This is a genomic window from Psychrobacter sp. 1Y4 (assembly GCF_051847555.1).
Genome location: NZ_JBPYDE010000013.1, coordinates 1 through 57,671 on the forward strand (window position 1 = coordinate 1; position 57,671 = coordinate 57,671).

General features: G+C 41.1%; 42 protein-coding genes and 4 tRNA genes (1 of these 46 running past the window's edge). 33 read left to right on the top strand and 13 right to left on the bottom strand.

The genetic code is table 11. From position 1 onward, the window contains the following. Positions 1–346: hypothetical protein (locus ACS8FC_RS11190; RefSeq protein WP_439296846.1), on the bottom strand; the 346-nt coding region annotated here is incomplete at its 3' end. A 439-nt stretch (positions 347–785) separates the two neighbouring features. On the opposite strand from ACS8FC_RS11190, the gene ACS8FC_RS11195 reads away from it, so the two are divergent. From ACS8FC_RS11195 to ACS8FC_RS11255, 13 genes are all read left to right on the top strand, one after another. After that, the gene (locus ACS8FC_RS11195; RefSeq protein ID WP_439296847.1) at positions 786–1,688 is read left to right on the top strand and encodes a YagK/YfjJ domain-containing protein; all 903 of its coding nucleotides are present in this window, start codon (positions 786–788) and stop codon (positions 1,686–1,688) included. Between the two features lie 138 nt (positions 1,689–1,826). Beyond that, positions 1,827–2,117: a hypothetical protein gene (locus ACS8FC_RS11200; RefSeq protein ID WP_439296849.1), complete on the top strand. Its 291-nt coding sequence runs from the start codon at positions 1,827–1,829 to the stop codon at positions 2,115–2,117. A gap of 49 nt (positions 2,118–2,166) precedes the next feature. Beyond that, a complete protein-coding gene (locus ACS8FC_RS11205; protein WP_439296851.1) occupies positions 2,167–3,159 on the top strand; it encodes a DUF932 domain-containing protein in 993 nt (330 codons plus the stop codon). Between the two features lie 108 nt (positions 3,160–3,267). Then, the gene (locus ACS8FC_RS11210) at positions 3,268–4,371 is read left to right on the top strand and encodes a YqaJ viral recombinase family nuclease (protein WP_439296853.1); all 1,104 of its coding nucleotides are present in this window, start codon (positions 3,268–3,270) and stop codon (positions 4,369–4,371) included. Positions 4,372–4,478: 107 nt separating this feature from the next. Beyond that, on the top strand, positions 4,479–5,390 hold the full coding sequence (locus ACS8FC_RS11215) for a recombination directionality factor (RefSeq protein WP_439296854.1): 912 nt from the start codon (positions 4,479–4,481) through the stop codon (positions 5,388–5,390). A 186-nt stretch (positions 5,391–5,576) separates the two neighbouring features. Continuing rightward, a complete protein-coding gene (locus ACS8FC_RS11220) occupies positions 5,577–6,035 on the top strand; it encodes a hypothetical protein (protein WP_439296855.1) in 459 nt (152 codons plus the stop codon). A gap of 182 nt (positions 6,036–6,217) precedes the next feature. Beyond that, positions 6,218–6,469, top strand: a complete 252-nt coding sequence (locus ACS8FC_RS11225) for a helix-turn-helix transcriptional regulator (protein ID WP_439296856.1) — start codon at positions 6,218–6,220, stop codon at positions 6,467–6,469. Positions 6,470–7,153: 684 nt separating this feature from the next. Continuing rightward, the gene (locus tag ACS8FC_RS11230) at positions 7,154–8,851 is read left to right on the top strand and encodes a DUF262 domain-containing protein (protein ID WP_439296858.1); all 1,698 of its coding nucleotides are present in this window, start codon (positions 7,154–7,156) and stop codon (positions 8,849–8,851) included. Positions 8,852–8,887: 36 nt separating this feature from the next. Next, on the top strand, positions 8,888–11,740 hold the full coding sequence (locus ACS8FC_RS11235) for an SNF2-related protein (protein ID WP_439296860.1): 2,853 nt from the start codon (positions 8,888–8,890) through the stop codon (positions 11,738–11,740). Between the two features lie 188 nt (positions 11,741–11,928). Further along, positions 11,929–15,096, top strand: coding sequence for a site-specific DNA-methyltransferase (locus ACS8FC_RS11240; protein ID WP_439296861.1), 3,168 nt, complete (start codon positions 11,929–11,931; stop codon positions 15,094–15,096). Positions 15,097–15,099: 3 nt separating this feature from the next. After that, complete coding sequence (locus ACS8FC_RS11245; RefSeq protein WP_439296862.1) at positions 15,100–18,504, top strand: DEAD/DEAH box helicase family protein; 3,405 nt, start codon at positions 15,100–15,102, stop codon at positions 18,502–18,504. A 379-nt stretch (positions 18,505–18,883) separates the two neighbouring features. Then, positions 18,884–18,959 (top strand) — tRNA-Val (locus ACS8FC_RS11250). A gap of 54 nt (positions 18,960–19,013) precedes the next feature. After that, a tRNA-Asp gene (locus ACS8FC_RS11255) sits at positions 19,014–19,090 on the top strand. Positions 19,091–19,325: 235 nt separating this feature from the next. Here ACS8FC_RS11255 and ACS8FC_RS11260 read toward each other — a convergent pair. From ACS8FC_RS11260 to ACS8FC_RS11285, 6 genes are all read right to left on the bottom strand, one after another. Further along, positions 19,326–19,736, bottom strand: a complete 411-nt coding sequence (locus ACS8FC_RS11260; protein WP_439296863.1) for a DUF3293 domain-containing protein — start codon at positions 19,734–19,736, stop codon at positions 19,326–19,328. Between the two features lie 131 nt (positions 19,737–19,867). Next, positions 19,868–21,226: a tyrosine-type recombinase/integrase gene (locus tag ACS8FC_RS11265; protein WP_439296864.1), complete on the bottom strand. Its 1,359-nt coding sequence runs from the start codon at positions 21,224–21,226 to the stop codon at positions 19,868–19,870. A gap of 164 nt (positions 21,227–21,390) precedes the next feature. Beyond that, positions 21,391–21,477: transfer RNA gene (locus ACS8FC_RS11270), tRNA-Leu, on the bottom strand. A gap of 124 nt (positions 21,478–21,601) precedes the next feature. Next, a tRNA-Cys gene (locus ACS8FC_RS11275) sits at positions 21,602–21,675 on the bottom strand. 211 nt (positions 21,676–21,886) lie between these two features. Further along, positions 21,887–22,021, bottom strand: coding sequence for a putative transporter small subunit (locus tag ACS8FC_RS11280; RefSeq protein WP_299219501.1), 135 nt, complete (start codon positions 22,019–22,021; stop codon positions 21,887–21,889). Positions 22,022–22,120: 99 nt separating this feature from the next. Beyond that, positions 22,121–23,794, bottom strand: a complete 1,674-nt coding sequence (locus tag ACS8FC_RS11285) for a sodium:solute symporter family protein (protein ID WP_439260981.1) — start codon at positions 23,792–23,794, stop codon at positions 22,121–22,123. A gap of 1,012 nt (positions 23,795–24,806) precedes the next feature. Here ACS8FC_RS11285 and folD point away from each other — a divergent pair. Next, a complete protein-coding gene (gene folD / locus ACS8FC_RS11290) occupies positions 24,807–25,688 on the top strand; it encodes a bifunctional methylenetetrahydrofolate dehydrogenase/methenyltetrahydrofolate cyclohydrolase FolD (protein WP_439296916.1) in 882 nt (293 codons plus the stop codon). Between the two features lie 59 nt (positions 25,689–25,747). Here folD and corA read toward each other — a convergent pair whose 3' ends face one another. Together corA and ACS8FC_RS11300 are read right to left on the bottom strand one after the other, a co-directional pair. After that, on the bottom strand, positions 25,748–26,962 hold the full coding sequence (gene corA / locus ACS8FC_RS11295; protein ID WP_439296865.1) for a magnesium/cobalt transporter CorA: 1,215 nt from the start codon (positions 26,960–26,962) through the stop codon (positions 25,748–25,750). A 104-nt stretch (positions 26,963–27,066) separates the two neighbouring features. Further along, the gene (locus ACS8FC_RS11300; protein WP_299219506.1) at positions 27,067–27,456 is read right to left on the bottom strand and encodes a DUF2237 family protein; all 390 of its coding nucleotides are present in this window, start codon (positions 27,454–27,456) and stop codon (positions 27,067–27,069) included. 661 nt (positions 27,457–28,117) lie between these two features. Here ACS8FC_RS11300 and ACS8FC_RS11305 point away from each other — a divergent pair. From ACS8FC_RS11305 to ACS8FC_RS11360, 12 genes are all read left to right on the top strand, one after another. Next, a complete protein-coding gene (locus tag ACS8FC_RS11305) occupies positions 28,118–29,443 on the top strand; it encodes an ATP phosphoribosyltransferase regulatory subunit (protein ID WP_439296866.1) in 1,326 nt (441 codons plus the stop codon). A 157-nt stretch (positions 29,444–29,600) separates the two neighbouring features. Continuing rightward, a complete protein-coding gene (locus ACS8FC_RS11310) occupies positions 29,601–30,890 on the top strand; it encodes an adenylosuccinate synthase (RefSeq protein ID WP_299219509.1) in 1,290 nt (429 codons plus the stop codon). 319 nt (positions 30,891–31,209) lie between these two features. Continuing rightward, positions 31,210–31,641, top strand: a complete 432-nt coding sequence (ndk, locus tag ACS8FC_RS11315; RefSeq protein ID WP_439296867.1) for a nucleoside-diphosphate kinase — start codon at positions 31,210–31,212, stop codon at positions 31,639–31,641. A 366-nt stretch (positions 31,642–32,007) separates the two neighbouring features. Further along, the gene (gene rlmN, locus ACS8FC_RS11320; RefSeq protein WP_439296868.1) at positions 32,008–33,252 is read left to right on the top strand and encodes a dual-specificity RNA methyltransferase RlmN; all 1,245 of its coding nucleotides are present in this window, start codon (positions 32,008–32,010) and stop codon (positions 33,250–33,252) included. A 272-nt stretch (positions 33,253–33,524) separates the two neighbouring features. Beyond that, positions 33,525–34,454: a type IV pilus biogenesis/stability protein PilW gene (gene pilW, locus ACS8FC_RS11325; RefSeq protein ID WP_439260976.1), complete on the top strand. Its 930-nt coding sequence runs from the start codon at positions 33,525–33,527 to the stop codon at positions 34,452–34,454. Next, complete coding sequence (locus ACS8FC_RS11330) at positions 34,445–35,281, top strand: helix-turn-helix domain-containing protein (RefSeq protein WP_439260975.1); 837 nt, start codon at positions 34,445–34,447, stop codon at positions 35,279–35,281. Before pilW ends, ACS8FC_RS11330 begins: the two co-directional genes overlap by 10 nt. Positions 35,282–35,382: 101 nt before the next feature. Next, positions 35,383–36,498, top strand: a complete 1,116-nt coding sequence (ispG, locus tag ACS8FC_RS11335; protein WP_439260974.1) for a flavodoxin-dependent (E)-4-hydroxy-3-methylbut-2-enyl-diphosphate synthase — start codon at positions 35,383–35,385, stop codon at positions 36,496–36,498. Positions 36,499–36,622: 124 nt separating this feature from the next. Further along, positions 36,623–37,912: a histidine--tRNA ligase gene (hisS, locus tag ACS8FC_RS11340; RefSeq protein WP_439296869.1), complete on the top strand. Its 1,290-nt coding sequence runs from the start codon at positions 36,623–36,625 to the stop codon at positions 37,910–37,912. A 93-nt stretch (positions 37,913–38,005) separates the two neighbouring features. Beyond that, complete coding sequence (locus ACS8FC_RS11345) at positions 38,006–38,827, top strand: YfgM family protein (RefSeq protein WP_439260972.1); 822 nt, start codon at positions 38,006–38,008, stop codon at positions 38,825–38,827. Positions 38,828–38,950: 123 nt separating this feature from the next. Then, positions 38,951–40,159 carry an outer membrane protein assembly factor BamB gene (gene bamB, locus ACS8FC_RS11350; protein WP_439296871.1) on the top strand — a complete coding sequence of 403 codons (1,209 nt, stop codon included), beginning with the start codon at positions 38,951–38,953 and terminating at the stop codon, positions 40,157–40,159. A gap of 349 nt (positions 40,160–40,508) precedes the next feature. Beyond that, the gene (gene der / locus ACS8FC_RS11355; protein ID WP_439296872.1) at positions 40,509–41,939 is read left to right on the top strand and encodes a ribosome biogenesis GTPase Der; all 1,431 of its coding nucleotides are present in this window, start codon (positions 40,509–40,511) and stop codon (positions 41,937–41,939) included. A gap of 163 nt (positions 41,940–42,102) precedes the next feature. Beyond that, on the top strand, positions 42,103–44,049 hold the full coding sequence (locus ACS8FC_RS11360) for a sensor histidine kinase (RefSeq protein ID WP_439296874.1): 1,947 nt from the start codon (positions 42,103–42,105) through the stop codon (positions 44,047–44,049). A gap of 165 nt (positions 44,050–44,214) precedes the next feature. Here the strand turns inward: ACS8FC_RS11360 and ACS8FC_RS11365 are convergent, their stop codons facing one another. Then, a complete protein-coding gene (locus tag ACS8FC_RS11365) occupies positions 44,215–45,381 on the bottom strand; it encodes a D-alanyl-D-alanine carboxypeptidase family protein (protein WP_439296876.1) in 1,167 nt (388 codons plus the stop codon). A gap of 459 nt (positions 45,382–45,840) precedes the next feature. Beyond that, on the bottom strand, positions 45,841–46,287 hold the full coding sequence (locus ACS8FC_RS11370) for an MCR_0457 family protein (RefSeq protein WP_299219533.1): 447 nt from the start codon (positions 46,285–46,287) through the stop codon (positions 45,841–45,843). Between the two features lie 685 nt (positions 46,288–46,972). On the opposite strand from ACS8FC_RS11370, the gene surE reads away from it, so the two are divergent. From surE to ACS8FC_RS11390, 4 genes are all read left to right on the top strand, one after another. Further along, on the top strand, positions 46,973–47,866 hold the full coding sequence (surE, locus tag ACS8FC_RS11375) for a 5'/3'-nucleotidase SurE (RefSeq protein ID WP_439260967.1): 894 nt from the start codon (positions 46,973–46,975) through the stop codon (positions 47,864–47,866). A 202-nt stretch (positions 47,867–48,068) separates the two neighbouring features. After that, on the top strand, positions 48,069–48,848 hold the full coding sequence (locus ACS8FC_RS11380) for a LysM peptidoglycan-binding domain-containing M23 family metallopeptidase (RefSeq protein ID WP_439296877.1): 780 nt from the start codon (positions 48,069–48,071) through the stop codon (positions 48,846–48,848). 240 nt (positions 48,849–49,088) lie between these two features. Next, positions 49,089–51,275: an ATP-dependent helicase gene (locus ACS8FC_RS11385; RefSeq protein WP_439296879.1), complete on the top strand. Its 2,187-nt coding sequence runs from the start codon at positions 49,089–49,091 to the stop codon at positions 51,273–51,275. A 180-nt stretch (positions 51,276–51,455) separates the two neighbouring features. After that, positions 51,456–53,471 (top strand): contractile injection system protein, VgrG/Pvc8 family, encoded by a 2,016-nt coding sequence (locus ACS8FC_RS11390; protein ID WP_439296880.1) that lies wholly within the window; start codon positions 51,456–51,458, stop codon positions 53,469–53,471. 122 nt (positions 53,472–53,593) lie between these two features. Here the strand turns inward: ACS8FC_RS11390 and ACS8FC_RS11395 are convergent, their stop codons facing one another. Next, on the bottom strand, positions 53,594–53,788 hold the full coding sequence (locus ACS8FC_RS11395; protein WP_439296918.1) for a hypothetical protein: 195 nt from the start codon (positions 53,786–53,788) through the stop codon (positions 53,594–53,596). Between the two features lie 129 nt (positions 53,789–53,917). Here ACS8FC_RS11395 and ACS8FC_RS11400 point away from each other — a divergent pair, with 129 nt between their 5' ends. Together ACS8FC_RS11400 and ACS8FC_RS11405 are read left to right on the top strand one after the other, a co-directional pair. Next, positions 53,918–55,165 carry an NAD(P)/FAD-dependent oxidoreductase gene (locus ACS8FC_RS11400; RefSeq protein ID WP_439296882.1) on the top strand — a complete coding sequence of 416 codons (1,248 nt, stop codon included), beginning with the start codon at positions 53,918–53,920 and terminating at the stop codon, positions 55,163–55,165. A 72-nt stretch (positions 55,166–55,237) separates the two neighbouring features. Beyond that, complete coding sequence (locus ACS8FC_RS11405; RefSeq protein ID WP_299219550.1) at positions 55,238–55,576, top strand: RidA family protein; 339 nt, start codon at positions 55,238–55,240, stop codon at positions 55,574–55,576. 133 nt (positions 55,577–55,709) lie between these two features. Here the strand turns inward: ACS8FC_RS11405 and ACS8FC_RS11410 are convergent, their stop codons facing one another. Beyond that, positions 55,710–56,624, bottom strand: coding sequence for a LysR family transcriptional regulator (locus tag ACS8FC_RS11410; RefSeq protein WP_439296883.1), 915 nt, complete (start codon positions 56,622–56,624; stop codon positions 55,710–55,712). A 220-nt stretch (positions 56,625–56,844) separates the two neighbouring features. Between ACS8FC_RS11410 and speB the strand changes: the two genes are divergently transcribed. Further along, a protein-coding gene (speB, locus tag ACS8FC_RS11415) for an agmatinase (RefSeq protein WP_439261294.1) crosses the window boundary here: on the top strand, positions 56,845–57,671 show its 5' portion. The gene runs 142 nt beyond the window's last position; only the first 827 of its 969 coding nucleotides appear in the window; its start codon is at positions 56,845–56,847; the stop codon falls past the right edge of the window.

Consider the following 57,671-nt stretch of genomic DNA (forward strand, 5'->3'; position numbering starts at 1 on the left):
GTTTCTTCAAGACCATATTTAGCCATAATGCCGCTCTAGCATCTTCATAAAACCATCGAACATAAGACAAGGGTATGTTGTTCATTGCGCTTGTCTGTAAGAAATTATCTAATTTTTTTGGAGTACATTTAGACTGTTTGAGGATTATAATAATTCGATTTTTGCTCAGACTATCATCTTTTAAGATATATGCTGAAGGTATTTTATGTTGCGATCTTAATTCAAAAAGACACCAATAGGCATTATAAATACTCAGGTTGTTAATCTTTTTTTCGATATATTCATCGTTTTTTGTGGCTATACTTTGCCGATTATTTAGATTCTGATTAGCATCTCCAGTCACCATAACTCTCCATAAATCTTTCAAAATTGCTATTAAATACCAAGATGGTACTGGTTTTCTGTATCATTAAATCGTGATAAAAACACTATTAAAACGTCATTAGAACGTCATTAAAACGTCACCTTATTTGCAGATAGTCTAACGCAAAATATAGATCGTAGGCTATTAAGTTTTACAATTTATTATTATGCCTCAATATGCTAACTCCACTTCAAGCATTTGCCTGTAAAACCCTATAATCTACTGCTACCTGTCACAATAATTTCCAGAGCTCGCCTACAGAAAGCTGCACTACGGCAGCTCATCCTTAGTGGGTTATCTATATTATATATAATCTAGTAGTTACTTACCTTGATGCTGAGAGTTGATCTCTCAGCACTAACATTATAAAAATACTGATCAACCTGACCCTATGAGAAAATCACCTTATAGGATCGCAATCATGTCATGTCCAGTTACTAGCCAATCTCAACTTATCTGTAACGTCGATAAACTAGTTACAGATGTTCTATCCAATAATATTAATATTAGCAACGTTAGTGTGCAACTCTCAGCGTTATACCTACCGCTGGTAGCCGATTATGATTCTAGCTTGGATTATTTCCCAACCATTACTGCTTTTATAGATAGCGCCAATAGAGTAGTATCTAGTAATCATTCAAAAAAAATAAGGTGGGGTTATTATAATACTAGGAACTTCATTGATAATTTGTACGCTTATAAAAGTAATATTTTAAAAAACAATATTAAAGTAATTGAGCAAGAAAAAGTTAATACAAAAAAATTAGACATTTACATGAGTCAGATGTTGAATCATTACTCAAGATTGTTAATTGTACGTGTGGATTTAGGGTATTCAAAAGATACCATTCATCTGGTGTCTATCGAGACCTTTTATGAACACTTAAAAAAACTTAGAGAGCTTATTGGTAAAACAGAAAGCTGTTTTGAAGAATTAGAGGGCAATGTAATTGCTTTAGAACAAGGTCATGACCGTGGTTATCATGTTCACTTATTACTGATGTTTGATGGTTCTAAACGCTGTAAAGATACTCATATAGGACAGCTAGTTGGAGAAAAATGGCAGAGTGTTACTGGTGGTCTTGGCAGTTACTACAACTGTAATAAACTGCAGTATAAAAAAAAGCAGGAAGCTCTTGGCAGGTTAGGTGTTGGCATGATTCATCGTCGTAACCCGAAAGATGTGCAAAATGCTATTAATGCTTCTTTGTATTTGACACAGCCTGATAAAGAGAATCAACATTTAAGGGTGAAGCTTCGTAAAATGAAAACTTTCACTCATGGTATCTATGAGACTGCCAAACGTAGAGGCCTACCTAAATAGCAAAATAATCTCAGATATACAGTATCATCATGAGATAAGACAGGAAGCCTAGCTACCTGTCTATTAACCCCAATCTATCCTAATCAAAGGTCTGCTTAATCGCAGGCCTTTTTTGTGCGCTTAATTTAAGGAGCTTATATGCAAACGATCTGTCCTTACTGTCACTCATCAAGGGTGACGAGCAATACGGATACTGATAGTCCCTTTAATATCTTCGAGCAACTGTGCTCACAATCTGCCCTATCAGGTCTTGGTGTAAGCGTCTGTAGGTATTACAAAATCAATTCAGCTATCGGTGTGGTAGTAGGTACGGCACTGGCTTCTGCGATCAGCTTGGCTAAAGACAAGCTACAACAGCCACCTTTGATCACCCTAGCAGAAAGGCCCAGTTATACCTGCAATATCTGCTCAAGAATTTTCACTATTTAACCTATCTATCTAACCCATAATTCTAATCAAATCTAAAAGGAATATTCTCATGGCACATTTAATCGAATCAATGGCATACGTTGGTGAAACCCCTTGGCATGGCTTAGGTAATGAGCTTGCACCTAAGCAGCCTATCGAGGTCTGGGCAAAGCAAGCGGGTATGGATTGGCGTATAGAATCATCAGACGTCAGCTACATGGCTAATAATGACAAAGGGCACAATCTGATTCTGCCCTTTGCTGAACAGAAGGTTTTATACCGTAGCGATAACTTCGAGCCGTTATCGGTGGTCAGTCAGCGCTATCAAGAAGTCCAACCTCGTGAGATTCTAGAATTCTACCGTGATCTTACCGAGCAGTCTGACTTTGAGCTTGAGACTGCTGGGGTATTAAAGGGTGGTCGTAAGCTATGGGCGTTGGCTCGTACAGGCCAGTCAGCAACGCTTAAGGGTAAGGATGTCAGTAATGGCTACTTGTTACTGGCAACCGCTTGCGATGGCACGCTAGCGACTACGGCGCAGTTCACATCGATCCGTGTGGTCTGTAATAACACGCTTGCTATTAGCTTAGCTAACGGAAGTGGTGGCGTAGTGAAAGTACCGCATAGCACCTCGTTTGATGCGGACAAGGTCAAGCAGCAACTAGGCGTTTCAGTCAAACAGTGGGATGAGCACAGCTACGAGATGAAGCAGTTATCAGAGCGACGTGTGACCCAAGCAGAAGCAGCCAATTATCTCAGCCGAGTTTTCAACGATCAGGACAATGACCTCATTCTGTTTAACAGTGCTAAGAAAGAGAAAGATGCCGTGCCAAACGCTCGCGCCATGAATCAGGTGATGAACATGTTTAACGGTCAAGGTCGCGGAGCCGATCTTGATGCCGCTAAAGATACCGCTTACGGCTTGCTATGTAGTATCACTGAATACGTGGATCACGAACGCAGAGCAATGTCGAAAGACCATCGATTAGACGGTGCTTGGTTTGGCTCTGGCGCTAAGCTCAAACAAAAAGGCTTAGAGGAATCGCTACTGATGCTGGCTTAACCAGCCACGTTTAAAGTCTGAAAATACAATCAACCACGCCTTCGAGCGTGGTTTTTTATGCCGCTTATTTCATTAATACCAATAATCAATTTATCGAAGGAGTTCGTTATGAACATGATTGCACTAAACAGCACGACTCAGCTAAGACAGGCCAAACGTGCCACCGTTAGGCTTAAACCAGCAGTAGTGAAAACGAAGCAAACCGATACTGCTGATAAACCTACCCAATCTAATACTTCAAAGACTGCTAAGCGCTTGGTCAACACCAAAGATTTAAGTCATGAAGACTGGTTAGCCATTCGTAAGCAAGGCATTGGCAGCTCTGATGCCGCAGCCGCTTGTGGTATTCATCCGTATTTATCAATGCTTGAACTATGGATGATCAAGACAGGACGTATGACATCGAATATCGATGAGAACATTGAAGGATATTCACCACTCTATTGGGGCAATACCTTAGAGCCGATGGTGGCTAAATACTACCAAGAGTATATTGGAAACAAGGTGCGTCGCGTCAATGCCATCTTGCAGCACCCTGATTCTGACAAGCACTTTATGCTCGCTAACCTAGACTATGCCATCACTGGTAATGACGAGGTACAGATTCTAGAGTGTAAGACCGCTGGTGAACACGGAGCCAAGCTATGGAAGCATGGCGTGCCGTTGTATGTGACGTGCCAAGTACAGCATCAATTGGCGGTCACTGGCAAACAAGCTGCGCATATCTGTGTGCTGCTGTGTGGACATGAAACTAAGATTTATAAGGTTGAGCGTGACGAGCGTTTAATCGAATCTATCATGGAGCATGAGAGCCTGTTCTGGCAGTACGTGGAAACAGACACACCACCAACCCCTGACCACTCAGAATCTGCTGCTCGGGCATTAAAACAGCTTTATCCAACGCATAAACCCTCAAGCAAGGTTGATCTAACGGATGATGATGGCGCTAACAAACTGTTTGAGCAATTACTGAGCTACCGTGACTATATGCAGGAGTTAGAAGAACGTCATGACCAAGTGAAGCATCAGCTGCAAACGCTGATTGCTGATAATGAAGTTGCCGTGTTTGATAAAGGGGCTATTTCATGGAAGCGCTCGAAAGACAGTGTCGGTCTTGATAGCAAGGCCGTTATTAAAGCGCATCCTGAGCTGTTAGCCAAATTTAGTAAAACTAAGCATGGTAGTCGCCGCTTCGTTATCTTAAACGACTAAGCCGAAACCTACTACATTTAACCAAAACAAGCGCATAAATGCCCACCCTAATTGGTGGGCTTTTTTATGGCTAAACACATTTTATTAAACCTATAAGGAATATCACCATGATTAAAGGTCTAACAATAACCCCGCCAGTTCTAGGTCGTATCAGTATTGGACGTGTCATTCAAAAAGACGGCAAGCGTCTGCCTGCTAAAGACGATCAATTCACTATCACCAGCCAAGTGCAGAATAAGGATGGCTGGATCAACCACCCACTTGATGCAAAGCTACGCGAAAAGAATGACGGTAAGCTCAGACAGATTCCCGTACGCATGCTGTTTAATGATCCTGAGCTAAACCTGCGAGCAGAGTACACGCTGTTCGATAGACAAACAGGTCGTCCATTATGCGTAGGTGATGGTGAGCAGTGTCAACGTCGCACCAATAATGGCGTTGAGCAACTGTCTTGCCCATCACCAGATCGTTGCCCATTAGCACAAGGCGGTGCTTGTAAGCCATATGGTCGCTTGTACGTTAATCTCAGTGAAGATGATGAGTTAGGTACGTTTATCTTTCGCACCACAGGCTTTAATAGTATTCGCACGCTTGCCGCACGGCTGAGCTACTTTGCTGCGGTGTCAGGCAGTAAGCTGTCGTGTTTACCCCTGCAATTAACGCTAAGAGGTAAAAGCACCACGCAAAGCTATCGTACGCCGATTTACTTTGTTGATTTAACGTTGCGTGATGGTGTGACACTAAAGCAAGCAGTGCAAGATGCACAGGCAATTGATGCGGAGCTTAGCGAACACGGTTTTGATCAAGCCGCGCTAGAACAGGCTGCAAAACAGGGTTACGTCAATTCATCCTTTGAAATTGATAACGATGGTTTGTTAGACGTGGCTGAAGAATTTTATCCCATGGAGACAGATGACGTTAGCAGTAGTCAGCAGGGGAATTATCAGAACGGGTTAGCCACTCATAACGTGACTAGCATTGAGCAAGGGCTACGGCAAAGCGTAACAGCGGTGAGCTAAGGAAACTGAGGAAGATATGCTGCGTAAGTCAGTTTGGTCAAAACAAGCGATCTAAAATCGCTTTTTTTACTTCTTATCGGTTTATTTTTAGTGGCTTATTGCCTAGGTTACGTCTTAAAATGTGCTAGTTTTTCATAATGGCATATTAAAAACGGATTATCACTGTTTAACGTAAGGGTAGCTAAAATGGATTTAGAAAAGATAATAGCTTTAAGTACTTCAGTACAACTGTCTAAGAAAATATCTACAAGAATTACCAATCAGACTGAACGTTATTTACAGAGCTTTGGTGAAGGTACGGTAACAACGAAACATCTTAAAAGTATATGGGACGATATTTGCTATAAGTTCCAAACAGAAGGATTTTGCGGCAAGGTCTACGATCTCATGGTCGTAGAATATGTTGGCTCACTGGTGGATGCTTTAGAAGACTATGAATTTAATGCCATCTACCTTCAAATTGAAAGCCTGCGTACGAGCCTATCTGATTCAGCTAAGAGTACGCCATCAGGAGTAGACAAACAAAGTTCTATTAGCATGTATCACTTTAAAGATGAAGTTATTGTATATATCACTGAAGAATACGTTTATAAACGGGCTAGATGTCACACAAACAAAAGGCTTAGAAAAGCTCTAAATATTTAAGATAGTCATGTATGAAACTTATTATTAAAAGTATTTTTGACACAAAAAAGGAGCTGATTATTCAGCTCCTTTTTATTGCTTAATGGATAAGGTCCGTCGGACGATATAAGTCTCATAAAAAAATACAGGACTCCCTGACTGTATGAGAACAGATGTTCCCATACAGCAATTAGGAGATAAGCATGGAAAATTCAAACACAGCACAGCCAGTAATCGAGCAATGTAATCACATACCACAACTATTGAGTATTAAAGATGTTGGTAGCTATACTGGTCTTAGTCGTTCTACGATTTATGAGATGGTTAATGAACAATCTGATCGTTACGACCCAACATTCCCTAAGAAGGTGCAACTGACACAGGTAAGGGTGGTGTGGGTAGCAAGCGAGATTGCAGAATGGATTAATACAAAGATTGCAGAACGTTCAGTATAGATTTATCCGACTGCCCTAACTTTACAAGTAGGGCAGTTTATTTTTTTTGTATTATGAGAGGTTTCTTAATCTAATACACTAAGTAATATACTTTAGGCAGAAGAAAAGACATCAGAAACTTTGTGTTTATAATCAAAGTCTTATTGCAATTAAAAGGCTATTTCATGCACAAAATATTGTTAGGGAAAAGTTGTGTAGGATAGTATTTGGCATTAACAGAAATATGCAGATAGTCTTTTGAATAAAAGACTATTTAAACAGGCTAAAAGACTATTCAAAGGTTCTTCAAAGACTATTTTTCACTATTAAACATATATAAAACAAGGGCTTAAGGGTCTCTCTAGAGAGGTGATAAAAATATTTATCTTATTAATAATCATTTATCACTATCTTGATCAAAAGCAGCCGCTAGTAGGGCGCTGTAAGGGGTCGTCTCCATTTTCATGCATATAGATTTAATAGGATGACGATGAATGGCTATATCTAAGCGTAGCAGGCTATCTGACAGGTTACAGCTTATACGTTTGAAAGTAGGGCAATATCAAGGATCGTGAGCTGTTAAATAGATCAGACAAAAGTATATCCTTAGAAGGATATTTCAAGCTCGTATGGTAGACTACTTCGAATAATATAATCACAAAACAATAATCATGTATAAGTTAATCTTTAATAGAGAGTTTACGAATGAGCAAAAACCTTAGCGGTGCGGACTACCCTTTATCAAAAATATTTAGCTCAGATTTTGAATACGTTATTCCACCTTATCAAAGACCATATGCATGGACGATAGATCAGGCATCCGAGTTATTTGAAGATTTACATAGTTTCTATCAATATGAACCTGATGAGGAGTATTTTCTTGGTAGTATTGTTCTAATTAAGGAGGAAAATAAGCCTCATTCTGAAGTAATTGATGGTCAGCAAAGATTGACCACTTTAACAATCCTACTAGCTGTGTTATCAAATAAACTACAGGGTGATGATAGGAAGGCACTACTGCAATACATACTAGAGCCAGGGAATAAATTTGAAGGATTAGAGAGTAAGCCACGATTAACTGTTCGCAGTCGAGATCGAGATTTTTTTGCATCTTACGTTCAAGGCCTAAAGTTTGACGAACTTTTCGCAATGGACGAAAAAGCGTTTGAGAATGAATCACGTCTAAATATCAAACGCAATAGTCAGCTTCTAGATAAGTACGTTTCTGAAAAGTTTGGTGATGATGTAGAGCAAATTGAGAGTTTTACAGCTTTCCTGCTTCGAAAGTGTTATTTAGTAGCGGTATCAACCCCTAATCAAAAATCAGCCTTTAGAATATTCTCAGTAATGAATAGCCGAGGGTTAGACTTGCAGCCAACTGATATCATTAAGGCCGATACGATTGGCATGGTTGAATTAGAGGCCCAAAGAGAAAAATATAATGAACGTTGGGAAGAGATGGAGGTCGAGCTTGGACGGAGTCGTTTCAATGATTTGTTTTCTTATATTCGTATGATTCATGCTAAAGAGAAGGCAAAACGTTCGTTGCTAGAAGAGTTTAGAGAACACGTACTAAGTAAAGGTATTAGTCCTGAAGATCTAATTTCAGCAGTCTTAGAGCCTTATGCAGAAGCATTGTTGATTGCAAAAAATAGTGATTATGTAGCGGTAGCCCATGCCGAAGAAGTCAACAGGTATTTAAAATGGTTAAATAGAATTGATAACTCTGATTGGGTGCCAACAGCAATCAAATTTATAAAGAATAATAAAGCTAAGCCTGAGTACATGGCTTGGTTTTTTGAAAGATTAGAGCGACTGGCAGCATTTATGCATATTTGTGCCTATAACATAAACCAACGCATCGAACGTTATAACAAGGTGCTTAGTGCACTTGAAAACGATCATTCTCTTACTAATCCTATAAACGAGGTGGAATTAACAGATGATGAAAAGCATAAAATGATTAAGGTGCTTGATAGTGATATTTATGATCTAACATCAAGAAGAAGAAACTACTTAATATTGCGATTAGATGCATTTATATCAGATGGAGGAGCAACTTATGATCCTACTATCTTAACTATTGAGCACGTTTTACCCCAGACAGTAGACAAGGAAAGTGAATGGGCCCAATGGTGGCCTGTAGCAGAAGAAAGAAAAATATGGGTACATAGATTAGCTAACTTAGTACCCTTAAATAAGAGACGCAATTCAAGTGCTAGAAACTTCGATTTTGATAAAAAGAAAAATGCTTACTTTTTAGGTCGAAAAGGAGTTTCTTCGTATGCACTCACTACACAAGTCATTGGCTATGCTCAGTGGAAGCCAGACGATTTGCCTAAACGTCAAATAGAGCTTATGGACATTCTAGCTGATAACTGGCGATTGAAGATTGACGCATAAAAACTCTATGTTGCGACTAATAATAAGATTTGAACTATGAATAAGGTAACCAACCACCAATTAAAATATTTTGCTTGGGAAATTACTAAGCAGCGTAGTAGCTCCGACGACGCACGTATTGCGCAGTCGCTATTCGATGCTCAGGTTGACGTAAACCCACACCAGATTGAAGCGGCATTATTTGCGTTGAGTAACCCTTTAAGTCGAGGTGTTGTCTTAGCCGACGAAGTAGGTTTAGGTAAAACTATCGAAGCAGCATTAGTACTATGCCAATACTGGGCAGAGTATAGAAGGAACTTGCTAGTAATCTGTCCAGCATCATTACGAAAGCAGTGGGCATTAGAATTACAAGATAAATTTAACTTACCTGTACAAGTACTAGATTCGTTTACTTGGAAAAAATTACGTCAAGAAGGTGTTTATAATCCTTTTGAAAATAAAAAGATCACCGTTATATCCTATCCATTTGCGACCAGAATGGAACATGAGCTGGCTAAAATACCTTGGGATATGGTTGTAATTGATGAGGCGCATCGGCTGCGTAATGCCCATCGTCCTAGCAACAAAACAGGCAATAGCTTTAAAAAATCTTTAGTTGCTCGCAATAAACTACTCCTGACAGCAACGCCACTACAAAACTCATTGATGGAGCTATATGGTCTTAGTACTATCATTGATGAGCACCTATTTGGTGATGATAAAGCGTTCCGCCGTCAATATGTTAACGAAGATAACTTGCCAGCCCTTAAGCGCCGATTGGATCAGTTTATCCATCGTACGTTACGTAAGGATGTTTTGGAATATATTCCATATACAAGACGCCATGCTTTGACGGTACCATTTACACCTAGCGATGTAGAACAGCGTTTGTACGATCAAATAAATAGCTACTTACAAAGAGAGTTTAGCTATGCCTTTCCTGTACAGCAACGACACCTAATCACGATTGTTTTACGTAAACTACTAGCGTCTTCTACTTCTGCTGTTATCGCAACATTAGAGTCGATTCGTAATCGTCTTCAGGCTCTTTTAAATAATCAAACCATTGATGCAGAATGGATAGAGCATTTTATAGCTGATGAAGATATAGACGAAGAGCTTATCGAAGAGGACGAGGACGAGTATAGCGAATATGAAACTCGCGGCGTTGATGCAGATTTACTTAAATCTGAAATTAAAGAGGTCGATCAGTATCTTGCTTTAGCTCATGAAATTGATGAAGACCGTAAGTCCCACGCGCTGTTAACGGCGTTGGAGCGTGGGTTTGCCCGTATGTTTGAAATGGGGGCGCCAAAGAAGGCTGTGATATTCACTGAGTCACGTCGCACGCAAACCTATCTTGTAGAGTTTTTGCAGTCTCATGGGTTTAATGGCAAGGTAGTCGCTTTTAATGGTAGTAATAATAGCCCAGTCAATACTGGTATCTATCATAGATGGTTAGCTAAACACGTAGGTAGCGACAGAGTTACTGGCTCATCGTCAATAGATAGACGTACAGCGCTCATTGATTATTTCAGAGATGACGCTGAAATCATGATTGCTACCGAAGCCGCTGCTGAGGGTGTCAACTTACAATTCTGCTCTTTAGTGGTTAACTATGATTTACCTTGGAATCCACAAAGAGTCGAGCAGCGTATTGGTCGCTGTCATCGCTATGGCCAAGCTTTTGATGTGGTTGTAGTCAACTTTGTCAACGAGCGTAATGCAGCTGATCAAAGAGTGATGGAGCTACTTAGTGAAAAGTTTGATCTGTTTGAAGGGGTGTTTGGAGCCTCGAACGAAATACTAGGATCGATAGAAAGTGGTATTGATTTTGAGAAACGTATTTTAGAGATTTACGATAAGTGCCGTACAAATCAGGAGATTCAAGAAAGCTTTAATAAACTACAGTCTGAGCTTGAGGCTCAAATCAATCAAAAAATGCTACAAACTCGAGACCTGCTATTAAAGCATTTTGATGCTGATATCCACGAGTTGCTCAAGATTCATAAGCAGCGTGCTGAAGAGCAGCTTGATCGTATCAGTAATTTCTTTTGGGCGATTAGCCGAGCACTGCTATCCTCTTATGCCGAATTTCATTCTAATCAGTTAAGTTTTACGCTACATAAGTCGCCTACAGTAGATATTAAGGTTGGTAGCTATCAACTGATCAGAAAGGGCGAATCTGTACCTGATAATACCTACATATATCGTCTCACGCATCCACTTGGTGAGTATGTACTAAATAAGGCAAAGCACCTACCCACTGAGACTGCGCAGATAAACTTTGATTACAGCAATTATGATAAAAAAGTATCAAGCCTTGAGCCATTAGTAGGGCAGTCAGGATGGTTGTCGCTTAGCTTATTATCACTAGACTCATTTGCAAAAGAAGAGCATTTAATACTGACAGGAATGAATGATAATAATACTGTCTTAGATGCTGATATCTGTGAGCGTATTTTACGTTTAGAAGGAGTAGTGATTGAAGATAAAATAACGATAGCTATTCCGAAACTATTCACCGATACAATCGAGTTTCAGCATAAAAACAAACTGAGTGAGGCGCTTGATAGTAATCAGGTGTTTTTCAAACGTGAGCAAGAAAAGATCGAAAGTTGGGCAGATGACCATATGGCATCGGCTGAATCAGCACTTGACGATATCAAACTTAAAATACGTAGCTTAAAACGAGAAGCTCGCCAAGCCAGCACCATCGATGAGCAAAAGCAAAAGCAGGAACAACTCAAAAAGGCAGAACGTGAACAACGCAAACTCCGTCAAAATATTTTTGATGTAACTGATGAAATCGAGGAAAGACGCGATACATTAATTGAAAACTTAGAGCAGATGATGCATAAAAAAAGCCAGTTTGAAACGCTTTATCATATTCGCTGGCAGCTGCATTGATTCTATAGCTATGATAAGCTCAATGATGTTTTACCTGTCCATTGCAGCACCAATATGGTAAATTAGTAGGTTAATTTTTTCACTCTTTTAGAGCTAGGTTTGGTTTCATTAATTGAGACTGGCCTAGCTCGTTTTGTCATAAGTCTATGACAAAGTGCTGCTATAAAAACCCTGTCGAAGGACTCACCATGAGCCAATATGCCAATCTTAATCAAAAACTAAAAAACATCTTTCAAATTGATCGTCCTGATCTAGATTTTGGTATTTATCGTATCTTGAATGCTCGTCGTAACGAAATCAGTGATTATCTAGATAATCGTCTCAAAGCCAAAGTAGAGACGTATCTGAAGGACGCCAAAAGCGATGTTCATGACAGTCAGCTTGAAAGCATTACTAATCAAATTAAGGACGAGTTTGGTAAGCGTGCGTTCGATGAGGCAGGTAACTTAGTCAACGAAACCGCTATCGAAAGCTCACTTGGACAACAGTACCAAGAGCTACGCGATCATGCTGATAGCAGCTTTGATCAAGCGCAAGTGTTTAGCCATTTGTACACCTTCTTTAGTCGCTATTATGATGAGGGTGATTTTATCAGTCAGCGTCGCTACAAAGGCGATACCTATGCTATCCCTTATTCTGGTGAAGAGGTGATGCTGCATTGGGCGAATAAAGACCAGTACTATACCAAGTCAGGTGAGATGTTTAGCAATTACCGTATTCGCTTTAACTCGATAGGTGAGCCTGATAAGTCTGTCTTATTTCGTTTGTTATCTGCTGATACGGCAAAGGACAATCAAAAAGACAATGACAAAAGTCGTCGCTTCGTTATTCTCTCTAAGCCAAAGACGTTAACTCGTACCGATGAAGAAGGCGAAGAATATGAGGAAATCGTACATCCTATAGAACTTAATGATGCTGGCGATGAGCTGACGGTATGGTTTGAATACGCAGTCATGGACAGCAAAGCCAAGCAAGACAAGCTTAATCTACAAGCGCATGATGACATCTTAGACAATACTAAAGTTACAACAGCATGGGCAACCTTACTCAAGCACCCAGAGCCAACCGAAAAACAGTCTGATCGTGACTTACTCCGTAAGCATCTAGATACTTATACGCAAAAGAATACTGCTGACTATTTCATTCATAAAGACTTGGGTAAATTCTTAAATAATGAGCTGGACTTCTATATCAAAAACGAAGTCATGCATTTAGATGATGTGGTTAATAGTTCAGGCTTTATAGAGATCGAGCGCCAGCTTGCGCTGATCAAGTGCTTACGCAAGATCGGTCGTGAGTTGATTGAGTTTTTAGCGTCGCTAGAAAACTTTCAAAAGAAGCTATGGCTTAAAAAGAAGTTCGTGGTATCGAGCCATTATTGCATTACGCTTGACCGTGTTGACGAAGCGCTGTATAGCGAAATTGCTGATAATGAGATTCAGTGGCAGCAATGGGAAAGCCTAGGGTTTAAGGTAGCTGATGATAGCCTACCATATTGGGGTAGCAGCCAATATCTAGAGGAACATCCGTATCTAATGGTGGATACTAGTTTGTTTGAGTTAGGCTTTAAAGCCAAGCTGTTAAATAGCATTGATGATTTGGATGAGCAAACAGATGGTTTGATTATTCATAGTGATAATTTCCAGGCATTAAGTTTAATTCAAGAAAAATATAGCAAAAAGATTGATTGTGTACATATTGATCCGCCATACAACACAGAAACAAGTGGTTTTCTATATAAAAATAATTACCGTCATTCGTCTTGGTTAACATTTATGAACCAAAATCTTTCTTTAACCAAAGATCTAGTAAGTGCTAATAGTTTTCTCCAATGCCATATAGATGAGAATGAATATGAGAGTTTATTTAAAGTTATAAGTGATGTTGGCTATAATAGTGCAGGCACCATTGTTTGGGATAAGCAGAACCCTATGTTAGGTAGAAAAGGTGTGGCTACACAGCACGAATATGTTATTTGTTGTGCTAGTGAAGATAATCCTATTATGATAAATAACCCTAACGTTTACACAGCACTTGATAAAGCTAAGTTATTAATAGACGGAAATAATGGCAAGGTAGATCAAGAAGTACAGAAGTCTTTCTCAAGCTGGGTATCTAAACAGAAAGATTTTTCTGGGGGAGATAAAGCTTACAAATTGATAGAAGATGATGGAAGAGTTTTTCGTGGCGTAGCAATGGGCGCACCTGAATACAGGAAAGACCCTAAATTCCATATACCTTTAGTACATCCGGTGACTGGAATGGAATGCCCTGTACCGCCAAATGGTTGGTCTAGAACCCCAGAGACATTACAAGATCTGATTGATAATAATCAGATACTTTGGGGGAAAGATCACACTACTCAACCTCAAAAGAAAGTGTATATAAATTATGATTCAAAAAAGCAAATTTCTTCAATAATCCAGGACGCTACTAGTGGAAAAAAGGTTTTGGATCCACTAAATCTAAGTTTTCCCTACTCTCATCCCACTTCATTATATAACGTCTTACATAATGTTATAGATTCGGGTTCTACAGTATTAGACTTTTTTGCCGGCTCAGGTACTACTGCACATTCATTAATTGATCTTTATCGATTATATTCTAAGCAAATTAGATATATCCTAGTAGAGCAAGGTGAACATTTTCACACGACACTCAAACCTAGAATCCAAAAAATAGTCTATAGTGAAGAATGGAGGAGTGGCGTACCTACTATATCAAAAGATAGTAATAAAAATAATAGTACTAATCCTTGCAATGGAATTAGCCATTGTCTAAAAATCGTCAAGCTTGAAAGCTACGAGGATACTTTGAACAACCTTGAGCTTAAACGTAGTCCTGCTCAAAATGATTTGTTTGCTGACTTGACATCTGCTCAGCAAGACGACTATCTAATGCACTACATGCTCAATATTGAGAGCAAAGACTCGCTACTTAACGTGGCTGATTTTGCCAATCCTTTTGATTATCAGCTCAAGATAACGGCAGACAGCGCTGGCGCTTATACAGTACAAAACGTCGATCTTATCGATACCTTTAATTATCTCATAGGGTTAAAGGTTAGAAATATAGACTATCAGCTAGATCGAGGATTTGTACAGGTAGATGGGCACTTGCGCACAGGTGAGCTAGTTACCGTGTTTTGGCGTGACTGTGAACAGATTGGTTATGATGAGCTGGACAAGACACTGAAAAAGCTGCGTATCAATGCTTTAGATAGCGAGTATCAGCAGATATATGTCAATGGTGATCATAACATCAACACCAAGCTTACCAGTACTGATGGTAGTGAGAGACAACTAAAAGTCCGCTCAATAGAGCAGGTATTCCTTGAGCGCATGTTTGCAGAGTAAGTTATGGCTAATCCCAGTAAAAAGAAAAGCAAAAAAATAAACTTCCATGAGCAGCTGGTACTTACGCAGTGGCTATGGTCAAAGTTCAATCCTGACAATATTAAGGGCATGCATACGCTATTGGATTTGCCTGTCCATGAAGGTATTGAACACGAAGGTGAGGACGCAGGCCAAACCAAGTTTTTCACTGAGCTGACTAGAGACTTAGTCGGTAAGCAGACTTTAGATATCGATACCCTAAGGCGCTATGATAGGAATATCGTTCGTCACTGGCTACAGATTAGTGAGGCTCGCAATAAGCAAGCTAATAGTGAGCTGAATTTAAAATACTTTCAATATCTGTCATTATTATTTACGGAGTATTACTTAGATCAATACTTTAATAATTCTGAGCAGATGTTAGAGGAGTTGAATGCTACCGTAGTTGCCTATAACGAGGACAAGAGTGACAGCGAGATACTACAACCGTACGTAGCCAATGACTTAAACAAAGTTGCGTACTGGAGTGCCACAGGTAGCGGCAAGACGCTATTGATGCATATTAATATTTTGCAGTATCAGTACTACACTGAGCACGCCAGCCACAATAATAAAATCGAGCAGATAATTCTACTAACTCCTAATGATGGGCTCAGTAATCAGCATCTTGAAGAGTTCAAGATGTCTGGTATCGAAGCTATGATATTTCAAAAAAACAAATCCCGTGATCAGTTTTTAAAATACGTGCAAATTATGGATATCCATAAGTTGGCTGAAAGGGATGGTGATAAGACAATAGCGGTAGAGTCACTAGAAGGTCAAAACCTTGTATTAATCGATGAAGGCCATCGTGGCACGAGTAGTGCTGCTGGTGCATGGATGGGCTACCGCGATACGCTGACAAAAGACGGCTTTAGTTTTGAATATTCAGCGACCTTTGGGCAGGCGATTAATAAATCAAACAACGTTATCAAACAAGAAGAAAAAGAGCAAAAAACCAAGGCCAAGATGCTATATGGTACTCAGGCATTAGCCAAACTAGACGATAATCAGCTAAAGGCTCTAAGTTTAGATGAGCTGGAAAAGCAAAAAGCACGACGCGAAGCCTTGCGTGAAGTCTATGCAAAAAATATCTTGTTTGACTACTCGTACAAGTATTTTTATGATGATGGCTATGGTAAAGAAGTCAATATTCTCAATATGAAAAAAGGTGAGACGCAGGATAATCAGCAGCTATATCTAACCGCCTGCTTATTGGCTTTTTACCAGCAACAGTCCCTTTATCAAAATAACGTTGGACGTCTTAAGCAATTCAAAGTTGAAAACCCCCTTTGGGTATTTGTCGGTAATAAAGTAAATGATGATGATTCAGATATTTTGACCATCATCAAATTTTTAGCTGACTTTTTAGATAGTCGTCATAAAGCAGAAACCATCAACTGGATTCATGACTTTATTACCAATAAGTCACGTTTGGTCGATAACAAAGGTAACAATATTTTTGTTAATCGTTTTGCTCCATTGCATGGTAGAGACGCTGAAGATATTTATCAAGATATACTCAGCCAGTTCTTTAATGCAGGGAGTAACCAGCGCTTAAACGTCATACGGATCACTCAAAACACAGGGGAGCTGCGTCTACAAATTGGTGAGAATACACCGTTTGGCGTGATAAATGTAGGCGATGAAAAAGGCTTATTTGATCACTGTGAAAAGCTAAGTAATAGCCATTATCTTAATACGCGTACCGATGAATTCACTCCGACGCTATTTGATACCATCAACGACGATAATAGCAAAACCAATCTGCTCATTGGCTCACGTAAATTTACCGAAGGGTGGAGTAGTTGGCGAGTCTCGACTATGGGTCTGTTGAATATGGGTTCTGGTGAAGGCTCACAAATTATTCAATTGTTCGGTCGAGGTGTACGTTTAAAAGGTGAGAGGTTCTCACTCAAACGAACGCCGCACAATATTTATAGTAAAGCTGAGTATAAAGATCTGTATCTAGATTTGCTACAAACGATTAATATCTTTGGCTTACATGCTGACTATATGGAAAAATTCCGTGACTATCTAAACGATGAAGGGATCGTGCTTAACCAAGATTTGGTTACTTTAGATTTCAATACCAATCGTATAGCAGCGCCGCATAGACTCAAGACTTTGACGCTTAAAGATGGTTATAAGGATAATCAGCCAAATGGCTTCAAGGCACAGGTCAAGCTGTCGCTATTTGAAATTCCTGATAAGTATCAAGGCAAGATTAAAAAACCGTTTGTTATTTTAGACTTATATCCACGACTCCAAGCCTATCATACCGATAAGCGTAAGCGTAATAATGACTTAAAAGACAAGCGTCAAGAGAATGAGATATCGCCTGATATCATGCCCTTCTTTGATTTTGACAGTTTATATTTACAATTACAGCAGTATAAGATGCAACGTGGCTATACCAACATACGTCTTGGTATCGACGAGCTTAGAGCGTTCTGCTGTAAGCCAATTAAAAATACCCATGATGACTGGTATAGGCTATTGGTAGATAGCGAAAAGCTGATGAAAGATATGGAGGGTATTCGCTTTCAGCAAAGTATTTTATTAGAGCTGCTAAAAGCGTACATGGATAGATTTTACAAAACCATGAAAAACGCGTACGAAGGTCAGTACTATGAAGTGACAGAATTTAATGTTGGCGATGATGATCTGCCTATTCACATGTGTGATAAATACGTCTTTACATCAAAAGAAGGGTTTAATGGTGAGGCAGAAGAGTACTTTAAACGCCTTACTAAATTGCAAGATATAGTCAATGATGGACAGCTAGAGAAGACAGTCAACTGGCAGGATGGTAGCTTACGTACGGTCGTATTTGATAAGCATTTGTATTATCCATTATTCAGCAAAAATGATGATAGCTTACCTTTTACTTGGTCGCCTTCAGTATTTGATTATGATAGTAAGGGTGAGAGTAGCGAAGTTAAGTTCATTGATGATCTACAGCGCTACATTAATTCTGATAAACAGATTGATGCGCTTAAAGATTACCATATCTATTTACTTCGTAATCCCGATAATCGTTACAAAGGATTAGGTTTTGCACTAGCAGGTAATTTTTATCCAGACTTTTTATTGTGGTTAGTACACAAAGAGACGGGCGAGCAGTACCTGACCTTGATTGATCCTAAGGGTATCCGCAATATGAGCCTCGATGATCCTAAGTTTAATCTTTATAAGCAGATTAAAGAGCTTGAGAGTCAGCTAGAAACTAAGCTTGTTTTAAATAGCTTTATTGTAACTCCAACGCCAATGAACACATTGGTAGACAATTCTTTGAGCGAAGACGAGCTTAAAGAGCGTAATGTATTATTTATGGTAGGTAATCAGACGGCTTATTTGGATGATATGTTTGAGGGGATTCTAGGCTAAGCCTATATGAATAAAAAGCTGAATTGGTAGCTTGTAACAATTCAGCTAGGTTCAATGATAGGTTGGGACCTATCAGAAGAAATTATAGGCCCTTAATTTAACGAGTTTAATTTAATTTCTCTAATAGTCTTATTTGAATTTTAAAATGATGAAGTTAATAGCTAGCTATTGTTCTACTATTATAAATTATGCTTACTGTTTTTATAAAGTGAGTATGGATTACTTTCTTATGTAGAGTAACCCATAAAATAATATTTGACAGTTAGCTATAACTCTATATAATGCACTACCTCAGCAAGTATACTTGTTTGATAAGTTATAGTGAAATTAATTAATATTTGATAACTCTGATTAAATGTTATTTAAAACATTACTCTAAGGGTGATTAGCTCAGTTGGTAGAGCGTCTGCCTTACACGCAGAATGTCGGCGGTTCGAATCCGTCATCACCCACCACTCTTTAGTATAGTGCTAATGCGCTAGGTGGTTAAATAAACTAAAACGACCTTAGCAGCGGTAGTTCAGTTGGTTAGAATACCGGCCTGTCACGCCGGGGGTCGCGGGTTCGAGTCCCGTCCGCTGCGCCATATTTAAAATAAATTTAAACTTTCGAGTTTAAGCAATTTTTGCCTCAAGTATTAGTTTACTTGAGGTTTTTTTGTCTGAATTTTATCAAAACGCTTTGCTTAGATAGCCGTGCTAATGCCTAATTATTATATTCTCTAATTTACTAATTTTTTGCATTAGGCTTATAGCTTGATCTGTATTTAATAAATACCTGAAAAACAGGGTAGGTTTAAAGATAAATGTTAGTCTGTTAACCTACTTTAAATTAGGGTTCAATAGTAATATAGGTAAGCCAGCACAGGTGACATATACCACAGCATTTTGCTCAAAGGTGCAACATAGTTTGAGACTGCTGTTTTGGTCTATTGGATAAGCAAAGAAACTGTTTTCTCGCCATTTACCGTCAGGACTTTCACCATAGCCTTCCGTTACGTTTAAGCCTTGTTTGAGCAACTCATTTTTTAGTTCTTGATTAGCCTGCTCGTTTTCTTCAACAGTACGCTCTTTTCCTAATGGATTCCAAGCTGTAATAAACAGTCCACCAGCTGGAGAAAATGGCTGCAAGAGAGATGCAGCTTTGGATGATGTTTTATCAATATTGAGTAAAGTATCATCAAACTTATAATTAGTTTGATGATAGGCTTCCAAAAGGGGGAGGTCTAACATAAAAGGGCTCGATTAGATTTTTGTTGAGACCTATGTTATCAGAAATAGTCTTTGGATAAACTTAGTTATTTACGACAGTAATTTAGTTTTTAGTAAATAGTATATTGCTCAATTAATTTAAGAATGAAAGGCTATCCTTTATTTCCTAATAGCTCTAGTACTTTATCCTCTCCGAGCTGATCAATCAATGCTTGCAGCTGGGCAGTAGAGTCAGCTTGTAATTGTGCATCTGCTCTAAACTCCGCTGTCTTTCTGCCTTCTCTCAAAGCGTCTAAATAGTCAGCCCACTTCTGCATCATATCCGCTCGATCATCAAGGTACTCAAATCGACCATATGCCGTGCCATTAGGATCTTTAGTCGTATGACCCAATGCCATCTCTACGAGCACTAGAGAGTACTTTAGTTGCTCTTGCAGGATAGTCTTCGCTGTCGCTCTAAAGCCATGAGCGCAATGTATGTCTTTATACCCTAAATCCTTTAGACGCTTATTAGCGGTAGCGTCAGATAGGATCTGATGCTTTTTTGCCGTCTGGCTAAAAAAGACATATTCAGTATGCCCATTAATCTTTTGTTGCTCATGTAAGATTGCTACGGCTTGACGCGGTAGGGGAACCACCATGTCCTTGACCATATTTACCTTGCCTTGTCCCTTCAATGGCTTTAATCGCCACCTGCCAGCCTCTAGGTCTAGATCAGCCCAGCGCATACGTCTTAAATCACCATTGCGAACAAACAGAAGCGCTAATAGCCTAAGGGAATTTATGGTGTTCGGGTCACCTTCTATTGTCTCGATAGCTTTAAGTAATTTAGCCAAGTCTTTAGGCGTAGTAACCGCAGGACGATGGCCATAACTTGATTTAGCCAACTGGCTCTTAATAAGCGCCGCAGGATCGCTCGTACAGAAGCCTCGTGCCCCAGCATAGACAAACACATCACTGGCAATGCCAGCACAGCGTTCAGCCTTGTCTGTGGGCTTACCATCCTTGTTTAATGAGTTTGCTTGAATGTCTAACAGCACTTCAAGCATTTTAGGAGAGGTGATATCGCTGATTGGCTCGTCACCAATATATTTGCATATAAGATCAAGACGACCTTTCTTACGAATGAGGGTATTACTCTTCTGAGTCTGATCTAGACTGTCAAAGTACTCCCAAGCAAAATGATTAAAAGAGTTTTTAGTTTTTATAATAATACTTTTCTTAATTTCTTCACGATGAAGTTTTGGGTCAATACCTTTGCTTAACAGATCTTCATACTCACGCCAAACTTCACAGGCACGAGCATACGAGATATTTGGATATATACCGATGGAGATAATACTTTGTTTGGGATTTGAAGGCGGGTAGTATCGATACATCCATGACTTAGTTTCAGTAGGACGCACCATCAAGAATAGTTTAGGGTGGTTTTTGACAGGAACGAAGTACTTCTTATCTTCAGGCTTATGGCTGCTGATGCTTCGGTCTGAACTGATCGCTTTTCTTTCCATATCCTAGATCTCCATGAGTAGACTCAAAACTCGGTATACTTGACAGTATACTCAAAGTGCATGGATTAGGATAGATTCATAGGACAGTATAGAACACCAGATACAACAAAGCCCCTGATATCAGGGGCTTTAGCTGTTCTATAAGATAGTATAGGACTATGTAATGGTACCCGGAGCCGGACTTGAACCGGCACGCTCGTTAGAGCGAGGGATTTTAAATCCCTTGTGTCTACCAATTTCACCACCCGGGCAAAACTTGTTTTATCTACAATGTGAACTAGCTGATAGACCATCTAGTTACTAGATAAGTGGTCGCTATTATAAGCGGTTGTGCTAATAATGCAAGCCTAAATTAACGTAAAGTTAATAAATAATTGGAGGCTGGAGTCGGAATCGAACCGGCGTTAACGGAGTTGCAGTCCGCTGCATGACCACTCTGCCATCCAGCCAATCAAGGTGGACTATATTAGCAAAAATAATTTAAATTACAAGTCATTTTTTAGCTAAAAATAAGTTATTTACTAATGTAAGTCGATTTAAGCATTATTTAAAGATATTTGAGCAGTTATTATCCTATCAATAAGTGTTCAGTGGATGATAAGACAAGAATGCTGCAACACCTTTTATAAGTGTTGCAGCTAAACTTGTCCAATAATCTGTTTATAAGATGTCTTTGTTATTACGTTTGGCTTTTTTGATGTCACGATAAGTCGCAGTACAAATCAAAACCAGTACACCAAGTGTAATTGCAGGCCAAATTAAAATATATAAGCCATAAATAAAGACGTTGTCCATGATATCTCCTTATAGTATTTATAAATATGGGGTTTAAGAGCAATCGACGATCAGCTATCTACCGACCATCGTTGTCTAACCATCATTACCTAAGATGATCTATACTTTCGCATTTGGTATTTTTGATACTTTAGCTTTTTTATCATAGTCACCAACACGCTTTTTAATCAGCTCAAAATCAAAACGTTCATTGCCCATTAGACTGACGATGACACAGACGATGGTACTAGCGCCATAAGCCGTTAGTGAGGCGAGTAGGACCATATATTGACGTAAGAAGCCAGTAGCGAAAATGAGCATCAGTACCAGCGTAATAGCTGCCGCTAACATACCGATTTTACGGCCTAAGAAGCCAAATACCATTAGTCCAATCACGACTGCGGCGCCAACACTTGCTAATACTTCAAAGAATAAAGCCGTGTAACCAATGATCGGCAAAAGCTCAAAGCGAGCTATACAGAAAAACAGCAAACCGATAATGACCGCAGAGGTGAAAGCGGTATTGGTCACACGATTCCAAAATACACTGGCTATCACAGGGAAGACAATTGCACCCCACAATGCACCTACGAATACCAACATCACTAAAATATCTAGCTTAAAGCTAGCAAAGATCAGACCAGCAGCAGTGGCAATAATCATGGTACTACGACCAACCAGCATCATAGTCTTAGGTTTGACTTTACCTCTAGCGATGTTCTTACCATATACATCTGCCATCATAATGGTCGATAATGCCGACAAGTCTGAATCAGCAGTCGATGACAATGAGCCGATGACCAAGATAAAGAACAAGGCGATAAAGACAGGATGCAAATAAGTACTGACCATTTGCGGGATCAGGTTGTTCATATTGCCGTCAAGTGGCTCAATACCAATGGTCAAGGCCATCAAACCAATCATGCCAAGACCGATGACGATACCTGCATAGCCAACTGTGGCCGTGACAAACGTCGCTTTGATCTTGGTTTTATCAATCGCAAATAAGCGCTGCGTAATGGTTTGGTTACCAATAGCATAAGCCAATACGGCGACAAAATAAGGCGCACCTTGCTGAAAAAATGCCTCAGGCGAAAAGAAGTTCTGTTGCTCAAGCGTCAAGTTGGATAGTCCGCTGACCATAACTTCAGGCCCACCCATCGCAAATAATACTGCCGGAATAATAACGATACCAATGGCCATTAAAGCGACCAATTGGGCAAAGTCAGTGAAGACTGAGGCGCGAAACCCTGAAGTTAGGGTATAGCTCAGTACTCCGACACCCGCAATAATCACCCCTGTTTGGAACGATAACGGTGATAGTACCGATACCAACGCCCCAGCCGCAGTGAAATTGACCATCAAGCTAATTAAGCTGCCCATAAGGTTGGATATGGCTAAAATTAATTGGCTTGATGAGCCATGACGAGCGTGAATAAGTTCGCCTAAAGTATGTCCATCAGGAGCAAGCTCACGAAAGCGCATGCCAAAAGGGTAGATAAATAAAATCATTAGCGCGCCCCAAAAGCCATAATGTATCGGCCCTGAAACGCCATACTTATAGCCAGAAGTAGCGGCGGCATAAAACGATGCTGCCCAAATCCAAGTAGCGGTCATACTGGCTGCACCCATACCAAAACCGACACCATGGCCTGCGACCATAAAACCTGACGTCGTCTCTTTGTCTTTTTTAATCAACAATGACAATAAGTAAGTGCCGCCATAAAACGCTAACAACAATAAAATAATGGTTAACGATGAAAATTGGAACAATGACTCAGTTTTCAAATTCATACCTCGAGATTGTTTTAGATAAAAAAGTTGGTACTACAATTTATAGTCCCAACCAATTATGAATTGAGTAATCAGACTAATACTATGAATATCACAAAATCTGTTGTTTCATTAACAGTCAGTTAGCAAAACATGCGATGAGGATGCTACATACCAAGGATCAAACATCGGATAATATGATATATAGCAAACAGTAGCCCCCAAATGACTGGCGTCTAATAATGGGGTTGCCATCACGCTCATATAGTCGCATGTCATAGTAGATGTTACAGATGAGTACTTATCAACAAAGTACTAACGAACACGAAGTAATAACTACTACTTCGCATTAGATATAGACAGCTAAAGTCGGCACTCGTTTTTTATTCAAGATTTTTAGAAAAATCTAAACTTTCAAATATATGAATAACGATGTGAGAGCTCTGTAACTGCCATAAGCAAGTTGGCTAAATGAAACTCTGGCCAATAGCGCGTGAAAACATGTAAATAGCGTTTGACTCCGTTTGAGTCTATAACTGATGTTTTATACTATTCACAAATAAAACTTACCCATAAAACGACATCCGTGTTAAATATAAGTAACATTTACGTGTCACAAGAGTAACACTAATAAGCCTTCAATCTCAAGTTTAAGAGTGATCTTGGGCTTTAATGACTGGTGACTGCCAAGTTTTAGTCGTAAGTGATAATCTTATCTACGTTAATATGTCTTATAAGAACATATAAGAATTTGCAATATTTAAGAGGTAATCTTTATTGACGACTGGGCTTTTGGTCGCAAAATAGGTACAATATCTTGCTTAGTACGGTGTCTGCTCTTTAAGAGATTTATTAGCATAATTGCTACCTCAATTGTCCTGATGATGTGCAAAATGCGGGATATATACGCTCATAGTAAGCCACTGCTCACCTATGTTTACTGAGCAAAATAATGGCCGACACTGTTTCCCTCTTATTTATTGCTTTATTCATTGGAGTTACCATGTCAAATGCCTCGTCAATTGAAACGACGATGACGTCAGATAATCAATCTGCCACCTTATTAGACGGCAAAGCACTTGCTAAGCAAATAGAGCAAGAACTGCGTACACGCGTAGATAATATCAAAGACAAGACTGGTCGTACGCCAAGTTTGGCAACGATATTGGTTGGTGATGATCCTGCTTCTGCCACTTATGTGCGTATGAAAGGTAACGCCTGTAAGCGCGTCGGTATGGACTCTATTCGAGTTGAGATGCCAAGTGCGACAACCACAGAGGAGCTTAAAGCCAAGATAGACGAGCTTAACAACAATCCAGATGTCCATGGCATATTGCTCCAGCATCCTGTCCCTGATCATGTTGATGAGCGTGCATGTTTTGAGCAGATTGATTTGGCAAAGGACGTTGATGGGGTGACGTGCTTGGGCTTTGGTCGTATGGCGATGCAGCAGTCTGCCTATGGTTCATGTACGCCGCAAGGCATCATGCATTTATTGGAACACTATAATATAGAGCTTGCAGGTTTGGAGGCAGTGGTCGTAGGACGTAGTGCCATCTTGGGTAAGCCAATGGCAATGATGCTATTAAATGCCAACTGTACAGTGACCATGTGTCATTCAAGAACGCAGGATTTGGCTGAGCATATTAAGCGTGCTGATATTGTCGTTGGGGCTGTAGGTGTGCCTGAGCTGATTAAAGCAGAGTGGATCAAAAAAGGGGCAGTAGTGGTCGATGCAGGCTTTCATCCAACCGACAATGGCGGCGTCGGCGATATTGAATTGAATGGCATAGAGAATATTGCTAGTGCTTATACGCCTGTTCCAGGTGGCGTAGGTCCAATGACTATTAACACATTGATTCGTCAAACAGTCGATGCAGCTGAAAAGTCAGCGGGTTTAGATGCTCATAAATAGACTGAACGATATGATAAAAAAGGCTGCTATCTAGTAGCCTTTTTTTATATCAACTTATCTTACAACCATTTTAGCCTTTTAAAATTATAATACAGATAACTACATAAGGCGATGATAAGTCCCATGATCACAAGGTATGAGTATTTCCAATGTAGCTCAGGCATAAAGTCAAAGTTCATCCCATAAATACCAGCAATGGCAGTCGGTACGGCTAAGATACCTGCCCAAGCAGCAAGCTTACGTACCACCTCGTTTTGTCCCATGTTCACCATCGCCATATAAGTATTCATCACCACACTGAGCATCTCGTTCAAACCATTAATAGCGTCTAAAGAGTGGAGTAGATGGTCATTGACATCACGAAAGTAAGGTTTTGCTGCTTGCGAAAATCCAGAGACCAACTCGCTTTTTTTGTGATTGATAAAAAAACTACAGATGTCTTGTACAGGCAAGATAATCGCGCGCATATTTACCAATTGTGACTTGAGCTCATAGAGGTTTTTTAATGTGCTTTTATTAAACTCATAACTAAAGACATAGCGCTCTTGCTCGCGCAAATAGCTGCCTAGGCGATCAGTGACTGGCATATAGTTATCGACAATAAAATCGAGAATAGCATGCAATACAAATATGGGCCCCATGCGTAGCTTTTCAGGGCGACGATTGCAGTGTTCACGTACGGGTGCATACGAGTTGGAAGGACCATTACGAATCGTAATCAGATAGTTTTTACCCATAAATATGGCAGTAGTACCATAGCGTATAATGTTGTCCTCCAATTTTGCAGTCCGCAATACTACAAATACCATGTCGTTGTCATAGTTTTCGACTTTGGCGCGCTGATGATCGGCAAACGCATCTTCAATCGCCAGCTCATGTAAGTCAAAAGCATTTTGGACTTTAGTCATGGTCTCTAAACTGGGATCATACAATCCAAGCCAGATAAATTGGCCATTGTTGCTAAGCGCACGACTGACGTCATTGAGCGCCACTTGGCTCAGTTGCTCGCCTGTCTTGCGCGAATAAGCATAGCAGTTGACCACTTCATCATCACTAGACAAATCAATGTCTTCATAACGCTCAGAGTCAGGATCGTATACCGTCATGGTCTCGATGGTATCTTCGGCCGTGGCATCCACGTCTCCGTAGATATAGCTGTCATAACTATTTAGATAGGGATGACTGTCACTGATATCAGAATAGATACGACTAATATTAGAGTCAGGTGTAATGCGGGTGTTCGTCTTAATAGATAGATCGTCATTGCGCTCCATACACCCTCCCTTGTTGCTTTTATAAAATCTAAATGGCTACTTTCTATTCAAAATGGCCCAAATGAATTCAGCCTAGAAAAGCCCAACGATAAACCATGTCGATGTTATATCGCATAGCGTTTTAAAGTGTCAATATCGACCAGTGTTAATAAACTCTCATGACAACCTTCTAGCTTCAATTTTGGTGCGATATCGAAATCTAGTGCTTCAACCCAGCGTAGCGCACAGATACACCAATAATCACCAGGTTTTAGACCTGGAAAGTTGTATTCTGGCAAAGGCGTGATTAAGTCATTACCACGGCTTGATGAAAAGTTTAAAAACTCACTGGTCATCTTGGCACAAACGGTATGCTGACCAACATCATGATTGCCAGTATGACAAAAACCATTACGATAATAGCCAGTAATAGGATCAAAGCAGCAGCTGGCAAGAGCAGTACCTAATACATTGGTCTGGTTAATAGCAGGGTTAGGGTGGTAGTCAGATGACATAAGGTCTCCGAAATTAAGTGATTGTATAGAATGGGAGTTGATAAATTTTTACCGTAGTTTGTATATTGTTAGTCGTGGTTTTTGTAGGTAAACGAACTGGAATAAATTTGCTGTAATATCTGCAGTTTTAGCAAGCAAAAAATTATACCAGCTGTGCGTGGCTACTAATGTATCGACTTTATCTCGAGATAATTATAGCCTGTCTACTAATAGCCTAAAACATAGGCTAGTGTAACATGGGTCTATTAAAAAGATGTGAACCAAATCATTCATCACGACTTAATAGAGGATGAAAGCGATCATAAACGATCGTTTTGGCTAAGAATAAATCGCCATAATGCAATAATGTATTTATGACTAGATAGAACGTATTGATATGAATTGTGACTAGGCGAACCCCAGTTGCTATGCTAAACTAAAACATAAAGTGCGCTGATCATTTACTATAATTAGCGCATAAAGATACTCGTCTTATCATCCTAACTTATACTTATTACTCACCCTTTTGCAGTTACCTAGTTTGTTTATAAATAATTGGGCCAATGGTGTTGCGTGTTAAAAATGTGTCAAAAACATACAGTAGCCATCGTTGATGTAATCATAAACAAAACCTTACTATGCCGCGTTTTTTGGTAAGCAATACGCCAAACAAGGATTTATTGTGTCTGTCAGTTCTTATTCAGCTGTACCCGTCCAATCACGTTCTGAAATTAATCCCACCTCTCAGCATGCTGATGATAGTAGCGTACCCAATCATCTGCCACATTTAAGCAATTTTCATCTCAGTAATTTTACCGCAGAAGTTGCCAATAGCTGGCTGCTACCTGATGGTGTGGTTGATGTATTGTTTGAAGATGCGCAAAAGCAAGAAGTGCTGCGACATCAGTTGACTCAGCAGCTTATTACTCACGGCTATCAGCTAGTCTGTCCGCCGATGATTGAGTTTACAGAATCATTATTAAGTGATGCATCGGAGGATCTTAAACGTCAAACCTTTAAAATCATCGATCAGCTTACAGGTCGTTTGATGGGTGTGCGTGCGGATATTACACCGCAGATTTTGCGTATCGATGCCCATCATGGTGGGGCAGGTATTGCGCGTTATTGCTATGCAGGTGATGTCATTCATACCTTACCCTCAGGATTGTTTGGATCGCGTACGCCACTGCAGTTAGGTGCTGAGATATTTGGTTGTGCATCGCTAAGTGCAGATTTTGAATTGATAGATGTGTTATTTACGATGGTCAATGACCTAAATATGAGTGCAGCTTTGCACATTGACTTGGGTCATGTGGCGATATTTAAACGGTTGGCTTTATTGGTTGAGCTATCAGATAGTGACACTAAGCAATTGATGCATTTATATGCCAACAAAAACTTACCAGAGTTAAAGCGCGTCTGCCAAACATTACCCATGGGTAGTGATTTTTATGCTTTAGCGCGCTTTGGTCACGACATGACACGGCTATTGGCGAAGCTGTCAGATACCGCACAACAAGATACCGAGATTGTTACCGCAGTCGATGAATTACAGCGCTTAAAAACCCATCTGCAAGAGCAGTGGAATTGTAATGTCAGTATCGATGTCACTGAGCTGTCGGGCTATCACTATCATACTGGTATTGTATTTAATGGCTATATCAACAGTGAAACCCAACCATTAGTACGTGGTGGACGTTTCGATGGTATGCAAAGTGGTGGTCACCTAACAAATAGCCAGCCACGTGAAGCCACAGGTTTTAGTATGGATGTCAGTCGCTTGTTAGCACATGTCGAACTGGCTGCTCCAGTGGTAGTGGTCGTTGATTATGCTGCAATTAACAATATGGATAGCGAACAAAGACAGACGCTACGTCAACAAGTTGATAGCTTACGCCAGCAAGGTTACCGAGTCACTGTACCGCTGGATATGCATGACTGTCCTCAAGACGTCACGCATCGATTAAGTATCGTTGACAACCAGTGGCAATTAACCGCTGTTGAATAAAGCTATTTTATTGAAAATAATTGTATTAAAAAATGGGTTTATCAAAAGACAGTATCGTCAAAAAGCATCATTTTTCGTTTAGTTTTAAATTGTTATCGTATGGCTGTTTGATAATGAACAAGCCATGCACCTTAATACATCATTGTAAGGATTAATTATGGGTAAGAATGTCGTAGTTTTAGGTAGCCAATGGGGTGATGAAGGTAAGGGTAAAATCGTTGATTTACTTACCGAAAAAGCCTCAGCAGTAGCACGTTTTCAAGGTGGCCATAATGCTGGTCATACGTTAGTTGTCGATGGCAAAACCACTGTCTTGCATCTTATTCCATCAGGTATTTTACGTGAAGGTGTAACCTGCTTTATTGGTAATGGCGTTGTACTAGCACCTGATGCTTTATTAAAAGAGATGAAAGCGCTTGAAAACAACAACGTGCCTGTACGTGAGCGCCTACGTATTTCACCTAACTGCCCACTTATCATGCCTTATCATGTGGCACTCGATCAAGCTCGTGAAGCAAAGCGCGGTACTGGTAAAATCGGTACAACAGGTCGCGGTATCGGTCCTGCATACGAAGACAAAGTTGCGCGCCGTGCGATCAAGCTTGCTGATTTATTCCGTGAAGACCTAGAAGAAAAACTACGTAACCTAATCGAATATCATAATTTCCAGCTGACTCAGTATTATAAAGTTGACGCGATTGATTTTGATGAGACACTCAAGCTATGCCAAGAGTGGAAAGAAGAGATTAAAGGCATGGTAACTGATGTCACTGAAGACCTTAATCAGTTGCGTTTGGCTGGCAAGAATTTAATGTTTGAAGGTGCGCAAGGTACATTGCTTGATATAGATCATGGTACTTATCCGTTTGTGACTAGCTCAAGTGTTACGGCAGGCGGCGTATCTACTGGTACGGGTATTGGTCCATTGTATTTGGACTATGTACTTGGTATCACTAAAGCCTACACCACACGTGTTGGTAGTGGTCCGTTCCCAACAGAATTATTTGACGATGTCGGTGCCCATTTAGCCAAAGTTGGTCATGAGTTTGGTGCAACCACTGGTCGTGCACGTCGCTGTGGTTGGTTTGATGCAGAAGCCCTACGCCGCGCCGTTGTACTGAACTCTATGTCAGGTATCTGCTTGACTAAGCTTGACGTATTAGATGGTTTAGAAGAGCTATTAATTGGTGTTGGTTATGAATTACCAGAGACTGAATGCGCAGGCGCGCATGATGCTGAGTTTTATGAATCAGTAACACCAAAGTATGAGACGCTAGAAGGTTGGAGCGAATCTACTGTCGGTATTACCAACTATGATGACTTGCCAGAAAATGCTAAAAAATACATCAAGCGTATCGAAGCGTTGATTGGCTGCCCAGTTGATATCATCTCAACGGGTCCTGATCGCGAAGAGACCATCGTATTGCGTGATCCGTATGATGCGTAGATAAATAGAACAAACTATTGAATGACAAAACCCTAATGTCCAGCTAAGAGCTAGCATTAGGGTTTTTTATAAAGATTAATAATACTGGTAAATATACAATATATAGTATGTACCTCTTAACTTTTAGTAATGCAAAATTTACGTTTAAGTAAGCTGGTATCATAATTAATCCTATCATTTATAGCGCCAATCATTATAATAGGCAACAATCACATGTCGAGGCTCAGATATACGAATTGGTAAATCTGAAATGCCTGAGTATTATAGTGATAATAAACGATTCAAACCCTTACCTTTATAATTCTATTAGGAGCTTCTCATGGCTAACGAACGTACTTTATCTATCATCAAACCTGACGCAGTTGGTAACAACAATATCGGCGAAATCTACAGCCGCTTTGAAAAAAACGGTCTAAAAATCGTTGCTGCAAAAATGTTGCAACTTGATGATGAAAAAGCAGGCGGCTTCTACGCTGAGCATGCTGAGCGTCCATTTTACAATGACCTAAAGTCATTCATGATGTCAGGTCCAGTATTGGTATCAGTATTAGAAGGCGAAAATGCTATCGCTAAGCACCGCGAAATCATGGGTGCAACCAACCCAAAAGAAGCTGCTGAAGGCACTATCCGTGCTGACTTCGCTAGCAGCATTGACGAAAACGCAGTACATGGTTCAGATTCAGCAGAGTCAGCCGCACGTGAAATCAGCTACTTCTTCAGCGATGATGAAGTTTGTGCACGTACGCGCTAATAATTATTATTAATATCCGCTTATGATATTGAGCGTTAATCATTAGTATTGTAAGGACGGCTTATACTCAACTGGGTATAAGCCGTTTGCGCTACTACTGAACTTTTTTGTATTTTGTTGAATATGCTATTATTAATCAGTCTATGCTCAAGCTTATCGGTTGTTTTTGTTGAAATTTATTATTATGTCCCTCATTATTAATTTTCAATCATTTAATTAGCGTTATCAATCCCTTATCAGTACATTGTCGCTGTAGATAATCATTTGTATTTTATAACTGACAAAGTTTGCGCTCATAGCGGATTGCTCAATGCAGCACTTAATTGTATTACTACGCTCATGGCTTAGGCCAAAAGGTTACTTATTATGTCAACGATTCAAGCTCCTACTCAGCATGTGCCTACTAAGCTTACTAATAGCATTAAGTTGGTAGATGAAGCGCAGGCAAAAACCAATCTATTAGGTATGACGCAAGCACAGCTCGCTGATTACTTTAAGAGCATCGGTGAAAAACCATTTCGTGCCACTCAAGTGATTAAGTGGATTTATCAGCACGGGGTGACTGATTTTGAGCAGATGACCAATCTAAGTAAGTCGTTGCGCGACAAGTTGTCTATGCACGCCTGCGTAACCCCGCCAAAGGTTATCCATCGTCAATATAGTGATGATGGTACCCGTAAATGGGTGTTTGAGGTCACTGGGGGCTCATTGGTTGAGACGGTGCTAATCCCAGCAGATGATAGTAAAGCAAATGGCCGTAAAACGTTGTGTGTGTCTTCACAAGTCGGCTGTGCATTGGACTGTAGTTTTTGTAGTACAGGTAAGCAAGGCTTTGAGCGTGATTTGAGCGTCGCTGAGATTATCGGGCAGTTGTGGGTCGCCAACGCTTCTTATATGGCAGACGAAAACGACAGCTTAGAAAACGTCGATCATAGCTTATGGGAGAACAACGTGACCAACGTTGTCATGATGGGCATGGGTGAGCCATTATTGAATTATAAACCAGTGGTCAGCTCGATGGAGATTATGCTTAGTGATCATGCTTATGGTTTATCCAAACGCCGAGTCACTTTATCGACGTCAGGTGTGGTGCCAAAGATGTATCAGTTAGCGAAGGATATTGATGTGGCTTTAGCCATTTCACTGCATGCACCCAACGATGAATTACGTAATGAGTTGGTACCAATTAATAAAAAATATCCATTAAGCGAGTTGATCGCTGCGGCAAAAAATTATGTCTATGACGTCAATCCGCGCCACAAAAAACATGTCACGATTGAATACGTCATGTTAGATGGCGTCAATGACAGCAATGAGCACGCTGAGCAGTTGGTTGCATTACTTGATGGTTTGCCAAGTAAAATAAACCTGATACCGTTCAATCCATTCCCGCATGCCCCTTACGATAAATCAAGTAACAATCGCATTCATGCGTTTAGTAATATTTTGAGCGAAGCAGGTTTTGTTTGCACCATTCGCCAAACGCGCGGTGATGATATTGATGCAGCCTGTGGTCAATTGGTTGGACAAGTCGCCGATCGAACCAGACGGTCAGCGGCATGGCAACAAAGCATTAAAGACCGCGATGCTAAGGGTAACGCTGCTGTCTAATGAGTGACGGAGTGACAGCAATAGTGGCTCAGTCTAAGACAAGAAACAGATAGGGTTACGTTCCTATTGGTTTTAGTAAATAATATTTATAACCATAAAAATGCAGTCATGGTAACTAAATTGTACTTAAGGGGTTTAAATCCATTAAACTAATGGCTCATTGGAACTCTAGTATTAAATTTACAGTACTAAAACTCAGTTTTATAATGGCGGCTATGATAATGTTTGAATATTTTTGTCAATTTAAGACTCAGCGTAAAACATCTTTAATAATGAAGGAGTCCTCAGTAGCGAGTGCTTATCAAAAAACAAACTATACTATCTCTGGTAATCCTGAGTCTAGTAACCTAAAGTTTGGGAGCCTAAAAAATCGGCTGATAGCTAGTGCAATCGCTACCTTATTACTAGCGGGTTGCCAAAGTACACCAACAGATGGCTTAACTGGAAGTACGCGTTATCAAACGTCTACTCAGCCAAGCGATATTCGTAATCTTGACAAGCAGGAGATCGCTCGCGTACGTACATCGCTTGCCGCGCAATACATTCGTAAAAACGAGCTTGATACCGCGCAGCGTCAACTTGAAAAAGCTTTTGCTGCTGATAGCCGATACGCGCCAGCCTATGATATGATGGGCGTTTTGTTGCAACAAGAGGGCAGCCGCCTTAATCTTGAAAAGGCCGATCAATACTTTAAAAAAGCCATCTCGCTTGACAAGGATTTTGATCAAGTGCGTAACAACTACGGTGTCTATTTATCGCAGATGAAGCGTTATAGCGAGGCGGCAGAGCAGTTTGAGATTGCAGGTGCAGCACTTGGTTATGAAGGACGTATTGGTGCACTTGAGAACCTAGGGCGCACTTACCTACAGTTGAATAACCATCCAGCGGCGGCCAAAGCGTTTTTGCGAGCGTTAGATGGTAATCGTAATAGCTTGATCGCTCATATTGAGCTGGTCGATTTGTTGCTTGAGCAGCAGCGTGTACAGCAAGCACAACGGCTTTATGATGAAACCTTATTGCTCGTACAAGGTCAGGGTGTTAGTCCGCGATTGCTTTTACAAGGTATTAAGCTTGCCGCCGTTCAAAATGATAGAACCACGCGTCAACGATTAGCACAACAGCTATTATCTGCTTATCCATTAAGTGATGAAGCAAAACAACTTAAGACTTGGCTTAACAATCCAGAGGCATCATGGAAATGAACAACCCATCATCAAATCATCAGTCTAACGCTCAGGGATCATTTGGTGCCACGCTGCAGCAAGCCCGTAAAAGTAAGCAGATCAGTTTAAAAGAAGCCGCCAGTGAATTATTCATCTTAGAGCGTCATTTACAAGCACTAGAAGAAGAGGATTTTGCCGCTTTACCGCAAGTTACCTTTGCGCGTGGTTTTGTCATTAACTATGCAAAATTTTTGCAGTTGGATCCCACAAAAATCGCGACAAGCTTCGATGCAGCGTATCCAGATGAGATGAGAGCGCAGTCGGTGAGTAACATTGATACACCGCTGCGCCCGATGGGAACCTTACAACGTGATAGTCGTAGCCGCATCCGCTTTAACCCGTTGTTGATTCTTGCAATCATAGGGCTTATTGTATTGGCGGTGTTTTTATTTCGCATGGTCACTAATGCCAGTCAAGATAACGCTACATCTACCACAGCCGTCGAAGACTTGTCAGCATCAGAGCAAGCTCAAGGGGCAGCGGTTGATACTCAGTATGATAGTACTGGTTTAGATAGTGTGGGTGCGTCCGGTTCAGCACTTAATTTAGATAGTAATAGTGATATCAGTGCGGTCACATTGGACGTTGAGGTCATAGACACTACCAACGTAGATATTACGGATGCGTCTGGTAACAGTCTGATGTCAGGTAGCCAAACCAGTGGTAACTATAAACTGCTTGGTACGCCGCCATTTAACATCCAAATTGATAATATTGACAATGTAAAATTATTACTTAATCAAGAGTCGGTTGCGTTAAATGAGTATGCAACCGATAAACAAGCAAGCTTTGCGTTGGCGCCATAATGATTTGATCGTTACAGGCTTAACAGCTTGTCATAGTAATGTTATGGCCGCTTTAAGATTGCTTATATTTTTTATCTTTTGTTCTCATTAAAGGATTCTTTATGTCCACGTCATCGCCTATTACTCGCCGTCCTACCAAAAAGATCTATGTCGGTGATGTCGCGATTGGCGGCGATGCACCGATTAGTGTGCAAAGCATGACCAACACAGACACTTGTGATATAGCCGCAACAGTCGCTCAAATTGAACGCTGCGTTGATGCTGGTGCTGACTTCATGCGCGTCTCGACTCCAACGATGGAGACAGTTGAAGCGTTTGGTAAGATTCGTAAACTGGTGAGCGTACCTTTGGTTGCTGATGTGCATTTTGATCACAAGATTGCACTAGCAGTTGCTGAAGCAGGGGCGGACTGTCTGCGAATTAATCCAGGCAACATCGGTAGCGATGCTAAAGTGCGTGAAGTTGTGGCCTGTGCTAAACATCATAATATTCCAATTCGCATTGGGGTGAACGCTGGATCTTTAGAAAAGGACATTCAGCGTAAATATACTGAGCCGACGGGCGAGGCGATGCTTGAGTCAGCGATGCGTCATATCGATATATTAGAACGTTTAAACTTTGATCAATATAAAGTGTCTGTCAAAGCGAGTAATGTGTTTTTAACTTTGGATGCGTATCGCTTAATATCGGCACAAATTGACAATCCGCTACATCTTGGTGTCACTGAAGCTGGGGTATATCGTACTGGCGCCGTCAAATCTGCAATCGCGCTTGGCGGTTTATTATTAGATGGTATCGGTGATACCATTCGTATCTCTTTGGCAGCAGAACCAGAAGAAGAGATCAAAATCGGTTTTGATATCTTAAAATCACTCAATATTCGTTCTAATGGTGTAAACTTCATCGCATGCCCAAGCTGCTCTCGTCAAGAGTTTGACGTGATTAAGGTAATGACTGCGTTAGAAGCTCGTTTAGAAGATGTGCGTGAGCCCATGAATCTATCGGTGATTGGTTGTAAAGTGAACGGTCCAGGAGAGGCAAAAGAGTCTGACATCGGTATCGTAGGCGCAGCTCCCAAATCCCTGGTATACCGCATGGGTGAAAAAAGTCATCTTATCGATACCAATAATCTGGTTGATGAGATTGAGAGTATGGTACGTGCTCATGCAAGCGAGCTGGAAAAGTCACGTGAAAATGAAATTATTAGAGTTAAATAGATGATGCAACTATTCATCGCCCTGAGTCTGTGAGTAGTAAATCATTAGTAAGCATCTAAGTGCTAGTAGTAACGATAATAACAATAGAGACAGTCGTTATAATATTTGAGGATATGACCGAATCATGATCAAAGCTATTAAAGGGTTTAATGACATTCTGCCAGAACAGGCAGCAAAGTGGCTACAACTAGAAGCTGTATTGGCAGATGTATTGGCTCGTTACGGTTACGAAAATATTCGCCTGCCCATCGTTGAGCAGACTGATCTATTTGCTCGTGCTATTGGCGGTGCGACTGATATCGTTGAAAAAGAGATGTATAGCTTCGCTGATAAGTCTGAACCACCAACACCTCTGACCTTGCGTCCTGAAGGTACAGCAGGGGCAGTGCGTGCAGTGCTTGAGCATAACTTGCTACGCGGTGACACGCCAAAACTCTGGTATATCGGCCCTATGTTTCGTTATGAGCGCCCGCAAAAAGGACGCTACCGTCAGTTTCATCAGATAGGGGTAGAGAGCTTTGGTAGCGCGTTGCCAGATGCTGATGCTGAGCTGATTGCAATGACCCATCTAATGTGGCAAGAGCTGGGTCTCAAAGATGAGATGCGTCTGCAATTAAACAGCTTGGGCGAAATCGATGAGCGCCGTGCCTACCGAGATGCTCTAGTTGCCTACTTAACGGACAAGCAAGATCAGCTTGATGAGGACAGTAAGCGCCGTTTGACTACCAATCCGCTACGGATTTTGGACAGTAAAGAGCCAAGTACCCAAGCACTGCTTACTCATGCACCCAAGCTTGCTGACTTCTTAGGGATAGAAAGTAAGGTCCATTTTGAGCAAGTTCAAACGTACCTGACGACGCTTGGTATAGATTACGAAATCAATCCGCACTTAGTTCGCGGTCTTGATTATTATAATAAAACGGTTTTTGAATGGGTCACTGATAAGCTTGGTAGTCAAGCAACTGTCTGTGCTGGTGGGCGCTATGATGGCCTGATTGGACAGCTAAAGTCTGTCGGCACACGTGACGACAAACCAGTTAAGTCTGAGCCTGCCGTTGGTTTTGCAATGGGTCTTGAGCGTTTATTGCTACTTATTGAAGCGGTAGCTCCTATGCCAGATGCGTCAGTCTGTGACGTCTTTGTCGTTGCGCAGCCAGAAGTCTATGGGTTTGGTATCAACTATGCGCAGCAGTTACGTTATAGCCGTCCAGATTTGCGAATTAAGATGGCGAGTGCAACCAGTATGAAAGCACAAATGAAAAAAGCAGATAAATCTGGTGCAGCTTTGACAGTTATAATTGCACAACAAGAGCTTGACGATAATACAATCAGTATTAAAGACATGCAGACGGGCGAACAGCAGTCAGTTGCCCAAGATTGGCTAGCGAGCACAAAGAACTTTACACGTCTGTAGTTATGTTAGTAGTAGCGTCTGGTAGAATGACCAACGCTCACTCGCTGCTCAGCAATTAGATTTTAGCAACTAGATTTTATCAGGTAAATAAACATGGCTCAAAATACCCAGTCGCCTAATACAGACAACTCTATGCAAGCGCTCAAGCAGTATGGTAGCTACATTCTGACAGCTATTTTATTGGCCTTAGCCGGTTATTTTGGCTGGACATATTGGCAAGAGAATCACGCACGGGTAGATACCGTAGCCGCTGATCAATATGCTGATATCCAAAGACTTAATGAAGAAGTAAGTCTGGCAGCACAGAACCCAGATCTAGAGGCTGAAGCATCCACGGCACTTGCTGCTAGTCGTGCCCAGCTAAATAAAGACATCGATGCATTAGTCAGTACGCATGGTAAGTCGGTTTACGCCTGGCAAGCTTTAATGATCAAAGCTCGCCAACAAGTCGATAGCGATGATTTCGCGGGTGCGACTGAGACCTTAGAAAAGGCATTGGCCATAGATCTAGGAGATGCAGGTTTAAATGCGATTACGCGTTTACGCTACGCTGAAACATTGTTGTCAGCAGGGGACACAGATGCTGCACTATCAGAAGCTAATAATGATATGCCAAGCTCATTTGAGGCAAGCCAACAAGAGTTACTAGGTGATATTTATTTAGCAAAAAATGATGAAGATGCTGCTATTAAAGCCTATACTAATGCTTGGAGCCTGATTGGTAAACGTCAAGAAACTAGAGCAGTATTGGCATTAAAAATGGAGAGTCTGGGTATTGTACCTGAACCCATCGATGAACCTGCTAGTCTTATTCAAGCAGCTGCCATACCAGAACCAACAGCAGCGCAAAATGCCAGTGCAGATATTCAGAGTAGCGTTAACAATAGTAACGATTCTGACCAAGCAGCGCAGTAAATCCGTATTATAATCAACAATAATGTATATCGTAGACAATGATAATGCTACCTATGACAGCTTTTTAAGCCAATAGCATAGTCCGTTGACCGATAGTTAATTTATTCGTAATGAGAGCAGACAATGACCCTATCTAATCGCTTCAGCAAAAAAACCAAAAATAAGACCATGAAGTCGACTGTCATGAACGTGGCGGCTTTGGCGCTGATGACGACTGCTGTTGTTGGTTGTAATCGCGGTATTAAGCCGGTGGTAAACGATCCAGTCGAATTGGTACAAATTGCACAACCTGTTAGCGTCCTGCAGCCAATATTTAGCGTCGACGTTGGTAACAAGAAAGTCAGTAAAAAAGACCCGCTTGCCTTACAAGTTGGTTATAGTAATGGGCAAACTGTTACAGCATCACGTGGTGGCGAGTTGACAGGTTTTGATAACGCAGGTCAGCGCTTATGGTCCATCAACGTTGATGAGCAAATTACTGGTGGTGTAACGATAGATTCATTAAGTCAGACTGCTATTGTGAGTACACGCAGTGGTTTGGTAATGGCTTTTGATAGCACAACTGGTGCTAAGCGTTGGCAAAAACAGCTGTCAGGTTCAGTGCTGACGCCTGCGCTGGTTAGCAACAATCGAGTCGTTTTATCTGCCAATGATGGCTTCTTACACGGTTTATCTTTACAAACAGGTCAGTCAATCTGGCAATTTGCCACTCAAGTACCAGCTATTAGCGTACGCGGTAGTGCAGCGCCAACACTATTAGATGACAAAACAGCATTACTTGCTACTGCTGATGGTCGCCTTCATGCTATTACGCTTGATAATGGCTTGCCGCAGTGGTCAAGACGTGTTGGTGTCGGTGCTGGCAGCAGCGAAGTTGAGCGCATGAGCGATGTTGACGGTATGCCTGTTGTCGACAATAATCAGCTATATGCGATCAGTTACAGCGGTCAATTGCTAGGGATTGATTTAACATCGCGCCAAGTCATGTTCGTGAATGAATTGGCAAGCTTAAAATCACTTGCCGTAAATGATCAGCAAATCATTGCCACCAGTTTAGAAGGTAAAGTTGTCGCTTACGACCGTAATAATGGTAATGTGTTGTGGGAGAGTGAAGCGCTTGCTTATCGTGACTTGACGAATCCTGTGATGATTGGCAATTACATCGCTGTTGGTGATCTTGAGGGCGTCGTGCATTTGTTTAATCCTGCAAACGGCGATATCGTAAGCCGAGTACAAACTAAGGGTGCGTTGACCGATCTACAAGTGCAGGGTAACCGCTTAATGACGCAAAGTACTTCTGGGCAAGTAGCCATATGGCAATTGGCTCGTTAAGTAGCAATATATGGTGCTACTTTGGCTGACTTTTATGCCATTAAAAGGCCTTATTAAATAATAATCTTTGATAAAGATATTAAGCAATAAGGCTATGCTATGACGTTTAAACGCTGCTTTGTCAGCGTTTAATGCCTTGTACAAATAGCGCGTTTAGCGTAATCTATGCGCCTTTATGATAAGGGCAATTATTTACAATTAATGTGCTGTTTTTTCTATTAATCCATCATCTATCCCATTAAAAGACTATTATCTTTTATAATAGGTTCTTTGTCTTCATCATTCATTTAAGTTTGCGGTCATATGACACCTATTTGTTGTTATTACTGACCATTATTGAGAGTAACGCATGAGTATCAAGCCCGTGGTCGCGCTAATTGGTCGCCCCAATGTAGGTAAATCTACTTTATTTAATCAGTTTACTAAAAGTCGTCAGGCTTTGGTTGCGGATCTATCCGGTTTGACTCGTGATCGTCAATACGGTGATGCTACCTATGAGGGCAAATCGTTTATCGTAGTAGATACTGGCGGTATCGGTGAGGCCGATGATGGCAGAGGCGATATTGATGATTATATGTCTGAGCAGTCGCATACGGCAATTCATGAAGCTGACATCATCGTATTTGTGGTTGATGCACGTGCTGGTATGATCGGCGCTGATGCAGAAATTGGTAAGTTTTTACATACCCTAGGTAAGCCTGTATATGTTGTCGCCAACAAAGTCGATGGCACGCATGATTCGGCCTCTGCAGAATTTTATGCATTAGGGTTAGGCGAGCCTTATCCAATGGCTGCCAGTCATGGTCGCGGTGTCGGTAACTTACTAGAAGTTATCACTGCCGATATGCCAGAAGATGTCGATACAGGAGAGCCGGATGGTCTTAAACTGGCTATCATTGGGCGTCCAAACGTAGGTAAATCGACTTTGGTTAACCGTCTATTGGGTGAAAACCGAGTCGTCGTCTTTGATATGCCTGGTACCACACGTGATAGTATCTATATTCCTTATAAACGTGATGGCAAAAATTATGTATTGATTGATACTGCTGGTGTACGCCGCCGCGGCCGTATCGATGAAAAAGTAGAAAAATTCTCCGTCATCAAAACTTTGCAAGCGATTGAAGACTCTAATGTTACTGTCATCGTGATCGATGCACAAGAAGGTATCGTCGATCAAGACCTTCATATGATCGGTTATGCACTTGATGCAGGTCGAGCATTAGTCGTTGCGATTAATAAATGGGATGGGCTGACGCACGAACAAAAAGACTATATCAAAATTGAGATGGAGCGTCGTTTTAACTTTATACCCTACGTAAAAGTGCATTTAATCTCTGCGCTGCATGGTACTGGTGTCGGGAATCTGTATCCTTCTATTTTACGCGCCTATCAGTCCTCGATGTTTGAGGTATCTACCAACCGCTTAACACAAATATTGCAAGATGCAGTCATTGCAAACCCGCCACCAACTGTTGGTGGTCGCCGTATCAAACTGCGTTACGCTCACATTGGTGGTCATAACCCGCCCGTTATCGTTGTTCATGGTAATCAAACAGGGTCGTTGCCTAAAAGCTACCAGCGTTATCTTGAAAACCAGTTTCGCCAAGTGTTTAAGCTTGAAGGTACACCGCTTAATGTCGTCTTTAAGCTCAATGAAAACCCTTATGCTAATAAGAGTGACACGCCAACTAAAGCCAAAGCTCAGCAATTGCTACAGCGTCAACGCAATCGTAAGCCAAAATATTCAAAAAGTCATAGAAAAACGGATAAAAAACAATAGTTGAGACCTTTAAAGACTTCTACAATGGAAGTCTTTAAATTAAATATCAAAAAACTACTGATAAATGCTGTTGGTTTTTTTATAAGGTTGCCGTTTATCGTAAAATAAACAAAATACATACTTATGAGGTATTATAAGTCAAAGCCATCATGAATTGATTGACATGAGTATAAGTTCTTCTAGAAACATACCCACGATTATTCGTTATTCTATCTTACAAGCTATCGTCGTGGCAGTTTTTGCAGGATTTTTATTGTCTTTTGTTTATACCTTTGTCCATAACTATCAACAAAAACGTTTACATGTTCAGCAGTTGGGCGAAATGTTGTCAAATAGTGCCTCAACCCCTGATGGCGCTAACTTGGTTGCTCGACAAGTGAGTATATTGCTGGACAATGATCCTAGCTTACAAAGCATCTTATTTTATTCAACTGATCAACCTATTGATTCATTGAGTCAAGGCAATATTAATAGTGTAGGTAATAATTGGTATAATGCTTGGTTTGCTGATACAGTCAGCTTCAACTATCCTGTTACCAGTCGTTACCTTACCGGCAGTAGTATCCAGCGCGCCAATTCTTCTCAACGTATTGCTAATACCTCACCTATTAGTGTTAGAGATACTCCAAAAATGACCACTCCGTTAGCCGCGCGCAATACATTGGTTGGCTATATTAATATTACGTTAGATATGAACCAACTACGTTGGTACTGGGTACGAATCAACCTGTTGTCATGGTTTGCAACTACCATTTTAGCGATTTTTGTTGTTTGGTATATTCTACGTAAACTCAACTGGCCAACCAAAGATATTGTCGAGCTTGCAAAGGTATGCGAGATAGCAGCTAATGACCCTGAGCTTGAACAGCTACCCACCATTCAACAGCGTTTTGAGTTTGAAGAGCTTATACGTATAAAAGAATCTTTTATCATTCTATTTGAGCGCTTAAGAGTGGCACAGCAAGATTACCTCGATTTAGCAGATTTTGAGCAGCAGCTTCATAATAAAGACTTGTCCCTTGACATGCAGCGATCAAACTTTCAAAACATGATTACTCATGAGCTAAAAACCTCCCTTAATGCCATTACAGGGGGGTTACAGCTGTTGGATAATCAGTATCTTAATGATGAACAAAAAGATACGTTGGCTATTATTCATAAGGGTAGTCATCATTTAGAGCTGACTCTTGAGCAAATCATACAGTTAAATAGAATAGAAAAAGGCCAAATGGTAGTCAGTTTAAGTGAATTTAACCCATTAAAGATGATTGCTGATCTGATAGAGAAGTTCGAGCCAGCTGTTAGACAAAAAAACCTAGAGCTTATTAGCCGTGTTCATCATGTTGAGTATACTCTAGAAGGAGACATAAGTAAGATTCAACAGATCTTGACCACATTAGTAGACAATGCGATAAAATTTACTCATACCGGACGAGTTATTATTGACTCTCAACTGACGCATTTTAATGAAAGTATTCGCTGGCAAGTTAAAGTTATTGATACAGGTATTGGCATTAGTACAAGTCATCTAGAGGATATATTTACCCCATTCTTTCAAGTTGATTCGTCAGTTACTCGCGAGAACGAAGGCGTGGGAATAGGGCTGTCAGTCATCAAGCAAATTGGTCAGCTTTTGGGTGCATCAATCGAGGTGGATAGTGAGGTTGGTGTAGGCAGTAAATTCATCGTTACAATGCCACTGCGTTATAAGAGTCAGACACAGTATGAATACCTCTTAAAGGACATTAATGTTGTGTACTATCATCATGATGAGATCAGCTCGATGGTAGAGATGCTGGGACGACTTGGCGCTCATGTCAGCTCTCAGCGTAATGGACAATCAATGATGGATTATATCTCAAAAGTGAAAGTAAACGTCATCATGTTTGCAGAAGAGGTATTGCCTGAACAAGTCGTTCAGTTGACCAAGCACATTCGAGAGCGAGAAACAACTTATCGCTCGCTATTGGTTTACTGGTACCCACTCCACAAAGAGCAATACGTAGAAAGCTTTGAATATGATCTAAAAGCTGCGGGTATAGACTATTGTCACAGTGCTGTACAAGATGCCAAACTGCTGACTGCTCTTTTGAAGAAATGGGTGGTATAACCTACTTACTACTATGAGAATGTTAATTAACAAGGTTTAATAGGTATTTGGTGTGACATGTTAAACCAATAGATATCACATAAATAAAAAAAGACGCCAAATGAGAGCGTCTTTTTTTATTTACTGCTCATCTAAGATGAGGGAGCAATTACTATTCTAGTAAGTTTAAAATAGGTTCTGTGCCCAGCGTACAACATGCTGCCACATCCGGTTCACAAAGCCTGACTGTTCGATATCAGTGGTGGCTACAATAGGCACTGAGGCCACTGCCTTGCCATCAATGACTGCCAACATTTTACCAATCTGTTGACCTTTTTTGACAGGCGCTTCTATACTTTCAGGGATATCAACGACTGTAGTAATCTTATTTTTTTGTGTTTTACTGGTTAAGACTTGTAGAGTATCACCTGTTGTCAGCTCTATCTCGTCGGCCTCTCCAAACCATACTGGTAACTTACTGACAAACTGATTAGACGGTGCTTTTGTCACTGTAGTAAAATGACCAAAGCCCCAGTTAAGAAGCTCTCGCGATTGATCAGCCCGTGCTTGTGGACTTTCAGTCCCCATAATGACAGAAATCAGACGCATATCATCACGATTACTTGAGGCGACCAAGCAGTAGCCTGCTGCATCAGTATGTCCAGTTTTTAGACCATCTACTGTAGGATCTGTGGCCAGTAGCGCGTTACGATTGCCTTGAGTAATACCGTTATAGGTAAACTCTTTTTCAGCATAGATATCATAGTATTCACCACTGTTTTTTACAATGGCGCGAGCAAGCTTTGCCAAATCAAGTGCTGAGGCTTGGTGCCCCTCATCAGGCATACCTGTTGCATTCACAAAATTTGTGTTATCCATACCCAGCTTTTTAGCTTGCTCATTCATCAATATTGCAAATGAAGTTTCGCTACCTGCAATATGTTCGGCCATTGCTTTTGAGGCGTCGTTGCCTGATTGAATAATGATACCGCGTAGCATATCAATGACACTGGCAGTTTTATTTACTGGCACATACATACAAGACTGACTGCTACTACCACGGCACCATGCATTCTTGCTCATTAGCACTTGTTCATCTTCGGTCAAGTCACCTGAGCTTAGACGTTGCTCAATGATATAGCTGGTCATCATTTTGGTTAGTGAGGCTGGCGGAAGAGGCTGGTTGGCATTTTTTTGCGCTAATATCTCACCAGTATTATAGTCCATCAATACATAGGCGGTATTGTCCATCTCTGGAGATTGAATAGCAGCATTGGCAATTACTGTACTCAAAGATAAGCTGACGCCAACGATTAGTTGTACCAGCTGTTTTTTTACATGCTTTACTGTCATAGATTGTTACACCACATCATGAAACCCAATGCGTCTATCGCCAGCTATACTCATAAAAGCATCTATAGATGACGATTGACATAAAATTAAGGCCTTATATTAGCAAAATGCTTACCAATGGGGAAACAATAAATACGATAAAAAAGACATTGACAATATGGAGGAAGCCAGCCTAAAAAAGGTTTGCCGTAGTCGCCATCAAGGCCATGCTACAGGTTTTGTTTATGACAAAAAAAAGAGTCTATTTAAGCAGTTTTGCATCATAGTAAAAGGTGCTCTTTTATTTGGTATCTATTATAGTACGCAAATAGTTTGCTCCTTTCACGCTTCGTTTTTAGGATGAAAGGAGCAAACTTAGGATATAAAAATTGTTTGGGCAGGAGGTGTTGGATACTGACTGATGCTTTTATATTTATATGGTTAATCGCTTAGTCAGAGTATGTTGTGACAAGTCAGCCGTTAGTATTGCGCGTTTGCTAAATCTTCACACAAGGCTTTATTTTCTTGTTTTGAGAACCCCAGTGTCCAGCTACGTATACTTTGTAAGATTTGACGATAATCTTGCTGCGTTGACAAATACTGTATTGCAGCCTTCGGATCTTCTAAAGACGGCATAAGCTCATGCAGTTGTATATTGTAAGATTTATAAAAACGTTGTCTTTGTCTTTTATTTAACATCGGTGGGCAAATTTCAGACAGTACCTGCATGACAGCAATTTCATGTTTAGTAATACTTACGCCAGACATATCTAGAGGAATGGTAGACACATTATTACTAGCTGCGTTGGATGTTTGAGCTAACAATGAAGCAGAAGCTATCAAGCCGATAATGCCAATCCTTGAAGCTGTTCTTGAAACTATTCTTGTCGTTATAGAAATTATAGATAATATCGATTGATTCTTCATTCGGTATCACACTCGCTTTACGTTATTTAATGGTGTTATGGTAATGGGAAAAAAAATAAAAGTCACATAAAATATTGACTTATGTGTAGATATATTGTGACCTAGAGTCGATCGTTAGCAACATATCAGTAGCATCTGTCCCTAAGTTACATAAGCCTTAATAGATAACAGTCTATTGTTGTTCATTGTTGCCTATTGTAACGAAAAAAATAGGTGAAGAGGTGACCAACTAGTGTTGATATACACATCCGCAAAAGCGAATTTTATAAGGTTAAAAATATCAATAGGTTTTTGCAAATGTAGCCACAACTGTTTGATTATACTTGATTTTAAGACAATGAGTGAAAGGTTTATTTGTGCCGATGCTTAGTTAGGGTATAATCTCTTTCTATATCGTATAATAGTTCGATGAATGTAGACTTACTTTATGCAACTACTACTACGCTTATAAATATATTTTAAACCATATTGTATTACCGCTAGGTTTTCGTTTTTTACCTTCTATATCTGCATTTATCTGCTAAATAAAGGCATACAAAAGTTATCTTTTTCCTCAAAATGCTGCTTTAAGATGCTTGTTCTTAAACGCTACTATCTATGAGATAGATGACTATAGGTTATTAGCAATCGGTTACGATATTTAAGTCTGTTGCCAGAAAATGAGATATCACTATATTGAGCTGCCATGAAGTTTTTGATTAGTAATGATGATGGAGTACATGCGCCAGGGTTGTTGGCGTTATACCAAGCCCTCTGCCAGATTGGAGACGTTGTGGTCGTTGCACCCCATGAAGAGCAGAGCGGTAGTGCCAGCTCGCTTCATATTTCTCAGCCCTTGTATCCTCATATATTACCATCAGGGTTCGTTGCGGTTAATGGTTCACCTGCTGACTGTGTCTATCTTGCGCTACACGAGCTTTATCCTAACACTCAGTTTGACTGCGTGATCACGGGTATTAATTCAGGCGCAAACCTAGGGCAAGACGTCTTGTTTTCGGGTACTTTTGGTGCGGCTTTGACCGCTCAGCTTTTTGGTATACCGGCGATTGCAACTTCATTGGTGGGTCATAGGATTAAAGGCAATGGACAGGATCAAACCAGCCATTATGAAATGGCCGCAACCGAGATCGTCAAAATATTGACCAAAACGCTTTTATTGGAGGAGCTCAAACGTTTGCCTTATCACGTACTCAATATTAATATTCCTAATGTAAATACGGCTGAGGGTATAAAAGGACGCAAAATCACACGCTTAGCTCATAGCCTAATAGAAAAACCTGTACATCATATGGTTGATCCACGCGGCCGCGATGCTTATTGGTTATGTTTAAAAAAATGCCAGAATTTGCCAACCACAGAGCATATGGACGCCAATATTAATACGCCTATTGATGACTCTATAAGTGGCAGTCCTGAGCGACTATGTCAGCCTAGAGCCGATAACAACGGTAACAACGATAATTTGGTGATTGATACAGATGAGCTGGCGGTAGCAGCAGGTTATATTAGTTTATCTCCAGTTCGCTTACATCATACACCAGCGTCTACCCTCAGTAAGTTTTCGACTTTGGCATTGTAATTCATCCTTGTAATTGAAGGGTGATGAAACAGACGCTATTTTTATAATTAAAGTCAAGTTCTATAAATAGGGTCGTATTATGGTTATAATAGCGGCGGCATAATTTTATAAACAGTAAAGATAACAACACGATAATCGTGAGCACTATATAATTGTGAGTACTACAAAGAACGTGAGCACTATAAAGAATAGGAAACCTTGTATGAAAAAGCTTATTTCTGGGTCGCAGCTAGCGACTGTAGCCTTAGTCGGAACACTAGCGGTTGCGATGACAGGCTGTGCAACTAAGCCGACCTATCAAAATTCTGCACGACCAGCCCCTAAGATTATTACCAATAGTCAAGGTGTCCCCAACTATCACCTTGTAAAACGTGGCGATACGGTTAGCCAGATTGCTTCACGTTATCGCTTAAATTATCGTCAAATCGGAGCGCTGAACGGCCTTGATAGCAAGTATACTATCTATAGTGGCCAATGGCTCAAGCTTTGGCATGGTGAACAAAGCGCGCCCACACGTCCTGCTAGTAACAACAACTATAACGTTGCCACTACGCCTACGACACCGCCGCCTACGACAGGCTCGGCACCTGTTTATGAAGTAACTGCCAATTCGACCGCTGGCTACGAGTATCCTAGTCGTAATCAAGTCCTTCGTAATTTTGATGCTGCATCTGGCAACATGGGCATGTGGTTTGCCGGTAGAGAAGGTGATCCAGTGCTCGCCAGTCAAAGTGGAACGGTACTATACGCGGGTGATGGGCTAACCGAGTATGGCAATCTTATTATGATTCGTCATAGCGGTGATTACATTACCGCTTATGCGCATAATAGCCAATTATTGGTTAAAGAAGGCGAAGCGGTACAACGTGGTCAACGTATTGCCAGGATGGGTAGTAGTGGCCAGACCAATCAAATAGCCCTACAGTTTCAAGTACGTCTAAATGGTAACCCTATTGATCCGCGTGCTGTACTAGGACGTTAAATCATTGCTCAAATAAATGTCGTTTGGCTTAAGTTTTATGTGACCTAAGCTAACAAGGTACAACATAAGAGCTATCGGATACTTATAACCTGTCACTACTTTTCATATCGTTGCAAAGCCTTATGAAAAGTGGTGATAGGTTTTTTTATAGAGTGTCGAGATGATTTAGAGTTAACCTGTTAATTAAACTTGTTTTTTGTTTAGACAGCTTTTGACTGAAATTTAAGGCCATATTGTATAATGACTACTACGATTTTTGACACGCAAAGCTATAACTATCCGCAGAATTTTGCGGAGATACAACCTAAGCTTACGCGCTTGAAAAAGGCGATTAAAAAGCTAGAGGCAAACCTAATCGATGCCGATGACGATGCAAATATTGAGCTGCTGAAGCAAAGATTGAGTGGTGAGTTAGGGTTGAAAGTAGACTACGCCAGTGAGCTAAACCCTGATCAATTGCTAGCAGCCACTACTATTGAAGGGAAAGTATTGGTCATCGCTGGTGCTGGCTCTGGTAAGACCAAAACCTTGACCTATCGCACCAGCTATTTGTTAGAAAATGGGGTGAACCCCAAAAGTATCTTGCTACTGACTTTTACCCGTAAAGCAGCAAATGAGATAAAAAGTCGCGCCAAAGTTTTATTGGCTGATACGTTATCAGACGATGACCTGGCAAAAGACAGACTACCGACCAGTAAAGCGTTAAACGATATCACCAGTGGCACTTTTCATTCATTCTGCAATATGCTATTGCGTCAGTACTCAGGGCTACTTGGTATTAATCCGCGCTTTACTATCTTGGATACAGGTGATAGTGAAGACGCCATCGATTTAATTCATAAGGAAAAAAAGTATCCTGCGCAAACCAAAAGCCAAGCCTTTCCGCGTAAAAAGACCTTGCGAAACATTATCTCTACTTCTAGAAATAGACGCATTCATATCCGCGACTTAATCGAAAGTAATTATCCTGATATCGCTGTACACATTCCCATTATCGAGCAGTTGGCAATTGATTTTCATGAGTATAAGCGCGCCAATCATCTTTATGATTTTGACGATATTATTAGCCAAGTCGTACGACACTTAAAGACCAACGACACCTTTCGCCAAATGCTACAAAATCAATATCGCTACATCATGGTTGATGAATATCAAGATACCAATATTCCGCAAAAACAGCTGATAGATTTGATTTGTGAGCCTGAATCGGTATCACTGATGGTAGTCGGTGATGACAATCAAAGTATTTATGCTTTTCGCGGCGCAAACTACGAAAATATTCTACTGTTCGGTGAGACTTATCCAGATGCCAAGCTTATCAAGCTGGAGCAAAACTATCGCAGTACGCCTGCTGTTCTAAATTATATCAATGCCTTGTCTGCGCAAATTACCTTGGGCTATCAAAAGCAGCTGTACTCTAACGTATCGATAGAGGGGTACAAGCCCGTCTTTAGCCGCCTGAGTGATGAAACCCGCGAGGCTAAATATATCGCTGATAAAATCATAGAGTTAAAACCAGATCACGATTACAACGATTTTGCGGTACTGTGCCGCACGTCTTTTCAGTCCAATTATGTACAGTTAGAATTTATGGAACGCGGCATTCCATTTATCGTGGTAGGTGGTATCAAGTTCATTGAGAGACGGCACATCAAAGATGTGTTAGCCTTTGTCAAAATACTCTATAACCCAAATGACACTATTGCGTGGCATCGAATTCTAACCTTGTTTAAAGGAGTAGGGGCAGTTACCGCGACTCGGTTAACTCAAGCAATCGATGCCGATAGCCATTCTTTTGAACCATTACTCACGCCAAAGTTTGCCAAAAAAAGTGAGCAACTTGAGCCTTTATATCACACTTTAACTAAGGCGAGTCAAGCAGAATCAGTCGAGACTATTATTGAGCATGTTTTAGAGTTTTATGTCCCTATTCTAAAAACGTTAGAGGAAAACTGGCGTGAGCGCAATGAAGACTTTCGGGTGCTTAAAAACTTAGCAACAGAGTACAGCAGCCTTGATAGTTTCTTAGAAAATCTGGCGCTCGATCCACCCAATGACTCAGTAGCGACGACCAGTCAACCAGAAGAGGATGATAAAGACAAAGTGACGATTTCGACCATTCATAGTGCCAAAGGGCTAGAATGGCCAGTGGTCTTTGTCAATTCATTAGTCGATGGTATTACGCCGCACCATCGCTCTTTGGCTGACTTTGAGGAGCTAGAAGAGGAACGTAAACTGTTCTATGTGGCTTGTAGTCGTGCCAAGAGCAGATTGTATCTGACTGCTCCAGATTATTTTGCCAGTTATTCAGGATATTTTGACAAGCCATCACGATTTATCGCTGAGTTGTCTGCAGATGAGGTGGAGGTTAAGCGCTCAAGGAAGTCGTTAGAAATGCTGGCGAGTGATGATCCCGTGTGGTGGTGATTGTTAAAAGTTTTAAGACATTTAGTTTTATTCTAAAAATAAAATATACAAGTATCCCTTCAATACTAATACTTGACAATATTTCAGTAATATCTATACTTTTCTCATTAGATGGTTTAATAACTTTTGTTGATAAACTGTTAGTTTTGCTCTTACTGTAGCAATGATGAGACTTTACTTATGCCCTCACAAACTGCACGTCTGCACCAGCTCAAGGTTGGCAGTGACATTTTAGCAACCACCTCCCTTTATCCAAGTGCCTTTTTTTGGACAAGTAGCCTTAATCAAAGCGCCATTAGTCATATACTCGTGTTCAGTTATGACTTTTTAGATTCAAACGCTTGTTTGTCCTTAATTAGTAAACCTATATGTTTAACCACGTTATCTGCAGCTCGAGAGCCTACTTGCCGTTGTGGACTCATTCAAGCCGTCCGCTACCATCATTCAGACGGCGCCATGCACTTTTACACCCTTGATATCGTCACCCTTGACTGGCAACTGACCCAGTCCATCCATACTCGCAGCTTTGTGAATCAGTCCACCTTCGATATCATCACCGCTATCTTGAATGATTATGACTTTGAATGGCAGCTCTCAGAGCAACTGCTCTCATCAGATACTTTAACTCGTCCGCTAGAGATGCGTAGTCAGTCAGATGTTAGCGATTATGACTTTATTAACGGCTTGCTGGCAGATATTGGGATAATCACCTATTGGGTATCAGGTGACTCAGTGGATGAGCTTGGCTATTGGTCTTTGGTCAGTGCGCTAGACGAGAATGCGTTATCACCACTTAATTATAGCTATGAGAAGTCCTCAGTACAGTCCGGTCAAGACAGTGTCGATACGCTACAGATGAGCGCCAAGCAATTAGGCACTCGCACCGTGGTGGTACGAGCGGATGGACTCGCTACTGATACTATCTATGAAGGTGTGGCAGATGACGACTCACCCTTAGCATTTGATGACACCGCGGTGCTATTTGGGGCGCCGTCTCGGGTATATAGCGATGAATCTGCTACCCGCTTAGCTGAGCAATGGGTACGCGCCAATGGCTGCAATAGAGAATATTATAGTGCCACAGGCGCCATGCGTGGCCTAAGCATCGGTAGCCAAGTTAGCATTAACAACCTACCTTCTATTGGTCGTTTATCTACAAATTGTACGGCTATGATCATCGTCGGTATCGAACCGAGCAGTGACAGCGTCTCCTACCACAACCAAGTGCTGATAAGAGACTGGCTTACGCGTACCGCTAAACAAACAGCACTTAGCGCCATACCCGAGCACGGCTACGACATTGCTCGTGACACTGGCATCTGGGTAACCGCCACGCTATTAGACTCTGCTATTCCTTACTGTCCCTACCCAAGCAAGCAATCCCTTGTCAGTAGCCGCTATAGCGGTGTCACCCAAGCGCGTACCGGTGATGCCACTACCTCAGCCTCGCCAAGCTACGCCTCACAGGTCACCGATGACGGTTTGCAGCGCATGATCACGACTCCGGTATCCGCAGGAATCAGCCTGCATGATGATGGGGTCACCCCGCCACTGCGCAGCCTGCAGTTGTCCTCAGGAGCCACCCACGGTTGGCAGTTTGCGCCAAGGCTCGGACAAGCGGTGCTACTCAACCACTGGTATGGCGACAAAGATAGTCCCCTGATCAGCCGCGCCCTCTATGACGGGATCGGCATGGGCGATACTGATGACAAAGACATCACTGCCCGTGACGGCGGACTGGCTAACAGACATAATCTGAAAAACGGATCTTCTCCCAGATGGCATGGCTCAGGACTGGGACATTCGCAAATCAAGGATGATGCCCACAGTGGCTGGATCTCTGGTATTGCTCAGTACGGGCTCACAGAAAACTCTGAGGTTACACTTCTCTTTGATGACACCCCAAACCAAATCGGCATGCAGTGGGCGGTCAACACCGCTAGTCGTGCCAATGCGCAAAACCCAACGACAATAGACAAAGCGACCTTTGCTCCTGATGAGCACGTGCTTGAGCTTGGCGTCCTACGCCATCGCTACAGCAACCATCAATCGACAAGTAGTGGACAGGGTATAAACCTTGCCACCGATCATGGACTACAAGCAACAGCAAATAGTTGGTATAAATTTACATATGAAACTGCTGATATTTGTACTAATGCCTTAAACACTTATGCAGCACAAAGTGAAGAGCTTTAGATAGATCTCATAATAAATGTATACTATTTGCCACTCCAGCAGCCTTTTGACCTATGCTGTCAAATCCGTACAACTAAAATTGGAAGATTTTAATTACGCAGCTTGACAATAATAATCAAACCTCATCTGTCTTGGCGTCTTATAGCCCAAACCTGTCTGACCATGTATTGACTGATATGATGGCCTTGCTCTGCAAGATGAGTGTGCAATCGCTCACAGCCATAGCGCTGTTTAGTTTCATCATGAGCCACGCGAACTGGCTTCTGCATCAAATATATATCTAATAACCCTATCATTCCTACCAATTTACTTCTCATTAGATGCCTATAACTAAAAATATTTAGTGCCAAAAAAATCCGTCAAATATGGGTTTATTAATTATCAGGTTCGCGTTATTATCACCCCTAATTTGTAAGACTCTACTACCTATCAAGAAAGGATATTCTATGCGCTATGAGGTTATTGTTATTGGTGCTGGTATGGTTGGCACATCGATTGCGTGGCACCTGCAAAATAATGGTTCGCAGGTATTATTGTTAGACAAGAAATTGCCAGGGTCAGAGACTTCATATGGCAATGCTGGTTTGATCCAGCGCGAAGCGATTCATACGCATCCTTTCCCGCGTCAGATCACTGAGATGATTAGAGTATTGCCTAACCAGGGTACTGACATTCGTTATCGTATACCAGCTATCTTACGTTATCATCAAGCGCTATTGCAGTATTGGAAATACTCTACGCCTGCATCAGTCAAAAAAATCGAGGCTGAATGGCAGACATTGATTGAGCATTGTACCAGTGAGCATCAGACCATGATTACAGCGTCCGGCGCTGATGAGCTGATTACTCGTGATGGTTGGTTACAGCTGCATCGTTCTGAAGACACATTTAAAGAAGCGATTGCTTCAGCTATTGATGCTCGCGCGCAAGGTGTTGAGCATAACGTACTAAACCTTGAAGAATTAAAAGCGATGGAGCCTAGCGCTAATTTTGAAGGTTTCGTCGGTGCGATTCATTGGTTGAACTCATGGCAAGTATCTAACCCAAGCGCCTTGGTAAAAGCGTATGCCAAAAATTTCCAAGAGATGCAAGGTACAATCAAAGAGAGCGATGTAAAAGAAATCGTACAAGAGGGTGAAGGCTGGAAAGTTGTTACCGATAACGACACTTATTATAGTGATAAATTGGTCATTGCAGCTGGTCCTTGGTCAAATGATCTGATCAGACCGCTTGGTTACAACTTGCCGTTGTTCCCGATGCGTGGCTATCATCAGCACTTTAAAGTGACGGACAAAAACACTATCAATCATAGTATGTTTGATATGGATAAAGGCTTTGTTATGGGGCCAATGCAGCAGGGTATTCGTATCACGACCGGTGCTGAGATGACTACCATGAATGCGCCAAAAAACTTTGGACAATTAAAAACGGTATTGAAGTTTGCTCGTAAAATTCTACCGCTAGATGATGCTGTAGAAAGTGAAGCTTGGGCCGGCTCACGTCCTTGTATGCCTGATATGAAGCCGGTGATTGGTCCTGCGCCTAAGCACAACAGATTATGGTTTGCCTTTGGTCATAGCCATCAAGGCTTTACATTAGGGCCGATGACAGGACGCATTGTGGAAGAGATGATTCATGATAAGCCGGTACTGGTCGATGTAGCACCATTTAGCGCCCAGCGTTTTTCTAGCTAAACATTATTTTGTGAATGATGATTGTTGCAAATATTTGAATAAATTCAGTTCTATCATTAAGGATTAGTTACGATGAAAAAGTTACATAGTAGTCAGCGTATGAGTAAGATCGTTGTGCATAACCAAACGGTATATTTATGTGGTCAAGTAGGTAATAGCGATGACGATATCAAAGCGCAGACATTGACTTGTTTGGAGAAGATACAAGCATTGTTAGAGGAAGTGGGCAGTGATAAATCGAAACTGCTAACAGTGACGGTCTGGGTAAAAGATATGGCAGACTTTGCCGCGATGAATGAAGTATGGGATAAGTGGTTTGACGGTATACAGCCACCAGCTCGTGCTTGTGGTGAGTCTGCGTTGGCACGTCCTGAGCTATTGGTTGAGATGACTGCCATCGCTGCTGAGTAACTGTCTGTTTATAAAGATTGTATAGAACAAGGAGGTGATATTGATATCGTCTCCTTTTTTTTGATTTTTATGCGCTACATTTTTATAAAAAACGGTTTACCAGCAAAATTTTGATAAATATAAGTTTACAAAGCTAAGGTGTTTGCTTATCCAATAGCCTAAGCATCTGTTGCAAAAAAGTACTGACTTGTTTGTGTAAGTTTTGCCGATAAGCCCAGTGATGACTCACCTCATAGCTTGCCTCATCAGGTAATAAAACTTTCATCAGCCCCATGCCCTCATAACGCTTTGCCAAATCATTTGGTAGGTAACCGACGTGATGACCTGCAAGAATCAGCTGCGCTGTCGCCTCCATATGATAAGTGGTGGCACTCAACGTCTTAGGGCGAATATGGTTAATGCTGTGCTCAGTAATATAACCTCGTTTGATCCATGAGTAGTTTTGTTCTAATTCATGAAAAGTCAGGCCTTTTGAGTCATCAAATAAGATGTGTTTGCGTCCACAGCAAACCACTTGTTTTTCAACAAAGGCATGTTGAAAAGTTAATAGAGGAGGAAAGCTACCAAAATAACCCACGCCAATGTCGCTTTCGTTGCTCAAAAGCTTGTCTAACATGCTCTCTGGGCTTTGCACATCGATAGAGAAGTGGATCAGTGGATTTTTACTATAGCTTGCGGACAAGCATTGCTGTAACGCGTCATAAAAAAACGCGGGCATCTGATCAATGAGACACAAACGAATGTGACCCCCATGAACAGAGTCCAATTGACGAATATAATGCAATTGATGTTGAAAGCTGGCAACCGCTTCGGTAAAGCTCAAACAGGCTTCATAGACCGCTGCGCCATCTTCTGTAAGCTTAAAGCCAGCTCGGCCGCGATGACAGAGCGTCATACCCAAACGATCTTCTAAATGAGTCAAATGACCGCTAATGACAGAAGGGGTAACATTTAAGCGAGTTTGTGCGGCTGTCACGCCTTGACACTCTACAATAGCCATAAAGCTACGTAAGGTTTTGATGTCTATTTTTATCAGCTCATCTAACATTAAGACTTATGCTCCAGTGCTTATTTCTTTCATTTTTTAATATAAAATACGGTTTTTGACTTTTAATAAACTTCTGATAATAACGAACAAATCAAGCTTACTACGGAAATTTAGAAGTTTACTTCTAAATTTTACCATGGTCTGTACTCTGATATTTAGGTATTGTCAAAGCATATAACAAATTGCCTACCGTAAATAAGATAAAACAAGGATGAGAATGATGAAATTCAATCAACCATTAAGCGGCAACGAGATGCCAAGATTTGGCGGTTTTGCTTCGATGATGCGTCTGCCTACTCAAGCTGATGCTCAAGGATTAGACGTTGCTTTTGTTGGTGTACCGTTAGATATTGGGGCGTCAAACCGCAGCGGTGCCAGACTTGGCCCAAGACAGATTCGCGATGAATCACGCATGATTCGCCCTTATAACGTGGCGACTCGCGCCGCGCCCTTTGAATCCCTACAAGTCGCTGACATTGGCGATGTACCCATCAATACTTTTAACCTACTAAAAAGCGTCGATATTATCGAACAATTCTATACCGATAAAATCGTTAAACACGATGCTATCCCATTAACGTTAGGCGGCGATCATACCATTGCACTGCCTATCTTACGCGCGCTTGCCAAAAAACATGGTCCTGTCGGCATGGTGCATATCGATGCTCATGCGGATATCAATGATGATATGTTTGGTGAAAAAATCGCTCATGGTACTCCGTTCCGCCGCGCTGTTGAAGAAAACTTAATCGATGGCAATCGTGTGGTACAAATTGGCTTGCGTGGTACTGGCTATAGCGCTGAAGAGTTTGATTGGTCGACCCAGCAAGGCTTTCGCGTGGTGCCAGCGGAGGAGTGCTGGTACAAGTCGCTTGCACCGCTCATGGCAGAAGTACGTGAAAAGCTTGGCGATGGTCCTGTTTACTTAAGTTTCGATATTGACGGCATTGATCCGGCGTTTGCGCCTGGTACAGGCACGGCTGAAATTGGTGGTTTGACGTCTACGCAAGGTATCGAGATTATCCGCGGTATGCGTGGCCTTGACGT

Coding starts and splice junctions, on each gene's coding strand:
- ACS8FC_RS11195 (WP_439296847.1), top strand. CDS start 786: ATGTCATGTCCAGTTACTAGCCAATCTCAACTTATCTGTAACGTCGAT.
- ACS8FC_RS11200 (WP_439296849.1), top strand. CDS start 1,827: ATGCAAACGATCTGTCCTTACTGTCACTCATCAAGGGTGACGAGCAAT.
- ACS8FC_RS11205 (WP_439296851.1), top strand. CDS start 2,167: ATGGCACATTTAATCGAATCAATGGCATACGTTGGTGAAACCCCTTGG.
- ACS8FC_RS11210 (WP_439296853.1), top strand. CDS start 3,268: ATGAACATGATTGCACTAAACAGCACGACTCAGCTAAGACAGGCCAAA.
- ACS8FC_RS11215 (WP_439296854.1), top strand. CDS start 4,479: ATGATTAAAGGTCTAACAATAACCCCGCCAGTTCTAGGTCGTATCAGT.
- ACS8FC_RS11220 (WP_439296855.1), top strand. CDS start 5,577: ATGGATTTAGAAAAGATAATAGCTTTAAGTACTTCAGTACAACTGTCT.
- ACS8FC_RS11225 (WP_439296856.1), top strand. CDS start 6,218: ATGGAAAATTCAAACACAGCACAGCCAGTAATCGAGCAATGTAATCAC.
- ACS8FC_RS11230 (WP_439296858.1), top strand. CDS start 7,154: ATGAGCAAAAACCTTAGCGGTGCGGACTACCCTTTATCAAAAATATTT.
- ACS8FC_RS11235 (WP_439296860.1), top strand. CDS start 8,888: ATGAATAAGGTAACCAACCACCAATTAAAATATTTTGCTTGGGAAATT.
- ACS8FC_RS11240 (WP_439296861.1), top strand. CDS start 11,929: ATGAGCCAATATGCCAATCTTAATCAAAAACTAAAAAACATCTTTCAA.
- ACS8FC_RS11245 (WP_439296862.1), top strand. CDS start 15,100: ATGGCTAATCCCAGTAAAAAGAAAAGCAAAAAAATAAACTTCCATGAG.
- ACS8FC_RS11260 (WP_439296863.1), bottom strand. CDS start 19,736: ATGTTAGACCTCCCCCTTTTGGAAGCCTATCATCAAACTAATTATAAG.
- ACS8FC_RS11265 (WP_439296864.1), bottom strand. CDS start 21,226: ATGGAAAGAAAAGCGATCAGTTCAGACCGAAGCATCAGCAGCCATAAG.
- ACS8FC_RS11280 (WP_299219501.1), bottom strand. CDS start 22,021: ATGGACAACGTCTTTATTTATGGCTTATATATTTTAATTTGGCCTGCA.
- ACS8FC_RS11285 (WP_439260981.1), bottom strand. CDS start 23,794: ATGAATTTGAAAACTGAGTCATTGTTCCAATTTTCATCGTTAACCATT.
- folD (WP_439296916.1), top strand. CDS start 24,807: ATGACGTCAGATAATCAATCTGCCACCTTATTAGACGGCAAAGCACTT.
- corA (WP_439296865.1), bottom strand. CDS start 26,962: ATGGAGCGCAATGACGATCTATCTATTAAGACGAACACCCGCATTACA.
- ACS8FC_RS11300 (WP_299219506.1), bottom strand. CDS start 27,456: ATGTCATCTGACTACCACCCTAACCCTGCTATTAACCAGACCAATGTA.
- ACS8FC_RS11310 (WP_299219509.1), top strand. CDS start 29,601: ATGGGTAAGAATGTCGTAGTTTTAGGTAGCCAATGGGGTGATGAAGGT.
- ndk (WP_439296867.1), top strand. CDS start 31,210: ATGGCTAACGAACGTACTTTATCTATCATCAAACCTGACGCAGTTGGT.
- rlmN (WP_439296868.1), top strand. CDS start 32,008: ATGTCAACGATTCAAGCTCCTACTCAGCATGTGCCTACTAAGCTTACT.
- pilW (WP_439260976.1), top strand. CDS start 33,525: ATGAAGGAGTCCTCAGTAGCGAGTGCTTATCAAAAAACAAACTATACT.
- ACS8FC_RS11330 (WP_439260975.1), top strand. CDS start 34,445: ATGGAAATGAACAACCCATCATCAAATCATCAGTCTAACGCTCAGGGA.
- ispG (WP_439260974.1), top strand. CDS start 35,383: ATGTCCACGTCATCGCCTATTACTCGCCGTCCTACCAAAAAGATCTAT.
- hisS (WP_439296869.1), top strand. CDS start 36,623: ATGATCAAAGCTATTAAAGGGTTTAATGACATTCTGCCAGAACAGGCA.
- ACS8FC_RS11345 (WP_439260972.1), top strand. CDS start 38,006: ATGGCTCAAAATACCCAGTCGCCTAATACAGACAACTCTATGCAAGCG.
- bamB (WP_439296871.1), top strand. CDS start 38,951: ATGACCCTATCTAATCGCTTCAGCAAAAAAACCAAAAATAAGACCATG.
- der (WP_439296872.1), top strand. CDS start 40,509: ATGAGTATCAAGCCCGTGGTCGCGCTAATTGGTCGCCCCAATGTAGGT.
- ACS8FC_RS11360 (WP_439296874.1), top strand. CDS start 42,103: ATGAGTATAAGTTCTTCTAGAAACATACCCACGATTATTCGTTATTCT.
- ACS8FC_RS11365 (WP_439296876.1), bottom strand. CDS start 45,381: ATGACAGTAAAGCATGTAAAAAAACAGCTGGTACAACTAATCGTTGGC.
- ACS8FC_RS11370 (WP_299219533.1), bottom strand. CDS start 46,287: ATGAAGAATCAATCGATATTATCTATAATTTCTATAACGACAAGAATA.
- surE (WP_439260967.1), top strand. CDS start 46,973: ATGAAGTTTTTGATTAGTAATGATGATGGAGTACATGCGCCAGGGTTG.
- ACS8FC_RS11380 (WP_439296877.1), top strand. CDS start 48,069: ATGAAAAAGCTTATTTCTGGGTCGCAGCTAGCGACTGTAGCCTTAGTC.
- ACS8FC_RS11385 (WP_439296879.1), top strand. CDS start 49,089: ATGACTACTACGATTTTTGACACGCAAAGCTATAACTATCCGCAGAAT.
- ACS8FC_RS11390 (WP_439296880.1), top strand. CDS start 51,456: ATGCCCTCACAAACTGCACGTCTGCACCAGCTCAAGGTTGGCAGTGAC.
- ACS8FC_RS11395 (WP_439296918.1), bottom strand. CDS start 53,788: ATGAGAAGTAAATTGGTAGGAATGATAGGGTTATTAGATATATATTTG.
- ACS8FC_RS11400 (WP_439296882.1), top strand. CDS start 53,918: ATGCGCTATGAGGTTATTGTTATTGGTGCTGGTATGGTTGGCACATCG.
- ACS8FC_RS11405 (WP_299219550.1), top strand. CDS start 55,238: ATGAAAAAGTTACATAGTAGTCAGCGTATGAGTAAGATCGTTGTGCAT.
- ACS8FC_RS11410 (WP_439296883.1), bottom strand. CDS start 56,624: ATGTTAGATGAGCTGATAAAAATAGACATCAAAACCTTACGTAGCTTT.